We start from the raw sequence: 57671 nt of genomic DNA on the forward strand, positions 1-57671 counted from the left end.
CCCAACTTCCCACCTCTTACCTCTCACCTTCCTCCCTCTACCTTCACCCTTTCCCCACAATATCCTTCACAATCTGCTCGGCATGCACGATGGAGTTTTCGATAAAAAATTCACGGGTATTGAGCCCACCGCAAACTACGCCTGCAAGGTAAACCCCATTCACATTTGATTCCTGATTGGCTTGGTCGTAGCAAGGTTGGCGCTTGTCGTCGAGACTGAGCTTTATACCTAATTGGTCCAACAGAGCGAAGTTGGGTCTGTAACCTGTCATCGCCAAGACAAAATCGTTTTCCACGGTTACTTCCCCCTCAGGAGTGTTGAGCACGACGTCCCTCTCCCGGATTTCTTTGACTGTCGAATGGGTAAAGGCTTTGATCGAACCTTCTTTGATCCTGTTCTCGATATCCGGCTTGACCCAATATTTTACATTGGGGTCAATACCCTCCTCTTTCAGCACCATGGTGACCTCAGCGCCTTTTCTCCAAGTTTCGAGGGCGACATCCACAGCAGAGTTTGCAGCGCCGACAACAATGATTTTCTGGCCGATGTAGGGCCAAGGTTCTTTGTAATAATGCGTCACTTTGGGAAGGTCTTCGCCGGGCACTTTCATCAGATTTGGCAAATCGTAAAATCCCGTAGAAAGGATGATGTTTTTGGTATGGTATTTTGCCTTGGAGGTATTGATTTCAAAAACACCCTCTGCTTTGGACACTGTTTTGACTTCCTCGTACAGGTTGATTTTCAGTTTCCAGGTTTTTGCTACCCTGCGGTAATACTCCAAAGCTTCTGTTCTCGTGGGTTTATGGGCGATGGACATAAAAGGGATGCCACCCATTTCTAGTTTTTCGGAAGTCGAAAAAAATGTCATGTTTAGCGGGTAATTGAAGAGGGAATTGGTCAGTACGCCCTTATCGACGATGAGGTATTTCAGCCCCGCTTTTTCACATTCTATCCCGCATGCCAACCCTATCGGGCCGCCGCCGACTACAAAAACATCCAATAATTCCATTTCAAAAAGATTTAAATTTTCTTAAGTGTTAATTGAAGGCTAATGATAATCCTTCTATCCGATTTCATGCTCCTCGATGAGTGCAACAAATTAGCCAATATTCTGTTCGCGGACTTCGTCCATGTGGAACTGAACCTGATTTTCCTCTGACCGGTTTTCTGCCTGAAAATACCGGACTTCCTTGATCTCTACTTCGCCTGAATGCTTCCAAAGCAACACCGTGGTATTGATCGTGCCGTAGTAATTGCCCACGTTAATAAATTGGGAAGAAAGCAATCGCTCCTGCTCTAAGGTCGCCCCGGTAACTGGCAAAAACCTGTCCGGTTCGATTTCCCTTGACAGCAAAACCTCCCTCAACCCATCCGGATCTATTTCATTCCTGTCGATTTTGGTGTGGAGCTTTTCTTTTGCCTTGACAAGTTTTGCCCAAGGAGTTTCCAATAGTGCATTGCTAAGGCCATACAATCCATTTTCCAGTTTGAAGATGCCTTCTTTTTTGTTGGATAGGTAGAACAATTCATCACCCGATCCCACCAAAAGATTAAAGCCATCATATTGGTCTTTCTCTTTTTCGATTTCTTGCAAGTATTCTAAGGGAACCATATTTCCTTCCAAAAAATCTTTAACCAAATTCCCCCTTGATTTTGCATCTGGTTTGAGGTTTTTGAGATCCCGGTGATTGGTCAGCGTAGCAAACCGGCCATTTGGGTGCAATCCCAACCAAGTTCCCCCTGCTTTAAGGTCTTTTCCTGCATAGAATCCTTGTTCCCAAAGATGGATCGAAGCCGTCGGTCGCTCAAAAAACTCATCCCTGTTGGCTACCAGGATAAATTTATACTCGGGGTGGTTGTTCCAGTTGAAAGCTAATAAACACATGGCCGCAAAGTAATAAAAAGGCCGAAATAACTCGGCCTTTTTAGGAATTAAACCAGCTCCTTAGGCTGTAAGGAAGGATAATCTGTATATCCTTTTTTGCCCGGAGTGTAGAACGTGTCGGTGTCCCAATCTGCCAATGGAGCATTTTGCTCAAACCTTTCGGCAAGGTCTGGATTGGAAATGAAGAGTTTGGCATAAGCTACAGCATCGGCATGGCCTTCTTCGATGACTTTATTTCCTTTTTCTTGGTCAAAAGAAGAATTGATAATAATCGTGCCTTTGTAAATCGGTCTGTATCGTTTTGCAATTTCTTTTTCGGCAAAAGGAATCTTAGAGACATCCGTGAAAGGCTCTGACAAATGCAGGTAAGCCAAATCGTAATCGTTGAGTCTTTTGATGATATAATCGAAAGTAGGGATAGTATCCTCATCCATCGTCATTCCAAAAACGCCATTCAGGGAAGGATTCAACCTGAGTCCAATTCTGTTTTCAGGCATTACTTCTTTGATCGCATCGATCACTTCAAACAGTATCCTCGCTTTGTTTTCGATGGTTCCACCGTATTGGTCGGTTCTCACATTGGAGGTACCATTGAAGAATTGGTGAAAAAGATAGCCATTGGAAGAGTGAATTTCGACGCCATCAAAACCTGCGTCCATGGCATTTATTGCTGCATTTTTGAAATCAAGAACGGTTTGCTTGATTTCTTCCAATGTCATTTCTTTTGGAGTGACAGTTTCTTTGAATCCTTCGAAAGTGTATGATTTTTCATTTGGATTGAGGGCTGAAGCCGAAAGCGGAAGTTCACCGTGATGAAAATCAGGATGTGACATCCTGCCTACATGCCACAATTGGATAAAAATAACGCCATCATTTTCGTGAACAGCGGAAGTGGTTTTTTCCCATCCTTCTACTTGTTCCGGGGAATAAATCCCCGGGGTATTGATATAGCCGACGGCGATTTTGGATACCTGCGAACCTTCAGTAATCAACAATCCCGCAGAGGCTCTTTGCGAATAGTATGTGGCATGGAGTTCTGTTGGGATGTTTCCCGGATTGTCGGCCCTGCTTCTGGTCATCGGCGCCATGACGATCCTGTTTTTCAACGTCAGGTCACCCAATTGTAATTTTTCTAAAAGTGGTTGTGTACTCATCGTGTTTTAATTTTGTTGGTTTAAATCAGTGTATAGACAACTAATTGTATTCAGGGATGGTTCAGCCATTCGGGGAATATAAAAAAGACCTGCCTTCAGTCAGTTTGGAGCCTTGTTTGGAAGAAAATTCGACTAGATGCAAAACCGGAGCTGAATTTTTAACTTCCTTTAAGACTGATCTACGGAAAAAGTCGTACAAAAAATTTGCATTACGATTCTCTTCGTATAACTTTGTACGAAAGCAATCGTATTAACCGCTATGCAAGCTAAACCAACTGAATCCGAACTTGAAATTTTGTCCCTGCTCTGGCCCATGGAGCAGGCAACCGTGAGGGAAATCCACGAGAAACTAGCCGAAACCAAAGACACCGGCTACACCACCACCCTCAAGACCATGCAGATCATGCATGCCAAAGGCCTCCTCCGCAGGGATGAGCAAAACCGTACCCACATTTACTTTCCGGCGGTAGACGAGACCGTCACTCAAAAAAACCTGGTGACCAATTTTATGGCCACAGCATTTGGCGGCTCTGCCAAAAACCTGGTGATGCAGGCTCTCGGACAGGGCAATCCCTCCAAGGAGGAATTAGATGAAATTCGCGCTTTCTTGGACCAATTGGAAAATGAACAATAATGGAAACTTTGTCCACTTTTATCGCTGAACCCTATTTACTTGGCCTCGGCTGGATGATCGTCCATGCCCTTTGGCAGATTGCAGGCGTTGGTCTGATGCTGTGGCTGGCGCTTCAGGTTTTTGGCAAAAAATCCGCCGCTTTCAAATACAGGCTTAGCATTTCAGCACTTGCTCTGATTACAGTTTTGGCTTTGGGAACTTTCATTTATTCCATTCCACCGTCACTTCCAGTCCCATCCGGAGCCATTCCCCATACTTCCCAAATCGAGCATTTGACCCAACCCATCTCCAACCACCTGATAGATGCGCCCTCCGATTGGATGATCGTATCGAGACGGATAGAAAATTGGATTCCGACATTGGTTCAGGTTTGGTTTTTGGGAGCCATGCTTTTTTTGGTAAGGTTGGCTACCTCGCTTGCCGACATCCGCAACCTCCGGCAAAAGCAACATGACACGGTAGCATCTGTTTGGCAGCAGGTATTGGATAAGCAGCTCACATCGCTCCAAATGTCCAAACCTGTACAGCTGCTGAAAAGCATCCACGTAGACGTCCCGATGACTTATGGAGTTTGGAAGCCGGTGATTCTCATTCCTGCAGGTCTTTTCTTTCAGCTTTCACCTTTGCAGCTCGAGGCAATCATCGCCCACGAACTCGCTCACATCAAGCGGCACGATTACTTGGTCAATTTGGTACAATCTATTTTGGAAGTGGTGTTCTTTTTCCATCCCATATTTTGGTGGATCAATAAAACAGCCAAAGAACAGCGTGAAAATGCCTGCGATGACCTTGCGATCAGCATGGGGATTTCTCCCAAAGACCTGGCATTTGGCCTTGCCAATGTACTGAACCATGCGAAAAACCCGACACCGGATATCGCCATGGCTGCCGCCAAACCCAACAACCCAACCCTAGACCGCATCAAAAGAATAATGGGAGTCAAAACTTCCTCAACACAACCAACTACTATAACCAGCATGACCATGATGATCACACTTTTGCTTGGCGCCACCCTGATGGTCGGTGCGAGCGACAAGCCGTCCAAGGAGTCCTTTGAAGAACTGACGGCTACCGAAATCAACACAAATACCATTGAAGGTAATTGGATTGGCGCATACGCCTATCCTTCCAAAGACACCATTCCGCCAAAAGGCCCGGTCATTATTGAAATGGATTGGGACAAAATGACTCCGGAGCAAAAGGAGAAATTTAAAAAAGAAATGGAAGGGCTCAAAGATTTGGGTTTGTTCTTCAAAGACATAAAGCCTGTATTTCTGGAAATGCCTGAATTCAACATGATGTTCAAGGACTTTCCTGTGGTACCTTTTGCCTTTGAAGCCATGCCGATGTTTCAGATGGAATTAAATATGGCTCCGATGCCTCCTATGAATTTTGGTATGCCGGGAATTCCTGAACTGAATATGGACGATATGCCTGTAATGGATTTTGACATTGCCCCATTCATGGCTTTTCCGGACTCGGCATTATATATAGAAATCCCTTCGGATATATATTTCCCTTCTGACTCTGCACGCGTGTATAATTTCACCTACCGTTACAAGTACGATTTTGATACCACCAAGATGTCCAAGGCAGAAATCCAAAAGAAGAGGGCGGAGATGAGTGCCAAAATGGCTGAGGCTGATAAAAAGCGTGCAGCTGCAATGGAAAAATGGAACGAGGCAAACAAAGAAAAGCTAGCCGAATGGCAGAAAAAGCAAGAGGAATGGGAAAAGGAATTTGCCCCAAAAGTGAAGGAATTTGAATCCAAAATGATGGAATGGGAGAAAGCCAATCGACCTAAGATAGAGGAATTTGAGAAAAAAATGGAGGAATGGGAAAGAGCAAACGCTCCAAAGATGGAAGAGTACGAGCTAAAAATGAAGGCTTGGGAGAAAGAAAACCAACCCAAAATGGATGAATTCCAAAAGAAGATGGAAATCTGGGAAAAAGAGAATAAGGTGAAGATGGAAGAGTTTCAAAGAAAAATGGAACTCTGGCAAAATGAACATCAGGAGGTGTTGAAAGAGATCCAAAAAACCATTCAGGAATCAACAAAAAAAGGGGACAATTAGTCTCCTTTTTTTTTCTGACTTTCCGGGATATTTTTCAAATGTTTTATTATAAACTTTAGACTTTTTCCAATGAATTAGGGCTGGGGGTTTAAAGTCTCTTTTAAATTTATTATTTTTTTTAAGGTGCGGTCTTGCCTATATCTGTTTGCAGCTTCTGGAAGTCGGCAATTTCCTAGACGAAAACTGCCTGCCGGCACTGAATCCCGCAGGTGCGGTACAGTAAGCTTTAATTAACCAGCGAACCGCCAATTTCTTGTTTTTACCGGCTGTTATTAGTAATACAACATGATTTATTATTGAATAGCTAACAATCAAGTTACTTCATTCGACCGCTTTTCACCTTTTTCATAAATCACATTCGAACGTCCTACAATTAATGAATCCAATTTTCCAATGTTGTTCACGTCTCTATCACTGTATGTAAATCTATTTAAAACAAACCTCATCGTGTTGAGTCTGGCTCGTTTTTTACAGTTTGATTTAATCACAATCCATGGAGCATCTGAGGTGTCTGAATAGAAAAACATTTTTTCTTTAGCATCAGTATAATCATCCCATTTGTTCAATGAAGCTTTATCAATTGGTGATAATTTCCATTGTTTCAGTGGATGATTTTCCCTGTCTTTAAATCTTCTCTTTTGTTCATCTCTACTCACAGAAAACCAAAATTTAAATAGATATATTCCACTCCGTATTAAGTTGCGTTCCAATTCCGGAACTTCACGCATAAACTCCAAATATTCTTCATCATCACAAAATCCCATTACTTTTTCTACTCCTGCTCTGTTGTACCAGGAGCGGTCGAATAACACAATTTCTCCTTTAGAGGGAAAATGTTTAATATACCTCTGAAAATACCATTGCCCTTTTTCCTCATCCGTTGGCTTCTCTAAAGCAACAACTCTTGCCCCCCTCGGATTAAGATGTTCCATCAAGCGCTTTATTGTTCCTCCCTTTCCGGCGGCATCTCTTCCTTCAAATAATATCACAACTCTGGAACCGGTTTCTTTGACCCATGATTGAAGTTTTAATAATTCTACCTGTAGTTTATATTTTTGTTTCTCGTAATTTTTTCTGGACATCAGATATTCATAGGGATATCCGCCTTGATGCCAAAGTTTTGACAAAACCTCATCAGGATGTTTCTGAACCTGATTATTTTCCAATTCGTCTCTTAGTAGTCTTAAGACCTCTTTTTTATCTTCCTCAGAGAATTTTTCCAGATAGTCTTTTAAAGACCTTTTCTTATTGTTAGACTTCCCGAAAATATCTTCAATGGCAGCCACTTCCTTTTCAAGCTTGGCTTCATGTATCACTTCAATAGTGTTGTCTTGAATCTGTTTAGGGGTTTTCCCTTTGATAACGTCTCCAGTTGAAACTTTTTTTGGCCTTGCTAAAGTGGACTTGGTTTTTGGAGGACTGGTCTCTTTTATGGTTATTTTCTTTTCCATATTTCTTCTTAAAATATTGTTTCTGTGATCCCTAGTAAACTTTCAAAATATACAACCCGAACCAATTAATAAAAATGATATTAGTCATCTTTAAAAGGGTATTGCGAAGTAAGAATAAGGATTTTGTTGTATTATATTTTTCTGTAAAGTTTGTCTAAAGCTGATTGCCACCAACGTTCAGAAAACGTCATGCCGAAGCTAGAATCTAACTCAGAAGATGAGTATGTGACTGTACAAGACTTTATCCTGCTTAGTAGAAAGCTAATTTGTGTGCCTTGAATGGGGAATAAAGGCCAAAAAGATGACCGTTCCAACGGGCGAAATGCGATAAGCGAAAAGGAAAAACTGTATTTCAATTTCAGGTGATTCAACACAATCCTGACCACTACTACCACACTGGTACGCCTGAGAAGAAATGAATATGAACTGGTGCATTCTTACCACCTCAAAACCATCTTAACCCCTCATTCATGCTGGCGCAACTTACAATCCACTGAACAGCCATTTTGACGCCCCTTTTCGCTATTTGATTTGTTGTTACTGCTCCATTAAATGATGGTCTAGATTTTATTGGTGCCAAGTTTTTTTTATGCTGTAGTTCGTGTCTCACAAAATACCTGAGGTTCGAGGGACACAGGCCCACAGGGGGAAGCATGGTATCTTGCTGAAAGTGAGATTTATATAAAAACCTGCAATGAAAGTATAAGATAATTAAAAGTAATAGGTCTTACTTTTATCCAAATACTAAAAAATTAATATTTGATCACACTATATCATTGTAATTGTATTGATTTACACTGCTGTGATGGTTATACAAAGTTCTATAATTATGAATGAATTAGGCAACGCAAATTTTGAAAACTACATCGGAATCAATCAAGGGTTTTCTGAAATGGGCTATCAGATAGTCGCACAGGTACTTACTTTAGGGTATGCAGTAATGTTGGCAGCATTATTTTACTTTATACTTACCATAAAATCTGTATCTCCTAAGTACAGGATTTCGGCTGTTTTATCTGTCGTGGTTATGGTATCGGCTTTTTTGCTTTTATATGTGCAAGCTAATAATTGGACAAGCAGTTTTGTGTTTGATAAAGAACAAGGAAAATACTTTTTGGGCAATGGTAAAGACTTGTTTAACAATGGCTACAGGTATCTTAACTGGTTAATAGATGTGCCAATGTTGCTTTTTCAGATACTTTTTGTAGTCAGTCTTACGAAATCAAATTTTAATAGCATAAGAAATCAATTTTGGTTTTCGGGGTCAGCCATGATCATTACCGGCTATATAGGTCAATTTTATGAGGTGACTGATTTTACTGCTTTTGCTATTTGGGGTGCTGTATCCACCGTTTTTTTCTTCCATATTTTATTTTTAATGAGAAAGGTAATCAGTGAAGGTAAAGAAGGAATTCCTCTCAAAGCTCAAAAAATGTTGGGTGGGATATGGACATTATTTGTCATCTCTTGGCTTTTGTATCCCGGTGCATACCTGATGCCTCATTTATTTGGCATTGAAGGAGGACTTTTCAACGAATCCGGAGTCGTAGCCCGCCAAATAACTTATACAGTGGCGGATGTATGTTCTAAGGTAATTTATGGTGTAATGCTTGCAAATGTCGCTCAGATATTAAGTAAGGAAGAAGCTTACGTAGAAGCAGCGTAAATTCTAAATAATGGGGACAACTCCCAATCTAGTGAACCGTCGCATAAGAGCTCTTTAGGAAGCTTTCGGGATCGCCGCGTGATAGGCGAATGGTGGTCATTTTAGACAGGAATCATAGTGGTTCGGGAAAATAGGTAACTGAGGGGGTTGATGAAATAAACAAAAATCGCTTAGGAATACCATTGATGCGATGTAAATCATTTTGGATTAAGTTGTTCCTCTTTCCAATTGTTGTAAAAAATCGCAACCTCTTCCGGTGTTGTAATTTTTTTTCCATCGATGAGCTCCATTAACGGAGGAGAATCACTAAAGTAATCTGAAAATAAATTTCGTTTCAATCCAAATAAACCTTGAGTTGCCCGCACCATTACGAGTTCATCCTTCTTCAAGAAAAAAGGTACTGAACGAATCCATAAATCATCGTCAACAAAGTACTCCAGATAAATGCTCAAATGCCCTTCTTCCTGCAATTCAAAAATTTTGTACTCATTCCCAGCATGAATCGTATACATTTCTTTAAATAAAGCATTATTCCGTTGCACCCGCCAACTTACGAATTGACGGGTCCCCATTGAATACCCTAAAATTTTACTTGGGGGATATTTTTTAGTGAGAGCTTTACCGGTTGGTTTTATCCTCACACGGTCCAATAATTTATCCCTAAATCCATGTTTAATGTTTGCCACCTCACCGTGAAGGATTGTTCCATTTTTCAACGTAACAGAGCCTTGCTTAAAATCGAATTGGTGCTTAATTGTCTGTCCGCTTACTTGATTGAAAAGTAATATCAAACCGAAAAGCAAAAAAGTTATTTTTCTGTTCATTGTCGTAACTTTAGCATTAGTGGAAACGGTCCTGGTATAGCCACAGTAGCGGAAATGCGGGCTTCGTCACTTTCCGCCGAGACAAAAACCCAAGCGGAGCAGCGAACCTAAAACTACCACCAAGCCCCGCTATTGTGGCTATACCATGTTGTGCGGTCGGCTTTTTATCTATCTTGATTTTCGTTGTTCGTATTCACTTAAAAGTCTATTTAATTTTTCAATTTTTTCGCTGTCATTTGGCTCACTTTGGCAAAGTTGGCCAACCATTTTATTAATGTCATAAAATTGATTGTCCGTTGTGATTTTGCCTTTTTCAATTACTTTGTCAACTCGATGGAAAAAGGATTTAAAAATATCAATGTCGTAGTTGGTTTTCTCTTGCAGATACTTGTTGAATTTTAAATCTCCTGTTTCCACTTGCATTTCTGTCAAGTCACGAAACCACTGTTTTAGTCTGGTTAATCTACCTTTTTGAAAATGTTCTTCGGTCTGTGATTTAATTCCTTTGAAATGTTCTGCGGAATCAAAGTCTTCCGTTTTGATTTGCATTATCTGGTTGTCAAGATAGTAGTCAATTGTCGTCAATACCAAGTCCCTATACTTTTCAAGTTCGGCTTGTTTTTCGTCTTTATTGAGTTTGTTATCTGTCATGTGTCGTCTTTTAAGCTGCCGCACAACGTGATTCAGCTTGGAGACGGCGGGCATTCGGAGCCGAATCCTCCAAGCTTAATCCAAACTTCTTAAAGGTACTGATTTTCATAGTTACTCGGTGCCGCCCGCTGTATCCAAGGTGATGTTACAGCCAGTAGTTCCTTATTTCCAATAATGGCTCCATCTAATTCGAAAGGTTTGGTCTCCAAAGAAAAGTTTTAGTTTTGATTTGGTTTTTTCATCCTCCCAAATTGCTTCTCTTGAATAAACTTCTACTCCATTTTCATTTATAATTTTTTGTAATTCCTTATCCTCGATCATAGGTAAGGACAGCAATTCAATTAAATCTTCTTTTATTTTTTGATAAGCTGAATCATACTGTGTTAATTTATCACTTTCCAATTTCCATAAGTTTTGTTTTTCTTGGTAACTGCTAAACCTTTCATGCTCCCAACTATAGCTTACATATTGTAGGATTGAATCTTCACTTGTGAAAAAATATTCCGCATATAATGGGATAAATTTTCCCTCCCTTTTTACAATCAATGGGAGATCTAAATCAAGTTCATCAGCTTTGGGAAATACGCTTGAAGACAGAAAAACCTTTTGTTCTATAATTTCAATGTTATTGTTTAATGTTTTTTCAAACTTTACAACTTCATCTATTTTAGATTGATTGATCCAAAAATTATTTCGATTTGGTTTAAAATCACAACCTAGGATCGTAATAAAGATTATGATTATAAGTAATTTTTCTGGTGTCTGCATTTTTTTCCTATTGGCTGTAACGTTTTGCTTTATTCAATTATAGGGGAAAGCATTCCAATTCAGCATGCTTTCCACAATATTGTGGAAAGAAATCCTATAAAACTAAAGGATTTTGATTATAAATCTAAACCATCCAACGGACTTTTTATCTGGTCAAAACCCTTTGTGGTGATATGGGTATATATTTGAGTTGTTTTTGGGCTTTCGTGTCCCAATAGACTTTGTATATATCTTAAGTCAGTTCCTCTTTCCAACAAATGGGTTGCAAAGGAATGTCTTAAAGTATGTACGGTTACATTTTTTGCTATTCCCGCATCTTTTACCGCCTTACTTAAAATCGCCGAAATACTGGTTGTTGAATATCTCACAGGTATTTCTTTGGTACTTCCCTGTCCCTCAAATAAATATTCAAATGGCCTATTCTCTTTTATGTACCTCCTTAATATTTCCAAGGTCCTTTGTGACAGAATTGTATACCTGTCTTTCTTCCCCTTTGCCTGTTCTACCCGTATCTGCATACGATTGGAATCTATATCTTTGATTTTTAGATTTACAAGTTCACCTATTCTTAGGCCTGCAGAATAAATAGTCATCAGAATGGCTACGTGTTTAAGATTTTTTGTTACTCTCAAAATTTTTATTACTTCTTCTTCACTCAATACCGTGGGCAATGTTTTTTCTCTGATAGGCCGATCTACATGGTAGTACTTGCGCTCTCCACCTCTTACTTTTTCAAAGTAAAACTTGATGGCATTGATAGCCTGATTCTGATGAGAACTCGAGACTTTTCTATCCATCACTAAATATCTTGAAAATTCCATAACCTCTTTTTCCCCCAAGTCTTCCATTGTTGATTTTGAAAAATAATTAATAAACTCTTCAAACAAGGGTACATAAGCTTTAATCGTCCCTTCACTATACCTCCTTTCCTCCAGTTTATGCACGTACTCCTCAGGGCATTTTCTGTAATTGGGGATGTCATAGGCAGAAATTTTGGCCACCACCTCAGTCTTTTTTTCTTCCTCTTCAAAAACCATAACCAAACCAAGTTCCCCGATCTTTCTTTTCACCTCTTCCAAAAACTGCTCTGAATAGGGAATTGTCCACCACTTGTTTTTTAGATCCCATTGGTAGTAGGGGATAGATTTTATCGTTTTGGTCAGCGTAGCATTGTATCCAAAAATCAGTTTAAGCCGTCCAGATCGGGTTTTGATAACCAATACCTGGTTTTTGTCAATCTTCCTTGATTGCTCGGAGGAATCAGAAGTGATAGACTCATGTCGGATGACAGGTCCAAGCCTTTCCCCAAAATGCTGTTGAATCCGCTCGAGGTTGCCGGGATAATGCGGGATCTCCCAAAAATATCCCTCCCGATTCCACTTGGAGTACCTGAGGGTCAGGATAAACTTTACATCAGCATCATTTTTGGGCATCTTCAGGATGATCTTTTTTCCGATTATTTCTGCTTGGATAGGTTTTGGTTCCATGAGACTAAAAGTTACAGGTTAGTTTCGGTCCGGCTTCCGGAGAAGCAGGATAGCTACTGATCCGGCTTCCGGAGAAGCAGGACAGCTACTGATCCAGCTTTAGAAGAAGCAGGATTACAGCCATAATTTAGCCTGTTGGGCCATTGATAAAAAGTTTAAGCCCAAACTTAAACGTTTAACTTTTTATCCTGAAATCACATGATGTCACTGCTACGTTCCCTTACACTTCCTCTATACCCTAGTATACCTTCAGCCTACCTTCCCCTACCGATACTCCGTGTCCCAGCTAGGGATACTCCGTGTCCCAGTTAGGGATACTCCGTGTCTGGGTTACCGTTTAGCTACCCCGGAGCGGATCCTGATAGGTATTTTCGCTATTGAAGATGCATAGTGGTCCCTGATTAAGAATGACGACAACCTACATTCAGAATCATGAATTCAGTATTCTGAATTAAAACCCATTTTAAGAGAATTAATCGGATTGGTCGTAGCCTTCTTAACCGAATGAAAAGCTAAAGTAAAGATGCTTCATACCCATCGTTTTGAAATAGTCGTCTCCCAAAGTGATTAAACTACATCAACCCCTTTTTGTATTTGACAATTTCCCAAAAACCCAACAACTGTTCCTTTTGGTCAAACTCAAAAATCAGGGAAATCAATTTCCCAACCGGTTTGGCATGTCTAAAATTCTCCTTGTATGCATTGCTTACAGGAAGATCAAAAATTCCGATGCGGGATTTTTCGGTGAAATAAAAACTGGTTTTAGGAGTTTTCCCCCGGCAGAAAGCCAAAAAATCAATTCAAAGAAATGGCAAATTTAAGCTATTCACTTTTCGGGAATTTTTTCTCTTTTTCATCAAAATAGATCCCATCTGTTTCCATATCGGAGATGGTGCGCTTTATGGTGCTTTTGAATTTTTCTTTGGTTTTTTCAGGAATTTCATCATCCTCAAAAAAGGAACTAAGCACGTTGAATAAAGCTGCTCTGGTAAAACCGGATGCCTTTTCAAATTCATAGGGTTTCTGCTCCATTTGGGTAATTTCCTTTATAGAAGTGACTATAAAAATTACAAAAGAAACAACGACCAATACTGTCAATATAATTATGTCTAAATTTTCCATTTTACCTTTTCATATTAAATATTATCAAAAAGCCCAAAATGGTCGGACACCACAAACCAATAAAAATAGCCTTCATTGGTTCATTTTGAATGAGATAATAATATTCTGATACTCCGATTAGAACTACCACCAATACCATTAATACAATTTCGGATTTTTTAAATTTCTTCATCTATTTTAAAATTATTTTTTAGTGTGCAGTTTGTCGAAATATAAATCGGAGATTTTACTTTTAAAAGTAACAATCTGTGATTCACAGAACAAATCAATTTTAGAATTTGCTAATTAATGTGATTCTAACTCAGCTTTAAGCAGAATGTTTTTAAGTATATGATTTTATGTTAGTTGCATTCATGGAAGCTAGGCAGCTGAGGTGAAAATCACCAAGAATAAGGAACAAGAAAAAAACAGATACGCCACACTTCCATTTCGACAAGCAACTATTGCATTACCAACTTCAGGTCATGCAAAGGCCAATTCATAACGCTGAATTCATCATTTTTTACCTCACCTTCTTTGGCTTCAATTCCTCAAAGAAAATGTCATCATTGGGAACTTGGAATTCCAGTCCGGTGACTTTCATGTCGTTGTCGGTCTGGAATTTGACCGTTCCCAAGCTGAACCAGGCATGCTTTTCGTTCCATACGATTTCCCATACATCATAATGCCAATGCCGTAACGTCGCAGAAAGGCGAGGTGAGTTTTCAAATTCAAGCAAGAGCACTCCGTCTTCAAGAGAGACAATGATATTGCCATACACTTCAGTATGGTAGATGCCGGCATAGGCAGAAAGTGCAAGGGAGGGTTTGGTGCCCATCACCCGTTTGGCTTTCATGTCAGCGATGCGGGTATCCTTCTTATGGTTTTCATTGGTCCTGACAAGTAAGTCTGCCGACCAATCCTTCGTGCCTGTTCCCAAAAATTGGTCAAATGCATAATAGGTAGCGGCCATGATGGGGCTTTTGTGGCCGTTGGTCAGGACGGCAATGCCGAGGTTTTCTTCAGGAATCATCGTCACTGCAGTGATCATCCCGTCAAATCCACCTGTATGGCCCACCATCAGTTTTCCATGGAAATCTCCTAGGTTCCAACCTAAGCCATAGGCTGCAAAATGTCTCCCCAAGTCGTTCTTTGTAGTATGGTCCACCGGAAAATTGTTGTGCGGTGTCCAAACCATGTTGCGGGTGGATCTGATTAGCAGGGTGTCCTTGCCATGGATGCCATGATTCAGGTTGAAGATCATCCATTTGGCCACGTCATTGACCGAAGAGATGATGCCACCTGTGGCTCCGATTTCATTCCAATCTTCAAATTGAATCGGGAAGTTTATGTCATTTTCCCTTCCATGTGGCGTGGTAATGTTATTTGTACTTTCTAATTCCCGTGCGGAAGTCAGTGTCCTGTTCATTTCCAAGGGAATCAGGATTCTTTCTTTGACATTTTCGCCCCAAGTTTTGCCTGTGATTTTTTTGATAAGCTCGCCGGCGGTGATATACATCAGGTTGGAGTAGCCATATCCGGCACGGAAATCATAGGCCTGTGGAAGTTTTCCTGCGAGTTTGATCATGTTTTCTGCACTCATCTCAGATTTATACCAGATCACATCTCCGCTGAAGGTACCCAAACCTACCCTATGGCTGAGGATATCGCGCACGGTAACCTGACTGCTGATCCAGGGGTCATTGTAGAGTGAAAAATAGGGGAGGTGGTCTTTGACCCTGTCGTTCCAATTCAGTTTTCCTTCCTGCACGAGCATCCCGATGATCGCAGAGGTGAAAGCTTTGGAATTGGAAGCAATTGCATAAAGGGTGTTTTCATCCGGTTTGCCAGGTTTGCCGGTTTCGATAAGGCCATAGTTTCCGGTAAAGACCAACTTGCCGTCCTTGACGATGCCGATGCTAGCTCCCGGTACATCCCAATCCTGTACCATTTTGGCAAAGTAGGCATCGAGTTTTTTGAGGTCTTGGGAATATAATTGGTGTACAGAAAAGGAAAAAATGATCAAAAGTAGGGAGAACTTGTTTTTCATATCCGGCTTGATTTAGAAGTATTGAAGATACACCTGAAATGGATCACTTCAAAAAACCGGATTTCTTTAATATGCATAAGAGATCATTTTCAGTACGGTGGTCTTCGACACTTAAATTTTCTCTTCGATTTTCACATTGGATAGCATCACAACTTTTTGAAATCCTCTGCAAAAGCATCTACCCTTTTCCAATCAGTATACTCAATGGCAGTTTTGGGAAATATTGGACCTTTGGTAATGACCATGATAAGTCGGATCAAAAGCTTGTCCGAAAATTTGTATTTGGAATAATCCAGCATCCCTGCAAATACTCCGACAAGGGAGGGTTTCCAAGTGATGCTTTCCAAAAACTTTTTGACATAAGGGTTTGTGTCTGCACCATTTTTTTCTGGCTTTCTTGCCACAAGATTGACCGATAAAAATGCTGCTTTCTTGCTGTTGAGCATTTCGGCGTTGTCATTGATTAGCTTTACAATGGCCTCATTGTGCTTCCCGTATCGGATACTGGAGGCGATGATTATTTTTTCATATTGCTCAAGGTTTCCTTTGAAAGCGTTTACAGGAAATAAATGAACTTCCTCATTGCCGGTATTGAGAATCTTGGAAAGATGGTTGCATATTTTCATTGTCTGTCCATCTACTGAGGAATAAACGATAAGGGTGGTTTTTTTCATTTGATGGGAGTTTTTTCTTTCAAGTTTGGGTTTATCAACCCTTCAAAGGAGGTTATTTTTTTCATATTTTAATTTGAAAATCATTAATTGGTTATATCTAAATAATAAATAGTACAATCATAGATAAAAACTATGGATTTTCAACTATGATAAAAGTCATGTTTCAAAATGTTTTTGGTCAAGCTCCTCTATTTTTTAATGGCCTACCTTCATTTCTAATAATTATGCATGAACTATTCAACCAATCTTTAAAAATTTGACTTATGGGGCTTTTAAAAACAGGCAGTAAACCACTATGGCTGGTACTGCTAATCACATTTCTCAGTCTGGGTTTCATCGCTAGTTGTACCCATGAAGACACGTTGAACCCTAGTGATCCGGATGTTCCGACATTGGGACAATTGGACAAGCAAGTTCGCGTTCAGGTAGCTTATAATGCATCAGAAGTTGCATTTAAGTTTGTCTGGAAAACCCAAAAGAAGCTTTACCCTACAGGTCAGGCCAATGTCGGGAAAAACTACCCTATGCAGTTCCATGATATGCTTCAGCACAATGGGACAAGGTTTGACAGACTTGCGTCAGACCGAAGATTAGAAGAGGATCGGATAACCTTTATGATTGACAAGCAGGAAGGCGGAATACAGGGATATGCAAGGATGGGTTGCGGTATTACATGCCATACTGGAATGACGGATCACCGTCTTTTGACCAATGCAGTTTTGGATCATTGGCATTGGAGGGGAGCACGAAGCGGCCCAATGGGGTATGCTGAAGATGTTGCGGTGGATAATGTTTCGCGGATTAGAGATGATTTAGGAACCATGCCGAGCAAATTTCTACGTTCGGGTGGAGATAGATTTAGAGAAGATCACGGAGCGATCACAGGTACAGGTCACCCGGTTTTGGTAGATGGTCTGCCTCGATTTGTCTTTAATAAAGGGAAAACCCTTCCGGGTGGTTTTGTTATACCGGGATTTTTTCTCCCAAATAGATCAAATGCTACCATGATCGATGCACATATTGATATACCTCAGATCAAAGACGTATCCAAGAACATCAGTTTATTGGTAGTGTACCAGGATCGTAATTTTGATCCCGTCGAAAAAGTCAACGCCATAGACTTGGGATATTTGGCATGGCTTGCCACAGGATCGCTTACCCATCTTCCGGCTCATTTGCGTGATGAGACTACCGCAGATTTTAATGTTTGGAAGAATTTTTGGGCAACCGAAACCAATATCTCAACCGCACCGGCAGCCATTACAAAACTTGATCAGGTTCACCAAGAATGGGTAGCCTCAGGCAAAAAGGCAATGGTCACCCGTAGTGTTGGTTTTATTTACAATTCTGACCAGCATGACATTTCCTCTGAAAGGGAATTCAATGCAGAAAGAGATGAGTGGACGGTAATTCTAAAGAGAAAACTTGCTACGACCTCCACCAAGGATGCCAATCTAGCCACACTCCCTAATGGAGGAAAATTCACAGTCAGTTTTGCCATGCACGACTCCGGAGCAGGATCCGAAACACATGATATTTCATTGCCCTATGAGTTATCCAACCTAGAGGGTGCGGATCTCAAGGCCAAGCAGGTTTCGAATATCTCCGATGTCGATTGGAACACTGTTCCTGCATTGGATACTTATTGGGTGAAGCAGGCAGTCATGCCAAAATTCACAAACGATTGGCTGAGGAGTGGAGCGCACCCTGGATCAGGGAGCATTGAATCTACCAAGTGTATCACCTGCCATACTGAGAGCAATAATGTGATCTTCACACAAGGTGTGTTGAACTAACAAATTGTATCCGGAAAGCAGACAGAATATGGGGGAGAATAATCAGGGAATTTTTGTTCGATGTAACCCTAATCAATTCTCCCCCAGATTTTGAAAGAATCTAAAACACAATTAAATCTGAAGAACCATGAAATTCAAAAATATACTCGTGGCGTTCTCGACCTTGCTCATTTTTACCTTGGTCCTGAATTCTTGCTATTACGATCAAATTGTTCCAAAGCCACCGGATCTAGACAGTGTAGGTCCACAGACTTTTAGCGGGGATATTATCCCGATTTTTAACCAAAGTTGCAATAATGCAGGGTGTCATAATGGCGCAGTCAGACCTGACTTAAGACCGGCAAATGCCTACAATGCATTGATTAACGGAGGTTATATAAACACCGATTCACCGGAATCAAGTGAATTGTACCAATGGATGAAGGGAAACCGCTCAATTCCAATGCCTACCTCAGGACCAAATTCTGATTATAACAACAGGATATTGAGATGGATTACTGATGGCGCTTTAAATAATTAATTAGACAGAATATGAAAAAGATAAAAACAATAAAAATAAATTTTTCAGTCATTTTCTCTTTTGTGATTATGATGGCCCTGAGTGTTGGCTTGATGGCCCAGGAAGTGGAGAAGGAAGAGAAAAAGGTTAATCCAGAAGAAGAGGTTCAGACACTTTACATTCATAGTCGCCCGCTCCAAAGAGTAGGGAATACCTTTGAAAGTACCTGGCTGATAGACAACCAAACTGTGCTGGTCCCTCTGAGGAAAACATTCCAGTTTGATATTCTCCACAGATTTGGAACGGTAAATAATGGTTATAGTGACTTTTGGGGACTTTATGCCCCTTCCAATATTAGATTGGGTTTTGCATATACACCAATAAACAACCTCATGGTAGGTTTTGGCTTTACCAAATTCAACCTGCTTTGGGATTTCAATGCGAAATATGCTATTATGAAAGAACAGGGACCCAATCCCAAACCTGTAAGCGTAACGTACTTTGTCAACATGGCAGTGGATACCAGACCATCTGAAAATTTTACCTATAGTTCAGACCGCTGGAGTTATTTCCATCAGATCATGGTGGCCAAAAAGTTGAATAGGGATTTGTCAGTACAAGGTTCTTTGAATTTCAGTCATTTTAATGCTGTAGAGGCTTTTATTAACCCAGAAGGGGACAAGCAAGCTTTAATGAACAACGACCACTTTTCATTTACCATTTTGGGAAGATATAAAGTATCTGATGCGCTTTCATTTATCGGAAATTACGATCAACCGATTACCCAGCACCCTACCAATAACCCCCATCCCAATGTTTCATTGGGTTTGGAATTGGCCACCCCATTGCATGCCTTTCAAGTATTCTTAGGAAATTACCAATGGATAGTTCCCCAGCATAATAATTTCCTGAACAACAATAATTTTGCACAAGGCCAATATTTGTTGGGTTTTAATATCACCAGATTGCTCGATGTGAAAGAAGAAAATCTGAAAGACATGGTTTTCAAAGAAAAAAAGGGAAGTAAGAAAAATAAAAAATGAAAGTTAGGTTGAAATGGATTGTTAAAAAGCATCGGCTAAGTCGGTGCTTTTTTGGTTTCTAGTAATTTAGAAAAGTAATTTACGATAGATAGATGAGACATTTCAAGGTGTTTTTGCTATAAATTGACAATCTTCATTTTGCCATAGAATTTGCTTTTCTTTAATCCATTCAAAGAAAAAATATGATCTAATTAAACCTTAAATTTGGTGAGGTCAGTCCCTGAAAAACACGAAATATCACTGTCAAAATAAGTTTCTGACAACCACTTAATGTTCACTTAAAAAAAGGGAAAGTTGAAACCAGAATAAAATTGTTATGGAAAAGCTCATCAAAGTATTCGTGTTTTTTGGATTGGTTTTATTTTCATTTTCATCCTTTTCCCAAAGGGAGGATTCTGTATCTAGAAAAAACGTCATCAAGTATAACCTGAGTGCCCCCGCTTTGTATAACAGTGCATTTTTGTTTCAATACGAAAGGGTACTCAATCCAAATCGGTCAGTTTCTGTTCAAGTAGGTCGCATAACTTTGCCAGAGCTCCTCAAAAGATTTGAAAATGTTCAGAAGATATCTAATGCGGAGCAATTCGGATACAATGTCACCTTTGACTACAGATTTTACCTAGCCAAAGAAAATAAATACAATGCCCCACGAGGTGTTTATATTGCCCCGTATGCCTCAATTCACCATTTTAAAAACATCAAGGATTTTGAAATTCAGAGTGCGGAAACAGATGAATTTGAATCTGTTACCCTCAATTCCAAAATGAATATCCTCAGTGCAGGAGTGGCTTTGGGATATCAATTTGTGGTATGGGACAGGATGACATTGGATTTTTTGGTCTTGGGCCCTTCTATCTCCAATTACAATGTGGAAATGGCTCTGGATGGGGATCTACCTCCTGTGGAACTAGATGAAAACCTCCAACTGATCATTGAGCACATTGTAGATAGAGTTCCTTTTTTAAACAACTTGTTGGAGGACAGAGTCGCGGAATTTGATGGCAGGACAAACATATCTACTATGGGATTCAGGTATTCGGTTGGCATTGGTTTCCGGTTTTAAAATCAAACCGAAAGCCAAAATCACACAATTGGTTACAAAAACGTGAAAAAAATCACACAATCGGGACCAATTGTGTGATTTTACTCAATATTGCCCTGACTTCTCTTTGTTGACCAAACCTTCCGTCAGCTTGTTCAGGGCCTCGACCTTATACTCAAAATCTCCTTTTAAAGTCTCCCGGTATTTGTTGATGTTTTCCACCAATTCATTGATGTCCTCAGGGATGACTTCCTCGAGTAGCTGACGCAAACGCTTGGCAGTAGTTGGGGATTTGCCGTTGGTACTGATGGCGATTTTGACATTTCCTTTGGTAACAATTCCTCCTAAATAAAAATCACAGAGGTCCGGCGTATCTGCCACATTGACCAATAAAAATCTTTCTTTGGCTTGGTCATGAATCAGCCTGTTGACAGCCTTGTCGTCTGTGGCCGCGATGACAATATGCTTTCCCCCAAGGTATTTTTCATGGTAGAGATCCTGGATCATCGTGACATAAGGATTGTCTTTTGCCAAGGCCAAAAAGTCTTCATTGAATTCTCTGGAAACAGCCGTCACCTGCGCCTTTGGACTACTTTTGAGCAGGAAAGCCAACTTCTCCGTGCCCACAAACCCCCCACCTACCAAGAGCGTATTCAATTGGTGGACTTTGAGGAAGATGGGGTAGAGGTGGTTCATATTTTACTAGAAAATTTAGAAATAAAGTGGAAATAAAGTAGAAATACTATAGAAATATGGTGGAAATAAGGTTGATATAAATTGAAATATTAAAGAGAGATACGTAGAAGTATGCTTGATATAAATTGAAATATTAAAGGGAGATATATAGAAATACAGTTGATATAGGTTGAAATAAAAGGAGAGACGTTCTACTTGGTCTCTAAGCCTATTTCCACATATCTCACGCAGTATATTTCAACTTTATTTTGCGAAGCCTATTTCCACTTTATTTCCCATAGTATATTTCGCGCAGCCTATTTCCAGTTATTTCACGTAGTATATTTCAACTTTATTTCGCGAAGCTTATTTCAATTTTATTTCGCGAAGCTTATTTCCACTTTATTTCACGTAGTATATTTCGCGCGGCCTATTTCAACTTTATTTCACGAAGTATATTTCTACTTATTTCAATATCTGCAAATTCCTGGTAAATTTCTTTGAGTAGGTAACTTTCCTTCACCACTTCCCCAATCACAATCACAGCAGGGCCACCGATACGGCTGTCGGATACTTTGCTTTCGATGTCGTTGATCGTTCCTGCTACTATTTCTTGATCGATTGTGGTTCCGCTTTGGATCATGGCAATAGGGAGGGTTCCCTTTCCTGCTATTTGATAGACTTTGACGATTTCGGGGAGTTTTTTGGATCCCATCAATACCACTACTGTAGCTGTAGATTGGGTGGCCAATTGCAGGTCGCGTGACAATTCACCCGAACTTGTGGTTCCTGTGATTACCCAAAAACTCTCAGCCACTCCGCGCTTGGTGACAGGAATTCCCGCCGCCGCCGGAACAGCCACTGAAGACGATATCCCCGGAACCATTGCCGTCGGAATCCCGAAAGCCGAGATGTAATCAATTTCCTCCGCCCCGCGCCCAAAGACAAAGGGATCTCCACCTTTCAACCTGACCACATGGCCATATTTTAGGGCATATTCCACGCAAAGCCTGTTGGTGTCATCCTGTGGATTTACTTGGCTGCCTTCCCGCTTTCCAACAAATACCTTGATCGCATTGTCAGGGGCATGCTTTAGGAGTGCTTTGTCGATCAAAGCATCATAAAGGACGACATCGGCATTATTCAGTGCCAAGACACCCTTTAGCGTGATCAGTTCAGGGTCGCCCGGACCCGCACCGACCAAGGTTACTTTTGGTTTAATAGCTTGAATCATGCTGTTACCTCCTGTTCTCTGTAAGCGCTGATCGCGTCAAATACTTTGATGGCCTCTTTGAAATATGCTTCTGCAAATTCTTGGGAAGGCTCATTTTTGTTGATTTCATAGACTACTGAAGCCAAGTCTTTTTCCAAGCCGATTTTTCCTGTTTGGATAAATGTCTCGTCAAACAATGCTACAATGTTTGCATAGGAATTGGTACTTTTGCTTTCGCTGAGCAAGATGGCTTTTGCAGCATTTACGATAGCAGCATAAGTGTGATAGATGCTGTCAGACCATCTTTTCTCCACCAATCCTTCTTTGGAAAGCTCGAGTTTTTCTCTTGCCTCCAAAAGTAAAGTCGCTACCAAGTCAATCACCACTCCGGCACATTCCCCAACACCAACTGCTACTTTATACGCCTCCTCATGTCCCCAATCGACCTGATCGGCTTCGGTAATAGTGGAGGTTTCTGTCAATACTTTCAAAATATCGTAGAAATAGATATGTCCAAGACGGTCATAGTAATCCAAAAAGGATTCAGTACCGTTGGCATTTTGCTCAAAATCTGCGATCAATATCCGCAATGCCTCAGGCCCGCGGCGGCTTGGAACTTTGATGACTTTGTCAGCAAATCTTCCCTGTCCATTGCCCAAGGTTCCGCCTCCAAGTAAAACCTGAAGTGCCGGTACTACCACTTTGCCTACCTTCATGGACATCCCCTGAAACCCGATATGGGCCATGTTATGCTGTCCACAGGCATTCATGCAACCAGATATTTTGATCGTCAGGTCTTTATTTTTGAGGTACTGCGGATATTCTGCAAGGATTACTTTCTCCAATTCTCTTGCAATACCGGTACTGCTCGCAATGCCGAGGTTACAGGTATCTGTTCCCGGGCAAGCCGTGATGTCTCCGAAAGTATTGTAGCCGGCATCTGCCAAACCTATTTTTTTCAATTCCTGGTAAAAGAATGGAATGGCTTTTTCCTGAACATCGCGGATAAGGATGTTTTGCCTGAGCGTAAATCTCAGCTCATTGTTTGCATAATTTTTTATCAGGTCGGCGATCTGCCTTGCTTGGGGGGTGTAGAAGTCTCCCAAGAAAACCTTTACGCCGATCGATACAAAGCCTTTTTGCTTCTGAGGTAGTAGATTGGTGAGTTTCCATTGCTCATAAGCGAGGTCCAAAGGCTCTTCCAACTCGGGAACTTCCGGTTGAAAGAGCTGTTTGGAATTCTCATAGTCGTCGTGGTTTATGGGATATGTTTTGAATGGAAGGGCTTTTTGTTCTTCTTTGACCAAATCAAGAAAAGCCTCCAATCCGATATCTGAAATCAGAAATTTCATTCTTGCTTTCAACCTTCTTGACCTTTCTCCATGTCGGTCAAAAACCCGCAATACACCTTCGATAAAAGGGATCAATTCATCTATTGGAAGAAATTCAGTGATCAAGTCAGCATGTCTCGGCTGTGAACCAAGTCCACCGCCAAGCATGACTTTGAAACCGCGGATTTCTTGGCCGTTTTCAGTTTTTACTTTTGGGATAAAACCCAAATCGTGGAGGTAAGCCAATGCAGTGTCTTCATCCGAAGCAGAAAAAGCCATCTTGAACTTCCTGCCCATTTCCTGGCAAACAGGATTTCTCAAAAAATATTTGAAAACCTCATCTGCATACAAAGTGACATCAAAAGGCTCCTTGGGATCGACTCCGGCAGTCTCAGAAGCGGTTACATTCCGCACAGTATTGCCACAGGCTTCGCGTAAAGTCACATCGTCTTTTTCTAATTCTGCCCACAATGCAGGGGTTTCGTCCAAACTCACGTAGTGAATCTGAATATCCTGACGGGTAGTAATATGGAGTCTACCTGTAGAATATTTATCCGAAACATCTGCAATCCGCCTCAATTGTTCGCCGGTCGCTTTGCCATAAGGCAGTTTGATTCGGATCATCTGTACACCCGGCTGCCGTTGTCCATAGACGCCACGGGCAAGGCGGAGGCTTCTGAATTTTTCTTCATCAATCTTGCCTTCTCTAAAAAGTCGTATCTTTTTTTCCAGTTCGAGAATGTCTTTCTCAACAATTGGATTTTCTATTTCTGTCCTGAAACTTTGCATCTTTTGAATCTTTGTCCCCGAGGAGGGAATGTGGTATTATGGAATTTAATCTGTCGACATCGACTTGTCAGTATTGAAATAATGTTGAAATATGCTTTGCGAAATATGCCTTCGGCGAAATAATTTTGCATATTTTGAGCTTGTTTGGCAGTCGGGTGCTTTTTTATATTTCAATTTATTTCCATCTATTTCTATTTATTTCAGTTTTAATCAATAAACCCAATTCCCACCGTATCATAACTTCCTTCGTCGATCAGGATAAACCTGCCGTTGGATTTGTTGTCGTGGTAGGTGTCGAAGTGGATAGACTTGCTCAACCTGAAATTTACCTTTCCGATGTCATTCAGTTTGAGTTGGGAGGCAGGAACTTCCCCTGTGAAATCCGTGTGGATCACAGAATCAATACTTTCAACCTTTGCCAAAACCCTGTTGGTGCCATGCTGAAGCGTGTATTTATCTCCGACTTTCAAAGGCTTTGAATTGACTTGGCAGATCGTTGCGGAGATTTGCTTTTCAGATTTTGGCAGTTCGCTGGACTTTACCAACATGTCGCCTCGGCTGATGTTGACTTCATCTTCCAATGTGATCGTGATGGAAGCTCCGGGCAATGCCTCGGAATACTCCTGATCGAAGAAATGGATGGTTTTGATTTTGGATTCGGTGAAGGAAGGCAATACCGTCACTTCGTCGCCCACCTTTAGGCTGCCGCCATAAAGTTTCCCAGAGAATCCCCTGAAATCATGGAAGGCTTCCGTCCTAGGTCTCGTGACATACTGGATCGGAAATCTAGCCACTGTGCTTTCGTGCAAATCCGATGGTTCCAAGACCTCTAGATGGTCCAAAAGTGTGTTGCCCACATACCAAGGCATGAGTTCAGAATGCTTTGCTATGTTTTCTCCTTTCAACGCAGAGATCGGAATGAAGGTGATCTGATCAGTTTTGAAGTCGCTCTTTTCTACCAAAACTTCAAAGTCTGCCTTTATTTTCAAGAAAACATCTTCGTCGTAATTGACTAGATCCATTTTATTGATAGCAACGACGACATGCCCAAGACGGAGGAGGTTGCTGATAAAGAAATGCCTATTGGTCTGCTCGATCACGCCTTTTCTGGCGTCAATGAGGATGATCGCCACCTGTGAAGTGGAGGCGCCTGTCACCATATTTCTGGTATACTCCACGTGTCCTGGAGTATCGGCAATGACAAAATTGGTTTTGGCAGTATTGAAATAGATATGCGCCACGTCAATAGTAATGCCCTGCTCGCGCTCTGCAATCAAGCCATCTGTTGCCAAAGAAAAATCTAGGTAATCAAACCCACGCTGACGGCTGGTTTTCTCGATAGCTTCCAGCTTATCGGTAGTCAGGGATTTGGTATCATATAGCAACCTTCCGATCAAGGTACTTTTGCCATCATCCACCGATCCTGCTGTTGCGATTTTTATAAGTTTTCTATTGTGTGTCATGGGGAAATGGTAATTGAGTTAATGGTTATTAGGTTATTGATCCTCGGACCACTGACGACGGACTATGGCTGAATCTAATTTTTTGACCAATCTGTCTCACGTCTCATGTCTAGTGTCTCACGTCTCACATCACGTCTCACATCTCCTTTAAAAATACCCGACTTTCTTCCTGCTTTCCATGGCTGCTTCGGAGCGTTTGTCGTCGATTCTCGCTCCCCTTTCGGAAATCGTTGAATCCCTGATTTCTGCTACCACAGCCTCTAAAGTATCAGCATCTGAAAGCACGGCCGCAGTACAGGTCATGTCGCCGACGGTGCGGAACCTGACCATTTTCTCAAATACTTCCTCGTGGGATTCTCTATACACATGCTCATTTGCGGTCCAAACCATCCCGTCACGGAAGAAAACTTCTCTTTTGTGGGCGAAATAGATGGAAGGAATGGCGATGTTTTCAGTTTTGATATATTCCCATACATCTAATTCAGTCCAGTTGGAAATCGGGAAAACCCGCACGTTTTGTCCCTGATGGATTCGACCATTAAGCATGTCGAACAACTCAGGGCGTTGGTTTTTTTCATCCCACTGTCCAAAATCATCCCTTACAGAAAAGACCCTTTCCTTAGCCCTTGCTTTTTCTTCATCCCTTCTCGCCCCGCCGATGCAGGCATCAAATTTGAATTCCTCGATGGCATCCAAAAGGGTAGTGGTCTGCAAGGTATTTCTGCTTGCATATCTTCCTCTTTCCTCGGTGACTTTGCCTTGGTTGATGCTGTCCTGTACGTTGCGGACGATCAGTTCAAGACCCAATTCTGCAACCAATTGATCACGAAACTCGATGGTCTCCGGGAAATTATGTCCTGTGTCAATGTGCAGTAAAGGGAAAGGAATCCTCGCCGGATAAAATGCCTTTTGGGCCAATCTGACCAAAGTGATAGAATCTTTTCCTCCCGAAAAAAGCAGGACCGGTCTTTCAAACTGTGCCGCCACTTCCCTCAGGATATGGATCGATTCTGCTTCTTTGGGATTAGGTATGAATAGGTTTGACATGTCTTTTTTAATTTTTTTTCTCAAATCTCAAATCTCAAATCTCGTGTCTTTTCTCTCGCTTCTCGTCTCTCGCTTCTCACCTAGCGTGTAAGCCACATTCCTTTTTGGAATCCTCCCACCACCACCGTCCTGCACGGGCATCTTCTCCCGGTAGGATGGCTCGCGTACAAGGTGCACAGCCAATGCTGATGAAACCTTTGTCATGAAGAGGATTGTAGGGTACGTGGTTGTTGTTGATGTAGGAAATCATCTCCTCGTAGGTCCAATCCAACAGGGGGTTGAACTTGATGATCTGATTGGCTTCATCCCATTCTAGTTTTTTCATGTCGCATCTGTTGGCACTTTGCTCAGCACGAAGCCCGGTCACCCAGATGCTATTTCCTTGCAGCGCCCTTTTCAATGGCTCGACTTTTCTGACATAGCAGCAGGCTTTGCGGTTTTCGACAGAATCGTAAAATCCATTGATACCTATATCGTCAACCAGGTTTTCGACAGATTCTCTTTCAGGATAGAGGACTTTGATTTTTGTATTGTATTTACTTTCTGTGCGCGCTATCAGGTCTAAAGTTTCGGGAAAAAGCCTTCCGGTATCCAATGAAAATATATGTATGGGGATCATGTTGGTTGTGATCAATTGTGTAATCACCTGATCTTCCTGTCCCAAAGAAGAGGAAAAAACAATTTTGCCGCTGAATTGATCAGCAAGAGATGCCAATCCTTCGATTGGGCTAAGGTTCTCCACCTTTTCAATGAGGTAATCTAAATGGACTTTTAAACTCACAGGATAATACGGCTATAATAGATTAGCAAAAGTATATAAAGTCTATAAATATTATAGGGTAATTAGATAAAAAATTTTATTCTTTATCCAAAATGTCAGCCAAAGACTTGTTTTCCAATACATTGAGCATCTCGTCACGTACTTGAATCATCACTTTATTGAGGCCGCACAGCGCTTCACTCTTGCATTCCACGCAAGGTTCGTAGTAATTGAGGCTGACGCATGGGAGTAGGGCAATTGGCCCGTCAAGCAAACGGATAACTTTAGATAGCGCCACATCTTTAGGGTCTTTGATCAGGTAATATCCGCCCCCTTTTCCTTTTTTGCTGCCGAGGATTCCAGCCTTTTTGAGTTCCAGGAGGATGTTTTCCAAAAATTTATGTGAAATACCGTATTCCTCAGAAATATCATGGATGAGTACGGTCTTTTTGTCACGGTGTTTGCCGAGGTACGTCAGGGCATGAAAAGCATACTTGGTTTTTTTGGACAGCATGGATACAAAAATAGGGTTTTTCTTTTTCCATCAAAGAACTGGTACATTCTGAAAAAATGGGCCACTAATTCCATCTCAAAAAAACAAAACGCTAGCAGGCGCCAAATTTCTGAATTGAATTTCTTTGCTCACTGCAAGATTTTGACCATCTGATCAAATGCCTTTTTCATTTCACTGATCTGAATGTCCCGTTTTTCTTCATAGACTGATTTTGAGATGACAGTGGCTGCAAGAAATTGGGTGTAGATTTCTGAGAAATCAACAGCAAAATTATTTCCTTTTGCGCCCCAGGTATTGAGGTAGGCATCCAGCTTTTCCACTTTAAGTCCCACGTGCGGGACAGCATAACTCAATGCTGTAATGGCACCATGCAAACTTGTCCCGATATAGCATTTGGAATTAGCGATCAGGTACATGATATCCCAAATGTTGTCCGCATCAAAATAGGTAGCAGGGGATATCATTTTCCCTTTGACTGCTTCCAAAGCCAAATGATCGTCATGGTTCAGTGCTTTGCCGATGGGACAAAGACAGATTTTTACATTTTCCCTTTCCTGAATTTTATCTAATTCTGCAGCAATCAAATCCTCTTTGCCAACGGTGGTCTTTTTATTGATCTGGAAAAAAACGTAACTGCCTTTGTTTTCCTTTACATATGACCGAACCTCATTTGTTATTTGTGTCTCCAAAATGGTGACAGGATAAAATTCCGACATCAGGATCGCAGAATCAGGAAATAGTTGGGCGTTTACGCCATTTTCCTTCAGGTTGGATACAGTGGTTTTATCCCTGACAGCGAGATAATCAGCCCGGATTAATTTCTTTTTCAAAAAGTCATACTGCTCAAATTGTGCTTTTTTCAATCCTGAACCTCCAAGTGAATTCAAAATCACTGATTTGACTCCCGGGAAATCTGACTTGGTAAATACAAAGGGTAGGATTGTTTTTCCTCCCAATACCTTTCTGGCGATACCATTCAGGTCGACGATTTTTGAGATACGGATATGGTACCGGTGGATTTTTTGGTAGGTTTTGTTGAGTGCAGCCAACAAAGAATGCCAAGTCACGCCTAAAGCTTCTCCACCAGCTACGATCACATGGACTTTATCGGTTGGATTTTGGCAAGCTTTATAAAATGCCTGCAAGTCTTCGGTAGGAAAACCTCCTTCTTTGGACAGGTCACTTTCAACCAAGCCAAAAAAGTGGAACTCAAAATCGATATTGTAAGTATTGAGTTGTTTTTCAATAATAAGTGGAAACAACAGGTCGCCATAGTTGTACCTGTCAAATGCGCCAATAACCAGTATTTTTTCCATATCCATTATATGTTGCAAAAATTCTACCTTTTTTTGAAATTCTGTGATCTGAACGACTTGATCTTTCACATGATGCGTCGCAAAAGCTCATTGTAGCATCGTCAAAGTGTTTTTTTTGGTATAAAAATTTATTATCATGTGTGATTATAATTATGCCTAGATTTAATGAACAACAATTTCCATAGGCTCTTCTATATTTAATCTGGTGAAAATAAAAGGTATTTGGATGATTTAGCATCCGATTTGCTTCAAGAAGATTAATATCCAATCCAAGTTTTTCATCTTACAGTAAAAAATGGCCGGACCGACATCAGTTAAGAAAATTTTTTCAGGTTCCATGTGGGGCATTGTCGCCAAAATCTTTGATGCCTTGGCCAAGTTCGTGACGATTCCTTTGTTGGTTGGATATTATGGCAAGGGAGACTACGGTTTGATTGCTTTGGCATTTTCGCTCAATGCTTACCTGAGGTTGATGGATTTGGGGATGAACGTAGGCTCCGTGCGGTATTTTGCCATGTGGGAGTCAAAATCCAAGTACAAAAAAATCATGAGGGCTTCAAGGTCCAGCATGGTTTTTTACGGAGGGATTGGATTGATCAATTCACTGATTTTTGTTTTGATGGCCGACTATGGGCCTTCCCTTTTTAATATTTCACAGGAACAGGCACCCATATACCGAATCATGATGTACATCCTAGCGGGAAGTACGGTTTTCAATTGGCTTTCCAATGTGATCATCCAACTCCTGAGTGCCAAGGACGAGCTCGGATTTGTCAACCGAATCACTTTCATCAGCAGCATACTCAATTTTTTGGTGGCTTTGGCAGCCATACAGTTCCAGTGGTCACTCCCGGTATATTTCCTATTTTATACTTTGTCAAATTTGATTGTTTTACCTTTTTATATCCATCGCCTTCGGGTATATCCTATTCCGATCCGGGAATTGCTTTCTCCAAAATGGGACTGGTCTGCATTCAGCCAAATCATCGGCTACAGCATGTCGATATTTGTGATGGGAATTTTTCAGTTTTCTGCCAATGAGCTCCGTCCAATACTTTTGGCAAGGTATGCATCCGGGCTTGAGGTCTTGACCGAATACCGTGTCATCCAGACCATAGCGATGCTTGTTTTGTCTTTTGGAACAATTTTCATGCAGGTATTACTCCCTTCAGCTTCCAAAGTATATGCAGAAAACAACCATCCCAAAATGGAAAAAATGGTCTTCGAGGCCACGAGGTATATCTCTGTATTTTTGACTTTTGTGGTATTTATCCTGATTCTGAATGCTGATAAAATTCTCCTTGTCTATATGGGTGAGGATTATCTCCACCTGACGATTTGGCTCGTCATATGGCTGCTGACGGTTTTGCTTTCGATGCACAATACGCCTGTGGCGAGTCTTGTGCTGTCTTCTGGAAAAACCAGAGCATTGGTTTATTCCTCGGCAATAGGCTGTTTGGTCTCCTTGCCGCTTACCGTTGTATTGGCTCCCGAATTCAATGTCGGTGCCGCGGTGATAGGCTACCTCGCTTATATGGTGATCCAGATCGGATTTTTTTACCTCTATTATATCCCAAAGGTATTGTCGCTCAATAGCCACAACATTTTCTTTGGTGGGTTTTTCCCTTCTCTTTTAGGCGCAGTTATTGCAATGCTGCTTGCACACTACTTCGGAGGGTGGATCCAAATTGAAAATCCTTTTGTAAGTATCCTTGTCAATTCAGCGGTTTTTGTGGTTTTATTCTTAGCCTACCACATCACCTTTGTGGTCAAAGCTGCTGATGTCAGTTATTTAAAGGAAAAATTATTTAACAAAACAGCGACCGATGACATCAACTGATCAGGTAAAGTTTTCCATATGTATCCCTGCTTACAAAAGCAGCTACCTGAAAGAATGCATTCAAAGCATTCTCAATCAGACTTGTCAGGATTTTGAGCTGATCGTTTTAAATGACAATTCTCCGCAACCTGTGGAAGAAATTGTCCTTGAGTTTGATAAAAATAGGATCCGTTATTACAAAAACGAAACCAATGTCGGTGCGGTCAAATTGGTGGACAATTGGAATAAATGCCTCTCCCTTGCCAAAGGGGAATACATCATGATCATGGGCGATGACGATGTTCTGGAGCCTGATTACCTTGCGGAATTTCTTGATTTGATGTCAAAATATCCCGGTCTGCATGTGTACCACTGCAGGAGTCAGATCATCGATGATACGGGAAAAACCCAAATGCTGACTCCAGCTTGTCCATCCTTTGAGTCTGTCTATGATTCCATTTGGCATCGACTGAATCAATACCGCTCGAATTACATTTCGGATTATGTCTATTTGACTTCAGCCCTGCGGGAAAGTGGCGGCTTCTACTATTTACCGCTTGCTTGGGGCACGGACGACATCACCGCATTTATTGCTTCTGCCACTCATGGGATTGCACATAGCAATAAGCCGGTATTCAAATACAGAAGCCATGGAATGTCGATCAGTTCGACGACAAGCAATGATTTGGATAAAATGATTGCAGATGAAGGGTATGCCAAATGGCTAGAAGGATTTCTCCAAAAATCTCCTACCGATGCAGATGCTATAATTCTCCACCGTCATCTGGTTTTGAATCAAAAAAATTACATGCACAAAAGGAAGATTTTCACCTTGAGCAAGGTGATGGTCTCCGATTCATTCAAGAAACTTATTTCGTGGCTGAAAAACCGGTCACGATTCGGACTTTCTGTCAAAGACGTCTTATTGGCATTTGCCAAAAGCCAAAATATGAAAAGGAAGGCCACAAGCCTCTAAACATCATGGAAATCATTTTTAATCCACCGGTCAACAAAGCCAACAAATACATCTCCATCATGGTGGATGCATTGGAGGTGTCCGGGTATAGGGTGCATCCCTTGGATAATTTTTTTTCCGGTTTGAAGCATTTCAATTCAATCAAATTGGTTCATCTCAACTGGTTTGAAAACTTGGATGACACATCTTACACTAAGATGATTTCAAGTTTTATTAAGAAGTCATTGGTTTTGGAAGTGATCAGAATGAGCGGTAAAAAGCTCGTTTGGACGATGCATAATAGGGTTTCCCATGAAAAACAATCAGGGCATCTGAGCAATATCCTTACCAGGAAGCTAATCAGATATTCCCATGCTATCATTATTCATTGTAGCCAATCGAGGGATTTACTTCTTGAAATCCATCCTTCATTAGCATCTAAAATCCATTACTTGCCACATCCTGATTTTATAGAAAGTTATGGTCCTGTGGTGAAAGAAAATGATCAAAATGGGGCGCTGAAACTGCTTTTTCTTGGAGCAATCAAGCCTTATAAAAATATCGAACTACTGATCAAAACAGCCGGACATCTGGAAGATAAAGTTGAATTGACCATTGCCGGCAATTCAAAATCCGAAGATTATAAAAAACATCTGTCCCGGTTTGCAGGGATTTTCAACAATATCAAATTGAAATTGGAATTCATTCCTGACAAAGACATTCCCAAATTAATCAGGGGATGTGACTTATTGGTTTTACCTTATGCCCTCAATAGTAGCCTGAATTCCGGAACGGTACTCCTGGCTTTTTCTTACGGAAAAACAGTGATCTGTCCCGAGATTGGAACATTGGCTGATATGAAGGAAGTTGGGTCTCAATTTTTATCCTATGACTATGAGTCAGAAGAAGAACATGCCACTAAGCTCAATAAAATGATGGAAACTGCTTTTTTTCTGAAAAAGTCAGATCCCGAAATTTTCAGAAATATGGGTGCCAAGATGTTCCAATACGTCAAGGACAATCATAGCAAAAAAATGGTTACTGAAGGTTTGAAGCAAGTCTACCAGGCTGTATTAAAGAGAAAATGAAAGTCCTTTATATCAATACGCTGTATAGTCCTTATATCCGAGGTGGAGCAGAGCTTTCACTGAAGCTTTTGGTAGAGGGCATGCAGGCAAAAGGGCATGAGGTGGTGGTATTGAGTATGGTGCCGGAGCAAGGACTGAAAGTTGATTTTGAGAATGGAGTGAAAGTATATCGGGCAGGGTTGAAAAATTTTTATTGGCCCTATTCTGAAAAAAAGCATCCAACGGCAAACCGGATGGCTTGGCACTTTCGGGACAGTTACAATGCAGGAATGAAAAGTTATGTAGCTGAGGTATTGGAAAAAGAAAAACCGGATCTGGTTTCTTGTCACAACCTCGCCGGTTGGTCGGTAGCAGTATATGATGAAATTCAAAAATTTGGGGTACCCATCATCCAAGTACTGCATGATTTATATTTGCTGTGTGCCAATAGCAACATGTACAAAGGAGATTCTCCCTGCGACAAGATCTGCCTCAGTTGTAAAATTTTGAGGATCAATCATCAAAAGCAATCGTTAAAAGTGACGGCTGTTGTGGGAATCAGCAAGAGCATCCTTGGCCGCTTTGAACAGCAAGGTTATTTTGCAAATGCACAAAAGTATGTGATCCACAACACGAGATCCATTCCCGATCCTGGACCAAAAGAAAAAAGGATTGGTAATATAAAACTCAGGATCGGATACCTTGGCACTTTATCCCAAATCAAAGGAATAGAATGGTTGATGGCCGAATTTCAACACTCCAAGATTAACGCTTCGTTGCTTATCGCGGGAAAGGGAAAATCAGAATATGAAGATTTTCTCCAAACCAAAGTGAATGATTTAAGGATCCAATTTTTAGGACAAGTAGTTCCTGCCGAATTTTTTAAGGAGATCGATGTATTGGTAGTGCCCTCACTTTGGGAGGAACCTCTAGGGATGGTGGCGATTGAGGCACTTGCACACCATATTCCTGTCATTGCCAATAGGGCAGGGGGGCTAAAGGAAACGGTTATCGATGGCGTTAACGGTTTGTTTTGCGAAGCAAAAAACCCAAATTCATTGGGCAATGCGATGGAAAAACTGAGTTCGGATGCGGACCTCTATAACTGGCTAAGTGGGAATGCAAGAGATTCTGTGTCTGAAATCTTGGATGGGAATAGGTTGATCCAAGCCTATGAAAAGGTCATGGAAAATGCCATCAAAACCAAGAGAACCTAATTTGTTGAACTGATGGAAGAAAACTTGGATAAGAGGCAATACGATAATCTCAGAACTTTTGGTTTTGACATTGGAGCTGTAAGGCCTTCTGAGATCCTGTTTTGCTTTGCTATCCTATCAGTTTTTATCCCCATCAAAATTTATCCGGTCGTTTTTTTGGTCAGTGCATTGGCTTTCTATTTTGATACAGCAAAATTGGATTTTCCAAAATGGTCCATTTTCCTTACTGTTTTTGGATTGTTTGCATTGATCAGCTTTATCGCCGTCTATGATACTGAAACTTCCAGATTGACCAATATCATCAAGCTTCTGGTGAATTTTGTTTTTCTGTATTTTGCTGTCACTTGGATTTCCCGGCGGGATAACCAAAGGTTGATCAAATCCCTTGACCTCATCCTCCATTTGATCTTTATCCTTGTCTTTTTGCAATTGCTCTATTACCATCAGGCATTGGATTTCCGATTAATTGGCGGAAGTACTTCATCGGGACAGGCAAGCATGCTGTACAACAAAGACCTGTACATCTGGGGAGTGGATGACAAAAACATGTTTGGGGCTCGTATCGCCATGATCGGATTTCCATACATTTTGATTCCATTAGTTCAAAAAAACAGGGTCGCCATCCTGCGGATCATCTTCATTTTTGGATTGGGTTACCTGTCTATGTCCCGCACTCCGATTGTTGCATTGATCATTGGTTGCGGGTATTTGTTATGGATTTCATCTCACAACTGGATGAGAATTGCAATGATCGTTTTTGTGGTTGCAGCCTTTCCTTTCGTCCTGCAAAAAATAATCCGTATAGACCAACTCACTTCCTCCAATGACGGAATGGGGACGAGGTTGGTATATTGGAAAGCATTCTTCCAAAACTTGAGGGAGATCCCTATTTGGGGAATAGGCTTTGAAAAAGCGCCGGAATTCATGCAACAGTATTCTGAGTTTTATAGGGGCGAACCACATATCCACAACACTTTCTTGAATTCCTATCTGGAGTTGGGAATAGTAGGGCTTTTGTCCTTTGCCTCTTTCCTTTTTTACTTTGTTCAGGCTTGTTTTAAAAAAATGGCAAACACACATTTTTGGATCATGGTCTTTTTGCCATTGATTGCGATCATGATGATTCTGTATTCAGGCTATGACAATGACATCATTCTTTACTTAGCACTCGTTTATCTGTTGGGAACTAGCGGTTCTGTCAATTTTAAGGAAACAAAACTTTCCCTGATATGAAAACCAAAAGCGTATTGATAGACGGAAGGTGGGCAGGAGATACCGGCATTGGTAGGCTATACAAGGAAGTGATGGCTTTGACTCCGGCTGAGGCGGATTGTAGTTTTGTGCAAAGCAACATGGGATTGGGAAGTCTTTTCTCACCTTTGATGCTGGCCAATGAGATCAGAAATTCAACTGTGGATATTTTCTACAGTCCATCATTTATGCCACCACTTTTTTCCAAAGTCCCATTCATTTTTACCATCCATGATTTGATGCATCTTTTTTACTATTCTAAGTTGCATGGGATTTATTACCGCCAAGTCATTGCGAGGCTAGCTTCAAAAGCAAAGCATATCATCACGGTATCCCACTATAGTAAACAGCAATTGATTGACCTTCTTGGAATCAGAGAGGAAATCATATCCGTGATCTATAATGGCGTGGATGCTTCATTTCTAAGTAATTCAGAGGAAATCTCTCTTGGCAGACCTTATTTTCTATATGTAGGAAACCGCAGAAAAAACAAAAATATCCCGGCCATGATGGCTGCTTTTGCAGCCGCAGATATCCCCGAAGAGTTTGTTTTCGCGTTGTCCGGCAAGCCTGATGAAGGTTTGGATTTGTTGATAAAAAAGCTGGGGATTGAAAAAAGGGTACGGTTTTTAGGGTTTATACCTGAAAATGAACTTCCCAAGTATTACAAAGGAGCCTATGCCACATTGTTTGTTTCCTTGATGGAAGGCTTCGGGCTTCCCTTGATTGAGTCGATGGCATCCCGGACTCCGGTGCTGACTTCTTCGGGAAGTGCTTTGTCTGAGGTAGCGGGTGGTGCTGCACTTTGTGTCGATCCCTTATCTGTGGAGGCCATGAAATCAGGGATAGAGCAAATGGTAAATGACCGGATTTTCTATCAAAAATGTGTGGAAAAAGGCTTTGAGAGGGCAGGGCAGTTCTCATGGGAGACTACTGCCCAAAAGACCTGGGATCTCATACTTTCTTAAGTGAAATTCAAAAAATATTGAAATGGGTACTAAAATACGACATGTAATTTTTTTCATGCTGCTTTCCGTTCTGGTTTTTCCTGCGAAAAGTTGGGGGTTGCAAAGCGGAAAAATTATCAACGTAAAAGATTTTCAAGCATTGGGAGACGGTATGACCAATGATACACAAGCGATTCAGGAGGCAATTAGAAGTGGCTCTCCGGGTGATACAGTGCTGATTCCTGAGGGTATATTTTTGGTGAAAACGATCGGTTTAAAATCGGGAGTACATTTAAAGAGTCTGGGAATTCTCAGACAACAGGTTGATATTTTAGAGGAATTTTCTCAATCCAAACAGAACTCTTCGGCCCCAATCATTAGAGGAAAAGATGTATCTGATATTCACCTCATCCTGCGTTTGGAATCTCAAAATGAAGGGATTTACCTGACGGGCAGCAGCAATATCAGCATTGACAAATCGGAATTTAAAGGAGATGGAACTAGCCTCAGGTCATTTGCAGGCATCTTGCTTTACAAGTGTCAAATGGTTTCTATCCAGGAAACAAAAGTGAGCCATTATGGAATCCCGAGACTGCAGACCCATACCTACCAACCGGGAACCGGTATCAGGATTCTTGAAAGTGAAAACATAATCATCGATAATTCAAATATTCAATACAATGGGGAGAACGGGGTTTTTATCCATTATAGTAAGGATATTTCAGTTTTGAATTCAGTTTTTCGGTTTAATGGAATGAGTGCGATCCAAGTGGCATTTGGGAATAGTGGCATAGAAAAAAATTATTCTTTCATCAACAACCTCATGGAAGACAATGCTGCAGATGCCATTGATATCAACAACCGTTCAGAAAAGCCATATTGGGATATCAATTGCTTGATCGAGGAAAATACTTCCAAGAGAAATGGTTTTGTCAGTGGGAAATCAACTCCGGACGGTTCGGGAATTGCGACATTGATCAATGTGTCCGGCGTTAGGATGATTAACAATACAGCAGAAAAAAATAACAGACCTGCCCTTTACATCGAAAATTGTGGTGAGATCTATGCAGAGAGTAATAAAGCTGACAATCAGGTGGAGCTTGTATTGGGGCTAGGTCATTTGAATTTGGTAAGCAACGAATTTGGGAACCTTAATCTCTTGGCAAATGTGAGGGCCAAAAAAATTTCCCTACAAAAGAACAGATTGAATAATATTTCCATGCCAAATGGTGTGGAGGTTGATTCTCTATTGGTGATGGACAATGAGATCACCAATGGCATGATGAATTTTAATTTGGTAGGCAATGTGAGTTTTATCGGAAATAAAATCAGCAGTGAATCTGAAAATCCTGTTTTTCTTGTAGTCAAAGCAAGCAGTATTTCTATAGGAAGAAATGAAATCAGCAGCCTAAGATCAAATGCTATATTGGTTCAAAAAACAGCTCAGCATGTTTCCATTACCAACAATGCTATCCAATCTATCAACAGCTGTATTGTCGATAATGGGGCTGAAAATCTTCAGATTTCAGGCAATAAACTCATGTCCCTAGCAGGAGGCAAAACGAGGTTCACCTTGGAAAGTAATAATCCCAATAATCTTTTTCTTTCTGGAAACGAACATGTGGGTGTAGGGAAAATCCAGGCGGTAATATTCAGAGGAAAAGGAACTGCTTCTGTAGAAGGGGAAAAATTCACCCAAGGAGTCCCTCAGTATGGGGAAATCAGAATAATTAACAAGGGAATGTGATGGAGCTTAAGACGAAAATCAACCTTTACATCCCTACTTTGAACGCCGGGTCTTTGTGGCCTGCTGTGTTGGAAGGGATCATTTCTCAGACGGTGGAAATTGAAAAGAAAATCATTATAGACTCAGGTTCGACTGATGATACCTTGTCAAGTCCATATATCAGGGAATTTGAGATCCTTAAGGTTGATAAAAATGATTTTGACCATGGAGGAACTCGGCAACTTGCAGTGGAAACTTTTCCTAATGCTGACTTTTACGTCTTTCTGACCCAAGATGCGATTCTTGCCCATCCGGATGCCATCGCCAATCTTGTAAAGCACTTTGAATCTAATCCGGCATTAGGTATGGTCTATGGCCGGCAACTACCGCACAAGGGAGCAAAAGAATTGGAAGCACATGCCCGGATCTTTAATTATCCTTCCACTTCGCAAACGAGAGGAATGGAAGATGCTACCAAGTATGGTATCAAGACCATTTCCTGTTCCAATTCATTTGCGGCATACAGAAGAACAGCTTTCGAAGTGGCAGGCGGGTTTCCTTCCGGATCTATCTTGGGGGAAGATGTAATCATCGCAGGACAGATGTTGCTCAAAGGTTGGAGAAAAGGTTATATAGCGGATGCGCAAGTTTACCATTCCCATGATTATAGCCTCAAAGAAGAATTCAAGCGCTATTTTGACATCGGTGTATTCCATGCGGACAACAAATGGATTTTTGACCACTTTGGCCGGGCCGAAAGTGAGGGAATGAAATACCTGAAATCCGAGATATCCTATCTGCTCAAGCACAACTGGCTATTGTTACCAAAGTCTGGATGCTCTTTATTGGCAAAATGGCTTGGGTACAAAGCCGGCTTGCTTCATGACCAAATTCCCCTTCATTTCAATCAATCTTTTTCCATGCACAGGAGGTTTTGGAACCCTTCAAAGTAGGGTAATCTTCCCAAATTTTTAATCCCCAATCCTTCCCCATTTTGGGGAATAATTCCCCAATTTTTTTGGATGAAATCAATAAAATAGCCCTTTTATAAGAGAATAAGCAGGTTTATCCCTTGGCATGGAACTTGGATATTGTGATATACTAAAATTAGCCAACTATATGAATCGCAATAATCAACAAACTGAAATCACATATAACAAGGGATACGAGGAGAGTTCTTTTATCCCAAGTTTATTATCCTTTACGGATATGATCTTTTTGAGAGATCAGTCCCAAACCAAGACTTTCAAAGAAGAAATTGATGCTACTGCCAAAGTAATCAAAAGGGCATTTGATATCGCATTTTCTTTTTCAGTTCTGGTACTCGGTTTACCGGTTTACTTCACTTTGATGATGATCACCAAAATCACTTCTAAAGGTCCAGTTTTCTACAAGCAAGAAAGAATCGGTGAAAATGGCGTTCCGTTTGACATTGTGAAGTTTAGAAGCATGTATGTAGATGCTGAGAAATTGGGTGTTCAGACTACCACTGAAAACGATCCAAGAATCACCAAGTGGGGTAATTTCATGAGAAAAACTCACTTGGATGAGATTCCACAATTTTGGAATGTATTGAAAGGAGACATGTCTATAGTAGGTCCAAGACCAGAGAGACAATTTTTCATCAATCAGATTGTAAGAAAAGCACCGGCTTTTAGAAAGCTACAAGCCATCAAACCGGGTATCACTTCAATCGGTCAGATTAATTACGGGTATGCTGAGACCGTTGACGAAATGTGTGAAAGGATGACTTATGATTTGCAATACCTTGAAGAGGTAAATATCCTCACTGACCTTAATATCATCATGGATACTGTGAAAACAATGGTATTGGGAAAAGGAAAGTAATCAATCTCTGAAAATCAACTAAACATAAAACCCCTTAATTGGGGTTTTTTTGTTCCATAAGGTTTGATACATCTTAAATTAAGCTAAACTTTAATAAGGCATATTCAAATTCCTCAATATTTCTTGTAAGCCCAAAAATTAATTGGTCATTTAAAACAGTTAGATCAAAAATTCCTGTTTCTAGTATTATTTTTTTTTCAAATGTACCGTTATGGCTAAAAACATAGATTGTTTTTGATGGATTTTCAAACGTATCATCCCTTCCATAATAAAGAGCATATATAAAACGCTCGGTTATGCATATTGAACCATAATAAATATTCTTCCCAAGTAAAGGCAAAACAGGTAATGGGTCAGGTCCTGAAATTGATATCCAATCGTTGGATTTGTAATTAAAAATTTCTATTAAGGGGACATTATAGTAGGAAAGTGCAAATATGTCATCATAGTTTATAAGTTTAGTAAAGCCTATGATTTCCCCTAATTCAGCTTTTGGAATTTGCGGATAATAGTTTTGAAAATCTGGAAACTTCCCGTATGATTTTTTATTTTCGGTATCCAAATCTTTTGAGAATAAACTATAATTATTGTTATTTGAGTTTGTAAAAAATAATTTTTTATTTTTTATTGCAACACTGTTGCTATTTACGTCAGATCCTAGCTTTATTTCATTTAAGTAGGAATTATTTATTAAAATGGAATCGATGGAAAATTCAACTGTTTTTTTCTGTTCAGCATCATATATTCCAAAAATTCCTATTCCAGATTGAAAAAGCTTCCAGGGTACCTCAATTTCTCCAGGACCGAAACCTTTCTTACCAAAATTTCCTAAATACTTATAATTTGGTAATCCAACTAAATGAAAAACATTTTTGGATTGAATATCGGTAATGGCTAAAATATCCTGATCAATTAGTAGAAGAGTTGTCGGTCTAATTAGAGAATCAGAAATATTTTTAATAATTTCTCCTTTAAGAGTTAATTCTGATTTTAAATTCTTATCTGAGAATTGAATAATCGCATCTTTATATATTGATTTTTCACTTGGGGTTGTGCAAGAAAATGCTAAAATAGAAAACACAAGAATTTTTATATTTATTTTCATATGAATTGTTTAATTGGATTAAATTTTAAGGCGACAGATAATTATCTGTCGCCTTATGGGAATTATTTACTTTTTTGTCATGTAATGACACAACACCGTAATTTCATGACCGTTTATGTCTTTTGCGGCAATGCTACAAACTCTAAAATCATCAGTTTCGCAAGAATCAGCACAAGAAGTTCCTCCTGCCACACTTTGATCTTGTGCGACAAGTCCAAAATTAATTGCCACTGCAACTAATAATGAAAGAGCTGCAAGCTTCATTTTAAAATTAAATTTCTGATTTTTCATTTTTTTTGAATTTTTGGGTTGATAATAAATTTAAACTACTGTTAGGAATTAAAAATTGTCGACAAAACTAATTCTTGGTCTAAGGTAAAAAAAAAAAAATGATAAAATCAATGAGTTAGGTGAATAAATAACTAGAAAAATCATTACTTATATTGATAAGTATCATTTACATTATTAATGTCTAAATTATAAATCAAAATAAGCCCTTGAAAACCGGAATTTCCAAGGGCTTAATTGTTTTTTGAGGTTTTTGAAAACCTTGAAGAATTGAATTTGTCAAAAGTTGAAATATCAAAATTTAAAACGCTTTCACTTTTCCAATCAGCAAAATGATTTTTAAACAAATGGAAATTGTCAAGAAGGCTTATTATTTCAATTTATACTTATACAGGTTGGCTTGACCATCGTCAACAGATCCGATCAAATAGTCATCATTTTGAGAAACTGAAATTAAATTCAGCTGTTGATCCAATTACAAAACTTTGATTGGATTACCATCCCAATCATGAATAGGCGACTGGAATTATGCTTTTCTAAATTTTACTTTAAATTAATAGTTTTCTATTTTAAATCGATTTTGAAAATATTGGTTTTACCATCATCCAAATAACCGATTAAATACTCATCATTTTCTGAGGCAGCTATAAGAGTTAAAGGAGAATTTATTTCAATAGTTTTTTGGAGATTTCCCTCCCAGTCAAATACCAGGATTTCATTACTTTCTGTTCCTCTTTTTGCTTGAGTTTTACCAGAAAATAGGACGTAAATGAAATTTCCAGAAACTGTTGTACTCAAGCATCCATATTTATTGTCTTCCTTCATTCTGGCCTGTACAAAACCTCCCGCTTCTCCTTCAAATGAGGGTGGCCAAAAGTGTTTTTCTGTTATTTGATTTATAACACCATCTTCCCCAAATTTAACTATATCGAAATTGAAAGAATTTCGTGAAGTTGATACAACCCAAGGTTTTGAAAGGTGAACCAATAAATCACCTTGGAAAGCCATAGCCAAAGCCTCATGAGGATATTCCTTCAGCTTCTCCTCAAACGGATACCTACCCATTAAATTTATGATTCTATTATCCTCTATTTCGGATATAGCAAACCTGCTTTGGAAAAGGCCGGTGCCTACAATTTTATTTTGATTTATTCTTACAAATTTTTGATAGTTGAAATCAAATTTACCATTCACCGGAAAACAGGAATCTTTGAGAATTCCGTTTGTTTTATCTAAATGAAATTCTAAGTAAGAAAAGCTTTTTCGGTTATTAATTCCGATCTTTTGTTTTTCACCCACGATCCTTTGTACAGAAGATGGAAATTGAATCTCACATGGACCTTCACCGATTTTTCCAAACTTGCCAATGAGCTTTTGGCTTTCTATATCAAACACCTTAAAATGGAATTCTTGGTCGGGATCAGTAACTATCAAGTGATTTTCTAGAATTAACAAATCAAATGCTCGGGTTACCTCATCGCTAAAAGGTAAAAGTTCGATCTCCCTTTTTTCAAATTTTTGTGAATCATTAAATTGGCTTCTTTTTTCTCCTGAGCACCCTCCAATAATTATTGGCATTAGAAGCAAAAGTAATTTGGGTTTCATGATTTTGGTTAATTTATGTGCATAAAATGTAAAAAAGGCTATCAATTGGATAGCCTTTAAAATTGTTCTCTATTCTATACCTTCGGGACATGGTTTTTCTACTCCATAAAATATATGAACAGTATTACCTATCATTACTCTGTGGCATTCATCCGAACCTGTTTCACATACTGTGCAACCTGCCGCAAAAATGTCAGAAGGTATTGAAACCGAAAACAAAATTGCTGAAATAATCATCATTAACTTTTTCATTTTTTTAAATTTTTAAGATTGAAAATTGATTTTATTACTGATTTGAATTAAAAATTGTCGACAAAACTAATTCTTGATCTAATGTAAAAAAAAAAAAAAAATGGTAAAAGCAATAGATTATTTACTTTGATGTTAGTAAAAATTTTTAAATCGCTGATTTTCAGTAGTAAAAAATATTAAACTCTTAATAATAAATTTAAAAAGCCTTTGGAAAACCGGATTTTCCAAGGGCTTGATTGTTCTTTGATGTTTCTGAAAACCTCGAAGAATTGAAAGTATCAGAAACCTTTGAGGTTTTGAAAATCAGCTTGTTAATGGATCAGAAAACAAAAAACCCTCGAGGTTTTGAAAAAAACCTCAAGGGTTTGGGGGTTGAACCTTCGAGGTCTTTGAGACCTCGAAGGTTTAATGATAAAATATGCTAATATTGGATTGTAAAATGTCAGAAAACCCTTGAGGTTTAGAAAAAAACCTCAAGGGTTCTAAGATTATATCAATTCCACACTTCGCTTCACAAAGGCAGTCAGGTCTTTGCCGGTAAGCATGCCTTGTGAAAGCAAAGCTAAATCAAAGGCTTGCTTGGCAAGCTTTGTCTGCGCTTCTTCATCCTCGGTTTTGAGGAGTTTGTCGATCACAGGGTGGTTGCCGTTGATGGCTACTTTGTAGTTGTCGGGAAGTGAACCGTAGAAGCTCATTCCGCCGCCCATCTGCGCCATGTCTTTCATCCTGCGCATAAACTCATCCATCGTCACCGTCACAGGCATTTCCTCAGGACTGAGTCCAGCCACATCCACGCTGTAGGTGGCGTTGGAGATTGCTTTTTCGAAGATTTCCTTCACCTTCTTGGATTGGTCTTCGGTAAGGAGGTTGGCATAGGAATCGTCCTTCTCGATCAGCTTCTCAGCAACATCCGCATCTACACGCTTCAGTTGGGTTTTTTCTTCCTTCATCTCCAGGTGTTGGATGAAGTGGCTGTCGATCGGAGAGTCCATCACCAGGACATCGTAATCCTTTTTATTGGCAGATTGGATAAATCCGTCCTGCTTGTTGACATCAGTGGCGTAGAGATAGACAGTTTGGTCATTTTTGTCTGTCTGAATCGCCTTGACTTTTTCTTTGTATTCAGGCAAAGTGAAAAATTCGCCTTTGGTATTTTTGAGCAAAGCGAAATCTTTTCCTTTTTCGGCAAATTTGTCTTCGCTGATCATGCCATACTTGACAAAAAGGCCGATGTCATTCCACTTTTCTTCGTAGACTTTTCGGTCTTTTTTGAAAAGTTCTCCAAGCTTGTCTGCTACTTTTTTGGTGATATAGCTGTTGATTTTCTTCACATTGCTATCCGCCTGCAGGAAGCTTCGGGACACGTTAAGCGGAATATCCGGTGAGTCAATCACCCCATGTAGCAACATCAAAAACTCAGGAACAATGTCTTTCACTTCATCTGTGATAAACACCTGTCGGCTGAAAAGCTTGATTTTGTTTTTCTGCATTTCGAAGTCGTTTTTGACTTTGGGGAAATACAGCACGCCTGTCAGGTTGAAAGGATAATCCACATTCAGGTGAATCCAAAAAAGCGGATCCTCGCCCATTGGATAAAGTTCCTTATAGAATGAAAGGTAATCCTCTTCTTTCAGGTCATTTGGTGACTTGGTCCAGATCGGGGCAGTGGTATTGATGATGTTATCTGTTTCGACAGACTTCCATTTCTTTTTGCCTTCGGCATCTTCACCGTCTTCTACAGAATCTGTTTTTGTACCAAACTTGATCGGAACAGGAAGGAATTTGCAGTATTTGTCGAGGATGCCCTGAAGCTTCCATTTGTCCAAAAATTCTTCAGAATCTGCATTGATAAACAAAGTGACTTCGGTTCCCCTTTCGGTTCTGTCCCCTGCGCTGATTTCAAATTCAGTGCTGCCGTCACAGGTCCAGCGTGCCGCTGCAGAGCCTTCCTGATAGGAAAGGGTATTGATTTCCACTTTGTCGGCCACCATAAATGCGGAGTAGAAACCCAAACCAAACTTACCGATAATCTCATTGGCATCTTTGGCATCTTTGAATTTTTCCACAAACTCAGCCGCACCGGAGAAAGCAATCTGATTGATATACTTTTTGATTTCCTCGGCTGTCATACCAAGGCCACGGTCAGTGATGGTGATGGTTTTTTTTTCTTTGTCAAAAGCCACTTCGACAGTGATGTCGCCGAGTTCGCCGTTGTATTGGCCCAAAGTCGCCAATCTTTTGATTTTCTGTGTGGCATCTACCGCATTGGAAACCAATTCACGGAGGAAGATTTCATTGTCAGAGTATAAAAACTTCTTGATGATCGGGAAGATATTCTCGGTATGTATCGAGATGGTACCTTTTTCCTGCATAGCTATTTTTTTTTAGTGAATACAATATTGATACAATTGCCTTATCAAGGCCTGTTCCAATTAGGTAGAAATGTCATTTTGGCAGAAGCAGTAATCTCAATAAAAATAGATTGCTCATAAAAAATATGACGGAAGTCATAAAATAATGGAACCGATGACAACCTTTTCCACAATAGAGCAGTATGGTAAAGTTTAGATATGGTCCAATGAAAATAGTAATTATCAGTCAGTGCACCCCAAGGGAGAAGATTGTAGTTCATGAAATTGTCAAAAACTTTGACTACGTCACATTGGTTAATTCCGAGCAGAGTAAGGGTGTTTTAACGAATAAGGAAAGCAAGTCAGTAATCGCAAAAAAAACCAAATCCCGATCATTTTATGATAAAAATGGATTAAGGTTCTTCCATAAGTTCCATAAGATAGCTATACAGAAGAGGACCCACCATTTTAATCTTGAGAATCATGATTTTACTAAGGTCAGCATCCCCTTTACAGAAATAAATACAAAAAGAGGTCTTGCTTTTATTAAGTCGCTTAACCCTGATATTTTATTTACCTGCAATGCGCCGATCCTGAAAGGGGAGATTCTCAATATACCAAAAATCGCAGCCATCAATGTCCATTATGGCATGCCACCACACTATCGTGGTAATGACACGTTGTTTTGGGCTTACATCAAAAAGGATTTTGAGAACCTTGGCGGATGTCTCCATTACACCACTAAAGGAGTTGATAGGGGAAATATTTTGGCAGAAGTGTTTCCGTCATTAGACCCAAAGGATAGTTTGGTGGAGGTTGACATCAAAACCTCAAAGTTGCTGGCAAAAGCTGCTGTCAAAATTTTGAAAGACATAGAAAATTGTGGTCAAATTCCTACCGGAAAAGAGCAGGTCGAAAAGGGAAGAAATTACAAGTTGCACGAAAAGACCCTGAAGCATCATTTAACATACCTTGCCCAAATGAACTTGGGATTACTCAAACCAAAGCCAAGAAAGGAAATGATGGTTTTCTATACAAAATGATTTTTGGAAAGTTGAATAAACTTTGGTGATCAGATATTCGGAATTTAATTTCCAATTTCTACGATGATCGCGGCAATTCATTTTATATATGGTATTTTGGACCACTATTTTTGATTTTTTCGAACAATCCTACATATCACCAAACTTTTTATCTTTGCCCCATGCTCAAAGAAATTGCTGTTCTGATCCAAAAAGAAATCACCCTCGAATGGAGGCAGAAGTATGCGCTCAATGGCATTCTTCTGTATGTCGTTTCGGCAGTTTTTATTACATACCTCAGTGTAGGAGCGAAGCAGGGTAATATAGGCGTTCCGACATGGAATGCGCTGTATTGGATCATTATCCTGTTTTCGGCAGTCAATGCTGTGGCCAAAAGCTTTGTGCAGGAGCATCAGGGCCGACAGTTATATTACTACATGATAGCTTCTCCCGAAGCCATCATCATTTCCAAGATCATATACAATACACTCCTGACACTTGTTTTGGCATTGTTGGGATATTTGGTTTTCAGCGTGATTTTGGGTAATCCAGTTCAGGATCAGGGGATGTTTTTGTTGAATCTCATATTGGGAGCGGTTGGTTTTTCGGCCTGTCTAACGATGGTATCGGGGATAGCGTCCAAGGCGAGCAACAATGCGACTTTGATGGCGATATTGAGTTTCCCGGTGATTATTCCGATTTTGCTCATGGCTATCCGTGTGTCGAAGAATGCCATTGACGGATTGGATTGGTCAGTGAGCTTGGATAAGATTGTCACGCTTATGGCTATCAATGTTATCGTGGCTGTGACGGCGTATATTCTATTTCCATATCTGTGGAGGAGTTAGGAACTGACCAGCAAAGTCGCAAAGAAAAAAAGCAAGTCGGATGGCTATAGGCCGGTAGACTTTGGTTAAGAAACTTTTTCCCACGAAGACGCAAAGACGCAAAGAAAAAAACTGTAGTACGGGAGAAAATGCCCATTATTAGTGTCCTCACTGGCCATAAAATTCAAAAGAAACTGTCCCGCAAAGCCGCAAAGACGCAAAGAAAAAAAAGCAAGTCGGATGGCTTTAGGCCGGTAGACTTTGGCAAAGAAACTTTTTCCCGCAAAGACCCAAAGAAAAAAAAGCAAGTCGGATGGCTATAGGCCGGTAGACTTTCCCAAAGAAACTTTTTCCCGCAAAGTCGCAAGGACGCAAAGAAAAAAAAATCGGGAGGACTAAACACAATCAGACTTTGACAAAAGATCCGTAGCTTTTTTTCGCAAACGGAAAACGGCTAAGAAACCCGAAACTCCAAAGTTTGGTCATTGTCAGAATTTCTAATGATGATAACTTCTTTGCGGCTTAGCGCCTTAGCGGGAATTTTTTTTTAATCTCATCCCTTATCGCCTTTCGTGAGTTCCCCTCTTTTTCTTTGTGCCTTAGTGTCTTTGTGGGAAAAATCACATAACCCCAACATATCTCATAAAAAGCAGAAGAATAAGGAACTTATGACCTATTTTTGCACTTGAAAAACCAAACCCATTATAATGAAATCATATTGGTGGAAAATTCTGACTGTAGCCTTGTTGGCATTTACCCTTACAGCTGGACTTCTTCTTGACGTACCGAGATTACCCATCCTTAATGAGACGATTAGGGCACTTCATTTCCATGTCACCATGTGGTTTGGGATGATCCTGATGCTTATGGTAGCGGTGGTTTACAGTGTTAAATTTCTCCGCAGCAATGACCTCAAGCATGATGATATGGCGGTTGAGTTTACCAATGCGGCGATTTTGTTTGGCGTATTGGGTATCGTCACAGGCATGCTTTGGGCCAAATTCACCTGGGGAGATTATTGGAGCGGTGATCCAAAACAGAATGCTTCCGCCATCGGGTTGTTGATGTATTTTGCCTATCTCATATTGAGGAATTCCCTTACCGATGTTCATCAAAGGGCTCGAATCGGTGCCGTCTATAACATATTTGCATTTGCCGCTTTTATACCCCTGATATTTGTTTTGCCTAGACTCACAGACAGCCTCCATCCCGGCAACGGTGGCAATCCCGGTTTCAATGCTTATGACCTTGACAGTAAACTCAGGATGGTATTCTATCCGGCAATCATTGCTTGGACACTGTTGGGAACTTGGATCAGTACCATAAGGGTGAGGCTGAGAAGAATTGAAAGAAAATTTGAAGATAAATTGATCAATCAGGTATCATGAAAAAATGGATAGTATTAATGTTCATGGCTTTCTGTCTGAATGCATTTGGACAGGAAAAAATTGAAATCAATGAAAACGATTATCAAAACTCCGGCGTTGAAATGGCAGATGTCATGCGGTCGGAGGGTAAAATATACGTTTTGGTTGGTATCATTGGGATCGTTTTGTCTGGAATATTGGTTTATGTAATCAGTACAGATAGGAAAGTAGCCCGATTGGAAAAGGCAATGAAAGAAGACTAAGGATTGTAAAAACTCCTGTAGTTGCAAAGAGTTATTAAGCAGAAATCAAGAATTTAAATCGATACATAATGAAAAAAGGACATTTAATTGGTTTGGGAATCATAGCCGTAGCCATCATCATCATCATGTCAATGATCGGTGATGCAAGTACCTATGAGAGTTTTTCCAATGCCAAAGCCATGAAAACCAGTGGTGAGGACAAGGCCATCCACGTTGTGGGTCAGTTGAAAAAAGGTCAATCCGGGGATGTGGTTGGAATAGAAGTCCATGAAAACAAGACTTCATTCTATTTCCTGATGGTGGACAATGAAGGGACAGAACAAAAGGTCTTTTACAATGAACCGGTGCCACCGGACTTTTCTAGGGCTGAACAAGTCGTGGTCATCGGTGCTTATAAGGACCAAGACCTCTTTGTAGCCGACAAAATCCTGATGAAGTGTCCTTCCAAATACCAAGAAACCGAGCTCAAAACAGCCGGAATGTAAATTAACTTCCCCTTTGATAACATCAACCATGATCAATACCTTTATAGGTAATTTAGGCCACTTTGCATTGATTCTTGCTTTTGTCAGTGCCTTGGTCACAGCTTATTCATATTATCAGTACACGATTGCCTCAGAATTAGACAAAGCAAATTGGAGGCGGTTCAGTAGGGTCACTTTTTACATTCATTCCGTGGCAAGTGTCACGGTAGCATTTGCACTTTTTGAAATTATCTACAACCACCGATTTGAATATTTCTACTCATACTCCCATTCTTCCAAAGCACTTCCTGTGCATTATATGATCTCCAGTTTTTGGGAGGGTCAAGAAGGCGCATTTATTCTTTGGATAGTTTGGAATGTGGTTTTGGGATTGGTTCTGATCCATACCAACAAATTCTGGGAAGGTCCTGTGATGATCGTTTTTGCCTTGGTGCAGGCTTTCTTGGTATCCATGATTTTGGGTGTAGTGATCGGAGACCTGAAGATTGGAAGTTCGCCTTTCATCCTTTTGAGAGATGCTGTATCAGCCCCGATTTTCCAAATCAATCCCGACTTTGTACCCGAAGATGGAACAGGGCTCAATCCTTTGCTTCAGAATATTTGGATGGTTATCCACCCGCCTACACTGTTTCTTGGATATGCTTCCACTTTGGTTCCGTTTGCCTTTTTGATGGGTGGATTGGCTACCAAAAGATACTCTGAGTGGGTTCGTCCTGCTTTGCCTTGGGCACAGTTTTCGGCCATGATTCTAGGAATGGGGATCATCATGGGTGCCTATTGGGCATATGTAACTTTGAATTTTGGAGGCTATTGGAATTGGGATCCTGTCGAAAATGCCGTCTATGTCCCATGGCTGATCATGGTGGCTGCGATCCATACAATGATCACTTTCAAGAAAAGCAGTACGGCCTTAAAGTCTTCCATAGTCTTGGTTATTGCATCCTTCATTTTGGTACTTTATGCTACCTTCTTGGTGAGATCCGGGGTATTGGGAGATTCTTCGGTCCACTCCTTTACCGACTTGGGTTTATCAGGTCAGTTGTTGATTTATATGTTGTTTTTCCTTGTTGTCGCTATTTTCTTGGCCGCAAAAAATTGGAAATATATCCCTACTTCAGAAAAAGAAGCTTCTGTCTATTCACGTGAGTTCTGGATTTTCATTGGAGCGACTACATTGTCCTTAATGGCTTTTCAGGTAATCCTTCCTACTTCCATTCCGGTGTGGAATGCATTGGTGGAGAGTTTTGGAGGTATCTCCAACATGGCACCTCCGGCTGATCAGATTGGTTTTTATACCAAATTCCAATTGTGGTTTGCAGTGGTGGTAGCTTTGCTGACGGCAGTGGGACAGTTTTTTTGGTGGAACAAAATGGATCCCAAAGCCCTAAGGGAAGCACTTGTGATGCCATATATCATTTCGGTGATCATTTCTGCGCTGATCATTGTCCTTGGAAAAGTCTATGACATTCCATACATCATTGTGGTTTTGGCCTCGGTATTCACCATTGTCGCCAATTCAACCATTTTGATCAAACTGATAAAAAAATCTAGCTTTAAATTGGCCGGGGGTTCTTTGGCCCATATAGGATTGGGAATGATCCTGATTGGGATCATGTTTTCATCTGGGTATTCTGAAATCATATCCTACAATTTATCAGGATTGACTTACAGCAATTCATGGGAAGAGGAAATGAACAAAGAGCACGTGTTGCTTTGGATCAACAAACCAACCCAAATCAAAGATTATACAGCTGTCTATCGTGGCAGACAGAAAAAAGTTGTAGGCTTCCCGGGCTTTGTAAATGTCAAACAACTCAAATCCACTGAGGGAATCAATGAAGCAATAGCTTTGGAAGATCTTGAGGCTAGAGGAAGGACTTATTTCAGCAAGGGTGATAAAGTCAACATTGTGTTGGAGGAAAATGACTATTTCCAGATTGATTACTACAGAGATTCTGTTTTCCAGTTTTCACTTAACCCGATGTCGCAATTCAATTCCTCCATGGGATTGATTTCCTCACCGGATTCCAAAAGGTTTGTAAACAAAGATTTATACACCTATGTCTCTGCGATCAATGACTATGAAGATCCTGAGTGGAGAGAAGATGAATTTTATGAAGTAGCACCGGGAGAGACATTTTTCATTTCTGATTTTGTGACCACTTTTGAAGGCGGAGAAGTGCTTAGCCAAGTTGAAGGCTTCGAGTTGAAAGAAGGAGATGTGGCAGTCAAGGCGAAGTTGGTCGTAATGGATTATGATGTGGAGAAAAGGCTGGAACCGATCTTCATCATCCGAGACAATCAGGTCGGGAAAATTGCTGCCATAGATAATGAACTCGGTGTCAAAGTAGAATTGGAGAATATCAAACCTGAAACCAACACATTTTCTTTCAAAGTCAACAGGTATCAAAAAGACTATGTGGTCTTGAAGGCGATACTGATGCCGCAGATCAATATCCTATGGGCAGGAACGATCCTTATGCTGATTGGTTTTTGCGTAGCCATTTATAGAAGGTATGATGAATTCAAAAAAATGAGAGATAAAGGCTTGGAAGCCTAATAGTTTTTCTTTCTTCGATTATATTGAAAGCCCTAAGGAGAGATTCCTTAGGGCTTTTTCATGTTTTCAGTTTCAAGACAAAAAGGTATATATTTCAATATGATTATTCGCCACGTTTCCGAAGGCTCAAAAAAAGGTAAGATTTAAGCAGCGGATAATCAGTCCATAGACCACGGTCGATGGTCCATAGCCGCTACAATTGAACTCCAATCCGAGTTTTATATGGTTAGTGGAAAGAAAGCTTACATATAAATATTTCAAGTATGAAATTTAAGATTGCGATATTGGGAACAGGCAATGTAGCTTGGCATCTCGCACCTGCTATAGAAGAGGCGGGGCATACTGTGACAGAAATCTACGGTCGGGATATTGCAGATGCTGAAAAACTCACCGGCAGGTTATACACCGCTGAAACAAAGGATGACTTGGATTTTTCAGAATCCGAGGCAGAGATATTTATTTTGGCAGTCAGCGACCATGCCATTTCTGAACTTGCAGATCAAATTATTTTGCCGGAAGAAAGTATCCTCGTCCATACTTCAGGTGCTGTGCCATTGGATGTTTTGGGATATAGTTCGGCAACCTATACTGGTATTTTTTATCCCTTGCAGACATTCAGCAAAGAGAGAAAAATCGACTTTGGTGATGTCCCCTTTTTATTGGAATCTGAGGACCAATCAGCTTTGCAAAAATTGAAAAAACTTGCCAAATCACTTTCTCCACTTCAATACCTTGTGAGGTCAAAGGACAGGATGGCCTTGCATGTAGCGGCAGTTTTTGCCAGCAACTTTTCCAATCACATGCTTAGGCTTTCTGAAGAAATCATGGGAAGGCAAGGTTTGGATTTCGAAATGCTCAAGCCGCTCATTATTGAGACCATAAGCAAAAGTCTAGAACTCGGGGCAAAGCGTTCCCAAACAGGTCCTGCAAGAAGAGCAGATTTGAATACTTTGGATGCCCACCACCAGTTTTTGAACTATAATGAACAAATCGCAGAAATATATAAGCTCATATCCCAGGATATTATTGATTCCTATTAAAAAATACCCCCTTTAGGGTATTTTTTAAAGGTTGCAGATCCCGTATCTTTGATTCGGGTGATTAAGCAACTTTTTGAGCTATACTGTTTCTATAAATGATTTTAGTTTAGTATTTTTTAGTATATCGGGTGGCTGCCTGTCAAAGGGCAGCCACACATTTTTTAATGATTCCAAGTTCCAAATTTGCCTTCTTGATAATCATTATAAGCTTCCGCAATTTCCTTTTGTGTGTTCATCACAAACGGACCCTGTGCTACCATGGGCTCGTTGAATGGCTTTGCATGACCTAAAATCAGGATGGCGTCTTCTGTAGCTTCGACGGTCATATTTCCTCCGTCCCCGGTAAATTCTACAAGGTTTCTGAATGGAATTGTTTCTCCGAGGACTTTTACTTCTCCACGGACGATATAGAAGAATATGTTTTCATCAACAGGAATATCTTTCGTGAATTTTGCCTCTTTTGACATGGTGATTGTACTCAGGAAAATAGGGCTCAATGTTTCAAACGAACCTACATTTCCGTCCCATTCCCCCGCGATCATTTGGATTTGAACTTTCCCACCTTCAAGGTCAAAATGGTTGATTTCATTTTTTTGAAGCCCAATGTATCTCGGTTTTGTCATTTTCAATTTGGCGGGAAGGTTGATCCAAAGTTGCAGGATTTCCAAATCACCGCCTTCTTTTTTGAATTTGGAAGAAGAAACTTCCGAGTGGATGAGGCCACTTCCGGCAGTCATCCATTGGATACCGCCTGCTTCTATGACTGATTCATGTCCACCCGAATCCAAGTGCATGATGTCACCTTCGAGGATAAAAGTGACCGTTTCCATTCCTCTATGGGGATGCGGCCCAAAAGGAAGTCCCCTGTTGTTTTTTGGATAGGTTTGAAACCCGTGATGGTTCAAAAAAATGAAGGGGTCGATCTGCCGGAGCTTTGGAGAGGGAAGGGGATTGTATGTGATGAGGTCAGCTATCGGATGGTAAGCTGCGGGATGTATTTCTTTGATGGTCATGGTTCCTATTATATGTATATACATTTAAATAGAATTAATTGAAAAAATGTTCCCCGAAGGCCATAAAAAAACCTGAATTTCTTCAGGCCCTTCATTTTATTTTAACCACGCAAGGGATATTTCATCCGGCGTTTTCATCCTGTCAGCTAATCTCATGTATCGGTCAGAGAGATGGGCGAGGTATTCTTGCGCTTTGGATGCGGCGTCATTGAGTCCGGTAATGTTTTGCACCTCCCAGAGTTTGACCAAATGTTCGATGATCCTGGCATAATCCCAACCTGTGTAAACACCGATTTTTTGGGTAATGGCTGAGAACTGATCAAACAAGGTAGGATTGCTACTTCCTTTTCCCATCAAAACTGCCGGCATCACAATATTCTTGCGCATCATTTTCTCAAAAGCAATCATCGCTCCGTTTGGATCGATTTCAAATATCTGGCTCATAAAGCTTTTATAGGCTTTTTCGTGCCTTGCTTCATCACCTGCGATTGTCTTACAGATTCTGGAAAGCACATCATCCCCAGCTTTGTCTGCCAACTTCCCGGTGTTTACATGGGAAATTTTTGTTGCTCTTTCTTGGAATGAGGTATAAATCATCGCCTGATAAGGATCCTTTTCTGATTTAGGATCAAAACCATTGTAGATCAATCTGTGGATGGTCTGCTCTACCTTTTTCATATCCGCACGACCGGACAGGTAAAGGTATTTGTTGAGCAGGTCACCATGTCGGTTTTCCTCCGCAGTCCATGCCTTAGACCACCTTACCCAACCTGAATTGCTAAGAAGACTTCCTTCAACATTTATTCCTTCCAAAAGGTTGAAATACGTTTGATAGCTCGGTAAGGCTTCCTCGGTAATCATATTACCGATCAGGGAGGTAATGATAGTATCCGGAATTCCGGCGGCTCTTTCCTGGAGTTTTTTGACTTCGTCAAAGGCATCAGGCTGACCCATGTCAGGTAAAAAATCGGATGGCTGCCAACATTCATCCGGATCAACCAAAACTGTTTCAACAGCATTGTTGACAAAGCCATCTAGCTGGGAGATGACCTCCATGTTTTTTTCTAATTCGTAATTGATATTTTCTGTGTTATTCATGTCTGGATTATTCAAAGATTCCCTAAAATATATTGCCCAAATCAGATTGGAGGAAGGACTATAAGACCGGTAAATAGGGGCTTGTATAAAGTAAAGGTAAGTACAATTCCCTAAAATGATATATGGAAAACCCGTTTTCTATTCTTGGTTTCCAAGCTTCAATAGTCCAATTTATAAGCCACGACTTTATTTTTGAAGAAAGTGGGTACAAGGACCAAATTTTCACTTGGAATATAACCTATATCAGCCGTATTGGATTCCTCTGCTTTGGTGTCCAAAAGCAAAGTTTCTATGCCGTCTTTGATCAGGTAAATTTCTCCTTGCCATCTACTTGCCAAGAATACATTGTCCTCTAAGATTATCAATCCATCACCACCTGTGACATTTGAGTTTAATATTTCGAAAGACCCATCGCTGTTGTATTTCTTCAAACCTGCAGCATCTAGACCAAATACTGTTCCATCTTCAGCGATTCTAATGCCATTGATTTTGGTTTGGTTTTCAGCAAATAGTGAGAAAGAACCATTCTGAAATACATGTATTTTCCCTGTATTCATGTCCGTGAAAAAGACTTTGTCGCCGCTTGTGTCGAGGTCGTTAAGGAATTGGGCACCTTCAATTTTATGTCTTTTGGAGATTTTGCCTGTAGTAAGGTTTATTTCAACCAATTCATCAATATTAGTCACATAGAGGGTTCCGTTGACAATCCCCATTCCTTTTGGGGCATCAAGACCTTTTACCCATTCCTTCTCGATGATTTCACCTGTTTTGGATATTTTGGAAATAAAACCTTTTCCGTCTTTCTCGGCAGAGTCGCCGTCAATATTTGCTATATAGATTATCCCTGAGGAGGCATCATATAAGGCAGATTCATTGGTGGTCAGTTCTTCTGTGGTTTCCCAAACTTTGGTGAGTGATGGTGCTGATGGTACTGCCTCTACGGTGGCAGATTCTTCAGATTCTACTTTTTGTTGCGTACCTCCACAACTCCATGCCAATGCAGGGATCAATAAGGCAAAACTGATTTTTCTAGGGATCTTCATAGTTGGTTATTTTTTTAAAGTCCAGGTTTTTTGATTAAAATTTGAAGGAGCGGAGGCCTTCAGTCTTTTAGCGATTTTGTCTAGGTACATGGTATTGTATCTTAGCCTGGTGATGTAATTGGGCTGGGTAGGGTCGCCGTTCCAGCAATGCTCGGCCCGATCCCCATATTTAACCTCACCGCCATAATAAGGTTCAGAAGTTTTTTCGAGAAACTCCTCAGTAAGATAAACGGCATTATTCAGGTAATAATTATCCATATCCCCGCAATAGATATGGATTTTACCTTCAAGGTCTTTACCCAATTTTGACCAATCCCTTTCCATGATATGCCGCAGGTCAAAGTTTTCTTTCCAATGGTTAGCCACTTCTTGGTTTATTTCTCCAGAGTACCTGTCCCAAATCGGTTTGGGATAGCCATCTTCCCCTACCGGAGAATAAACAGCCTGCCAAATGTCCCATTGGTCACCGGATCTGGTTTTGGTTCCTCCAAGTGCCAATTCTTTATGGTTCATGTCTTTGACCATGGCCGAAACGTGTCCCAGGTAATTTCTTTTTCCGACACGGTCAGTAGTCCTAAAAGGTCCGTTGAGGTAATAGGCATTTGGGTCCTCAT

At 40.4% G+C, this 57671-nt stretch carries 52 protein-coding genes (1 of these 52 running past the window's edge); 23 read left to right on the plus strand and 29 right to left on the minus strand.

What is annotated here, in order from left to right:
• Positions 1-43: 43 nt before the first annotated feature.
• From M3O96_RS16230 to M3O96_RS16240, 3 genes are all read right to left on the minus strand, one after another.
• Entirely contained in the window at positions 44-1009 is a 966-nt protein-coding gene (locus M3O96_RS16230; RefSeq protein ID WP_249722300.1) for a YpdA family putative bacillithiol disulfide reductase, read from the minus strand.
• 90 nt (positions 1010-1099) lie between these two features.
• Positions 1100-1885: an NRDE family protein gene (locus tag M3O96_RS16235; RefSeq protein WP_249722301.1), complete on the minus strand. Its 786-nt coding sequence runs from the start codon at positions 1883-1885 to the stop codon at positions 1100-1102.
• A 47-nt stretch (positions 1886-1932) separates the two neighbouring features.
• A complete protein-coding gene (locus M3O96_RS16240; RefSeq protein WP_249722303.1) occupies positions 1933-3039 on the minus strand; it encodes an alkene reductase in 1107 nt (368 codons plus the stop codon).
• 259 nt (positions 3040-3298) lie between these two features.
• Here M3O96_RS16240 and M3O96_RS16245 point away from each other — a divergent pair, with 259 nt between their 5' ends.
• Positions 3299-3673, plus strand: a complete 375-nt coding sequence (locus M3O96_RS16245) for a BlaI/MecI/CopY family transcriptional regulator (protein ID WP_113924007.1) — start codon at positions 3299-3301, stop codon at positions 3671-3673.
• On the plus strand, positions 3673-5748 hold the full coding sequence (locus M3O96_RS16250; protein ID WP_249722304.1) for a M56 family metallopeptidase: 2076 nt from the start codon (positions 3673-3675) through the stop codon (positions 5746-5748). Before M3O96_RS16245 ends, M3O96_RS16250 begins: the two co-directional genes overlap by 1 nt.
• A gap of 311 nt (positions 5749-6059) precedes the next feature.
• On the opposite strand, the gene ppk2 is transcribed toward M3O96_RS16250, so the two are convergent.
• Positions 6060-7199, minus strand: coding sequence for a polyphosphate kinase 2 (ppk2, locus tag M3O96_RS16255; protein WP_249722305.1), 1140 nt, complete (start codon positions 7197-7199; stop codon positions 6060-6062).
• 829 nt (positions 7200-8028) lie between these two features.
• Between ppk2 and M3O96_RS16260 the strand changes: the two genes are divergently transcribed.
• The gene (locus M3O96_RS16260; RefSeq protein ID WP_249722306.1) at positions 8029-8865 is read left to right on the plus strand and encodes a bacteriorhodopsin; all 837 of its coding nucleotides are present in this window, start codon (positions 8029-8031) and stop codon (positions 8863-8865) included.
• 197 nt (positions 8866-9062) lie between these two features.
• Here M3O96_RS16260 and M3O96_RS16265 read toward each other — a convergent pair whose 3' ends face one another.
• From M3O96_RS16265 to hemG, 8 genes are all read right to left on the minus strand, one after another.
• The gene (locus M3O96_RS16265) at positions 9063-9689 is read right to left on the minus strand and encodes a hypothetical protein (protein ID WP_249722307.1); all 627 of its coding nucleotides are present in this window, start codon (positions 9687-9689) and stop codon (positions 9063-9065) included.
• Positions 9690-9857: 168 nt separating this feature from the next.
• The gene (locus M3O96_RS16270) at positions 9858-10340 is read right to left on the minus strand and encodes a hypothetical protein (RefSeq protein WP_249722308.1); all 483 of its coding nucleotides are present in this window, start codon (positions 10338-10340) and stop codon (positions 9858-9860) included.
• A gap of 162 nt (positions 10341-10502) precedes the next feature.
• Positions 10503-11108, minus strand: coding sequence for a hypothetical protein (locus tag M3O96_RS16275; RefSeq protein WP_249722309.1), 606 nt, complete (start codon positions 11106-11108; stop codon positions 10503-10505).
• A 116-nt stretch (positions 11109-11224) separates the two neighbouring features.
• Positions 11225-12595, minus strand: a complete 1371-nt coding sequence (locus M3O96_RS16280; protein WP_249722310.1) for a tyrosine-type recombinase/integrase — start codon at positions 12593-12595, stop codon at positions 11225-11227.
• A 572-nt stretch (positions 12596-13167) separates the two neighbouring features.
• Positions 13168-13386: a hypothetical protein gene (locus M3O96_RS16285; RefSeq protein ID WP_249722312.1), complete on the minus strand. Its 219-nt coding sequence runs from the start codon at positions 13384-13386 to the stop codon at positions 13168-13170.
• Positions 13387-13417: 31 nt separating this feature from the next.
• On the minus strand, positions 13418-13717 hold the full coding sequence (locus M3O96_RS16290) for a hypothetical protein (RefSeq protein WP_249722314.1): 300 nt from the start codon (positions 13715-13717) through the stop codon (positions 13418-13420).
• Positions 13718-14219: 502 nt separating this feature from the next.
• Positions 14220-15746, minus strand: a complete 1527-nt coding sequence (locus M3O96_RS16295; RefSeq protein ID WP_249722316.1) for a serine hydrolase — start codon at positions 15744-15746, stop codon at positions 14220-14222.
• A gap of 146 nt (positions 15747-15892) precedes the next feature.
• Entirely contained in the window at positions 15893-16420 is a 528-nt protein-coding gene (gene hemG, locus M3O96_RS16300; RefSeq protein ID WP_249722317.1) for a menaquinone-dependent protoporphyrinogen IX dehydrogenase, read from the minus strand.
• Between the two features lie 263 nt (positions 16421-16683).
• Between hemG and M3O96_RS16305 the strand changes: the two genes are divergently transcribed.
• The 4 genes from M3O96_RS16305 (at position 16684) to M3O96_RS16320 (ending at position 20821) form a co-directional block, all read left to right on the plus strand.
• Positions 16684-18216, plus strand: coding sequence for an ethylbenzene dehydrogenase-related protein (locus tag M3O96_RS16305; protein ID WP_249722319.1), 1533 nt, complete (start codon positions 16684-16686; stop codon positions 18214-18216).
• Positions 18217-18343: 127 nt separating this feature from the next.
• Positions 18344-18736, plus strand: coding sequence for a hypothetical protein (locus tag M3O96_RS16310; RefSeq protein WP_249722321.1), 393 nt, complete (start codon positions 18344-18346; stop codon positions 18734-18736).
• Positions 18737-18747: 11 nt separating this feature from the next.
• Positions 18748-19758, plus strand: coding sequence for a DUF5777 family beta-barrel protein (locus M3O96_RS16315; RefSeq protein ID WP_249722323.1), 1011 nt, complete (start codon positions 18748-18750; stop codon positions 19756-19758).
• 316 nt (positions 19759-20074) lie between these two features.
• Positions 20075-20821, plus strand: coding sequence for a DUF3575 domain-containing protein (locus M3O96_RS16320; RefSeq protein ID WP_249722324.1), 747 nt, complete (start codon positions 20075-20077; stop codon positions 20819-20821).
• 84 nt (positions 20822-20905) lie between these two features.
• Here the strand turns inward: M3O96_RS16320 and M3O96_RS16325 are convergent, their stop codons facing one another.
• From M3O96_RS16325 to M3O96_RS16360, 8 genes are all read right to left on the minus strand, one after another.
• The gene (locus M3O96_RS16325; protein ID WP_249722326.1) at positions 20906-21496 is read right to left on the minus strand and encodes a precorrin-2 dehydrogenase/sirohydrochlorin ferrochelatase family protein; all 591 of its coding nucleotides are present in this window, start codon (positions 21494-21496) and stop codon (positions 20906-20908) included.
• A 409-nt stretch (positions 21497-21905) separates the two neighbouring features.
• Positions 21906-22709 carry a uroporphyrinogen-III C-methyltransferase gene (cobA, locus tag M3O96_RS16330; protein ID WP_249722328.1) on the minus strand — a complete coding sequence of 268 codons (804 nt, stop codon included), beginning with the start codon at positions 22707-22709 and terminating at the stop codon, positions 21906-21908.
• Positions 22706-24808, minus strand: a complete 2103-nt coding sequence (locus M3O96_RS16335; protein WP_249722330.1) for a ferredoxin-like domain-containing protein — start codon at positions 24806-24808, stop codon at positions 22706-22708. Before M3O96_RS16335 ends, cobA begins: the two co-directional genes overlap by 4 nt.
• A gap of 206 nt (positions 24809-25014) precedes the next feature.
• Entirely contained in the window at positions 25015-26271 is a 1257-nt protein-coding gene (locus M3O96_RS16340) for a sulfate adenylyltransferase subunit 1 (protein WP_249722332.1), read from the minus strand.
• A gap of 147 nt (positions 26272-26418) precedes the next feature.
• On the minus strand, positions 26419-27318 hold the full coding sequence (gene cysD / locus M3O96_RS16345) for a sulfate adenylyltransferase subunit CysD (RefSeq protein ID WP_241139895.1): 900 nt from the start codon (positions 27316-27318) through the stop codon (positions 26419-26421).
• A gap of 76 nt (positions 27319-27394) precedes the next feature.
• Entirely contained in the window at positions 27395-28099 is a 705-nt protein-coding gene (locus M3O96_RS16350; RefSeq protein WP_249722334.1) for a phosphoadenylyl-sulfate reductase, read from the minus strand.
• Positions 28100-28175: 76 nt separating this feature from the next.
• Positions 28176-28592 carry an RrF2 family transcriptional regulator gene (locus tag M3O96_RS16355; RefSeq protein ID WP_249722336.1) on the minus strand — a complete coding sequence of 139 codons (417 nt, stop codon included), beginning with the start codon at positions 28590-28592 and terminating at the stop codon, positions 28176-28178.
• 128 nt (positions 28593-28720) lie between these two features.
• Complete coding sequence (locus M3O96_RS16360; protein WP_249722337.1) at positions 28721-29908, minus strand: polysaccharide pyruvyl transferase family protein; 1188 nt, start codon at positions 29906-29908, stop codon at positions 28721-28723.
• Positions 29909-30203: 295 nt separating this feature from the next.
• Here M3O96_RS16360 and M3O96_RS16365 point away from each other — a divergent pair, with 295 nt between their 5' ends.
• The 9 genes from M3O96_RS16365 (at position 30204) to M3O96_RS16405 (ending at position 40738) form a co-directional block, all read left to right on the plus strand.
• Entirely contained in the window at positions 30204-31748 is a 1545-nt protein-coding gene (locus M3O96_RS16365) for a lipopolysaccharide biosynthesis protein (RefSeq protein ID WP_249722338.1), read from the plus strand.
• Positions 31735-32703: a glycosyltransferase family 2 protein gene (locus M3O96_RS16370; RefSeq protein ID WP_249722339.1), complete on the plus strand. Its 969-nt coding sequence runs from the start codon at positions 31735-31737 to the stop codon at positions 32701-32703. Before M3O96_RS16365 ends, M3O96_RS16370 begins: the two co-directional genes overlap by 14 nt.
• A gap of 5 nt (positions 32704-32708) precedes the next feature.
• On the plus strand, positions 32709-33770 hold the full coding sequence (locus M3O96_RS16375) for a glycosyltransferase (protein WP_249722340.1): 1062 nt from the start codon (positions 32709-32711) through the stop codon (positions 33768-33770).
• Positions 33767-34966: a glycosyltransferase family 4 protein gene (locus M3O96_RS16380; RefSeq protein ID WP_249722341.1), complete on the plus strand. Its 1200-nt coding sequence runs from the start codon at positions 33767-33769 to the stop codon at positions 34964-34966. The genes M3O96_RS16375 and M3O96_RS16380 overlap by 4 nt, the downstream gene beginning before the upstream one ends.
• Positions 34967-34978: 12 nt before the next feature.
• A complete protein-coding gene (locus tag M3O96_RS16385) occupies positions 34979-36199 on the plus strand; it encodes an O-antigen ligase family protein (protein ID WP_249722342.1) in 1221 nt (406 codons plus the stop codon).
• A complete protein-coding gene (locus M3O96_RS16390; protein ID WP_249722343.1) occupies positions 36196-37185 on the plus strand; it encodes a glycosyltransferase family 4 protein in 990 nt (329 codons plus the stop codon). The genes M3O96_RS16385 and M3O96_RS16390 overlap by 4 nt, the downstream gene beginning before the upstream one ends.
• A gap of 22 nt (positions 37186-37207) precedes the next feature.
• Positions 37208-38911: a right-handed parallel beta-helix repeat-containing protein gene (locus M3O96_RS16395; protein WP_249722344.1), complete on the plus strand. Its 1704-nt coding sequence runs from the start codon at positions 37208-37210 to the stop codon at positions 38909-38911.
• A complete protein-coding gene (locus tag M3O96_RS16400) occupies positions 38911-39843 on the plus strand; it encodes a glycosyltransferase family 2 protein (RefSeq protein ID WP_249722346.1) in 933 nt (310 codons plus the stop codon). Before M3O96_RS16395 ends, M3O96_RS16400 begins: the two co-directional genes overlap by 1 nt.
• Before the next feature lie 166 nt (positions 39844-40009).
• Positions 40010-40738: a sugar transferase gene (locus M3O96_RS16405; RefSeq protein WP_249722348.1), complete on the plus strand. Its 729-nt coding sequence runs from the start codon at positions 40010-40012 to the stop codon at positions 40736-40738.
• 73 nt (positions 40739-40811) lie between these two features.
• Here the strand turns inward: M3O96_RS16405 and M3O96_RS16410 are convergent, their stop codons facing one another.
• The 5 genes from M3O96_RS16410 to htpG form a co-directional block, all read right to left on the minus strand.
• Positions 40812-41843 (minus strand): BF3164 family lipoprotein, encoded by a 1032-nt coding sequence (locus M3O96_RS16410; protein ID WP_249722349.1) that lies wholly within the window; start codon positions 41841-41843, stop codon positions 40812-40814.
• A 66-nt stretch (positions 41844-41909) separates the two neighbouring features.
• On the minus strand, positions 41910-42134 hold the full coding sequence (locus M3O96_RS16415; protein ID WP_249722350.1) for a hypothetical protein: 225 nt from the start codon (positions 42132-42134) through the stop codon (positions 41910-41912).
• Between the two features lie 561 nt (positions 42135-42695).
• The gene (locus M3O96_RS16420) at positions 42696-43736 is read right to left on the minus strand and encodes a BF3164 family lipoprotein (protein WP_249722352.1); all 1041 of its coding nucleotides are present in this window, start codon (positions 43734-43736) and stop codon (positions 42696-42698) included.
• A 69-nt stretch (positions 43737-43805) separates the two neighbouring features.
• On the minus strand, positions 43806-43988 hold the full coding sequence (locus tag M3O96_RS16425; RefSeq protein ID WP_249722354.1) for a hypothetical protein: 183 nt from the start codon (positions 43986-43988) through the stop codon (positions 43806-43808).
• A 488-nt stretch (positions 43989-44476) separates the two neighbouring features.
• A complete protein-coding gene (gene htpG, locus M3O96_RS16430) occupies positions 44477-46360 on the minus strand; it encodes a molecular chaperone HtpG (protein ID WP_249722356.1) in 1884 nt (627 codons plus the stop codon).
• Positions 46361-46566: 206 nt separating this feature from the next.
• On the opposite strand from htpG, the gene M3O96_RS16435 reads away from it, so the two are divergent.
• The 7 genes from M3O96_RS16435 (at position 46567) to M3O96_RS16465 (ending at position 53903) form a co-directional block, all read left to right on the plus strand.
• Positions 46567-47382, plus strand: a complete 816-nt coding sequence (locus M3O96_RS16435; RefSeq protein WP_249722358.1) for a formyltransferase family protein — start codon at positions 46567-46569, stop codon at positions 47380-47382.
• A 161-nt stretch (positions 47383-47543) separates the two neighbouring features.
• Complete coding sequence (locus M3O96_RS16440; RefSeq protein ID WP_113924047.1) at positions 47544-48209, plus strand: heme exporter protein CcmB; 666 nt, start codon at positions 47544-47546, stop codon at positions 48207-48209.
• 686 nt (positions 48210-48895) lie between these two features.
• On the plus strand, positions 48896-49576 hold the full coding sequence (gene ccsA / locus M3O96_RS16445; protein WP_249722359.1) for a cytochrome c biogenesis protein CcsA: 681 nt from the start codon (positions 48896-48898) through the stop codon (positions 49574-49576).
• Positions 49573-49818, plus strand: coding sequence for a CcmD family protein (locus M3O96_RS16450; RefSeq protein ID WP_249722361.1), 246 nt, complete (start codon positions 49573-49575; stop codon positions 49816-49818). Before ccsA (M3O96_RS16445) ends, M3O96_RS16450 begins: the two co-directional genes overlap by 4 nt.
• A gap of 68 nt (positions 49819-49886) precedes the next feature.
• On the plus strand, positions 49887-50303 hold the full coding sequence (locus M3O96_RS16455) for a cytochrome c maturation protein CcmE domain-containing protein (protein ID WP_249722363.1): 417 nt from the start codon (positions 49887-49889) through the stop codon (positions 50301-50303).
• 28 nt (positions 50304-50331) lie between these two features.
• Positions 50332-52863, plus strand: a complete 2532-nt coding sequence (ccsA, locus tag M3O96_RS16460) for a cytochrome c biogenesis protein CcsA (protein ID WP_249722365.1) — start codon at positions 50332-50334, stop codon at positions 52861-52863.
• A 263-nt stretch (positions 52864-53126) separates the two neighbouring features.
• Positions 53127-53903, plus strand: a complete 777-nt coding sequence (locus tag M3O96_RS16465; RefSeq protein WP_249722366.1) for a Rossmann-like and DUF2520 domain-containing protein — start codon at positions 53127-53129, stop codon at positions 53901-53903.
• A 161-nt stretch (positions 53904-54064) separates the two neighbouring features.
• Here the strand turns inward: M3O96_RS16465 and M3O96_RS16470 are convergent, their stop codons facing one another.
• The 4 genes from M3O96_RS16470 to M3O96_RS16485 form a co-directional block, all read right to left on the minus strand.
• On the minus strand, positions 54065-54940 hold the full coding sequence (locus M3O96_RS16470) for a pirin family protein (RefSeq protein WP_249722368.1): 876 nt from the start codon (positions 54938-54940) through the stop codon (positions 54065-54067).
• A 72-nt stretch (positions 54941-55012) separates the two neighbouring features.
• On the minus strand, positions 55013-56014 hold the full coding sequence (locus M3O96_RS16475) for an acyl-ACP desaturase (protein ID WP_249722370.1): 1002 nt from the start codon (positions 56012-56014) through the stop codon (positions 55013-55015).
• A gap of 158 nt (positions 56015-56172) precedes the next feature.
• The gene (locus M3O96_RS16480) at positions 56173-57057 is read right to left on the minus strand and encodes an ATP-binding protein (protein ID WP_249722372.1); all 885 of its coding nucleotides are present in this window, start codon (positions 57055-57057) and stop codon (positions 56173-56175) included.
• A gap of 6 nt (positions 57058-57063) precedes the next feature.
• A protein-coding gene (locus tag M3O96_RS16485) for a hypothetical protein (RefSeq protein ID WP_249722374.1) crosses the window boundary here: on the minus strand, positions 57064-57671 show its end. 1108 nt of this gene lie beyond the right edge of the window; only the last 608 of its 1716 coding nucleotides appear in the window; the start codon falls outside the window, past its right edge — the gene reads right to left on this strand; its stop codon occupies positions 57064-57066.

The organism is Aquiflexum sp. TKW24L (assembly GCF_023502205.1).
Lineage (GTDB): Bacteria > Bacteroidota > Bacteroidia > Cytophagales > Cyclobacteriaceae > Cognataquiflexum.

Bases quoted from the DNA above. Each gene is read 5' to 3' on its own strand.
- M3O96_RS16480 (WP_249722372.1), bottom strand. From the start codon at position 57,057: ATGAAGATCCCTAGAAAAATCAGTTTTGCCTTATTGATCCCTGCATTG.
- M3O96_RS16280 (WP_249722310.1), bottom strand. From the start codon at position 12,595: ATGGAACCAAAACCTATCCAAGCAGAAATAATCGGAAAAAAGATCATC.
- M3O96_RS16425 (WP_249722354.1), bottom strand. From the start codon at position 43,988: ATGAAAAAGTTAATGATGATTATTTCAGCAATTTTGTTTTCGGTTTCA.
- M3O96_RS16410 (WP_249722349.1), bottom strand. From the start codon at position 41,843: ATGAAAATAAATATAAAAATTCTTGTGTTTTCTATTTTAGCATTTTCT.
- M3O96_RS16465 (WP_249722366.1), top strand. From the start codon at position 53,127: ATGAAATTTAAGATTGCGATATTGGGAACAGGCAATGTAGCTTGGCAT.
- ccsA (WP_249722359.1), top strand. From the start codon at position 48,896: ATGAAATCATATTGGTGGAAAATTCTGACTGTAGCCTTGTTGGCATTT.
- M3O96_RS16365 (WP_249722338.1), top strand. From the start codon at position 30,204: ATGGCCGGACCGACATCAGTTAAGAAAATTTTTTCAGGTTCCATGTGG.
- M3O96_RS16455 (WP_249722363.1), top strand. From the start codon at position 49,887: ATGAAAAAAGGACATTTAATTGGTTTGGGAATCATAGCCGTAGCCATC.
- htpG (WP_249722356.1), bottom strand. From the start codon at position 46,360: ATGCAGGAAAAAGGTACCATCTCGATACATACCGAGAATATCTTCCCG.
- cysD (WP_241139895.1), bottom strand. From the start codon at position 27,318: ATGTCAAACCTATTCATACCTAATCCCAAAGAAGCAGAATCGATCCAT.
- M3O96_RS16290 (WP_249722314.1), bottom strand. From the start codon at position 13,717: ATGGAAAATTTAGACATAATTATATTGACAGTATTGGTCGTTGTTTCT.
- M3O96_RS16325 (WP_249722326.1), bottom strand. From the start codon at position 21,496: ATGAACCACCTCTACCCCATCTTCCTCAAAGTCCACCAATTGAATACG.
- M3O96_RS16310 (WP_249722321.1), top strand. From the start codon at position 18,344: ATGAAATTCAAAAATATACTCGTGGCGTTCTCGACCTTGCTCATTTTT.
- M3O96_RS16335 (WP_249722330.1), bottom strand. From the start codon at position 24,808: ATGCAAAGTTTCAGGACAGAAATAGAAAATCCAATTGTTGAGAAAGAC.
- M3O96_RS16390 (WP_249722343.1), top strand. From the start codon at position 36,196: ATGAAAACCAAAAGCGTATTGATAGACGGAAGGTGGGCAGGAGATACC.
- M3O96_RS16320 (WP_249722324.1), top strand. From the start codon at position 20,075: ATGGAAAAGCTCATCAAAGTATTCGTGTTTTTTGGATTGGTTTTATTT.
- M3O96_RS16440 (WP_113924047.1), top strand. From the start codon at position 47,544: ATGCTCAAAGAAATTGCTGTTCTGATCCAAAAAGAAATCACCCTCGAA.
- M3O96_RS16450 (WP_249722361.1), top strand. From the start codon at position 49,573: ATGAAAAAATGGATAGTATTAATGTTCATGGCTTTCTGTCTGAATGCA.
- M3O96_RS16375 (WP_249722340.1), top strand. From the start codon at position 32,709: ATGGAAATCATTTTTAATCCACCGGTCAACAAAGCCAACAAATACATC.
- M3O96_RS16305 (WP_249722319.1), top strand. From the start codon at position 16,684: ATGGGGCTTTTAAAAACAGGCAGTAAACCACTATGGCTGGTACTGCTA.
- M3O96_RS16435 (WP_249722358.1), top strand. From the start codon at position 46,567: ATGAAAATAGTAATTATCAGTCAGTGCACCCCAAGGGAGAAGATTGTA.
- M3O96_RS16245 (WP_113924007.1), top strand. From the start codon at position 3,299: ATGCAAGCTAAACCAACTGAATCCGAACTTGAAATTTTGTCCCTGCTC.
- M3O96_RS16270 (WP_249722308.1), bottom strand. From the start codon at position 10,340: ATGACAGATAACAAACTCAATAAAGACGAAAAACAAGCCGAACTTGAA.
- M3O96_RS16295 (WP_249722316.1), bottom strand. From the start codon at position 15,746: ATGAAAAACAAGTTCTCCCTACTTTTGATCATTTTTTCCTTTTCTGTA.
- M3O96_RS16395 (WP_249722344.1), top strand. From the start codon at position 37,208: ATGGGTACTAAAATACGACATGTAATTTTTTTCATGCTGCTTTCCGTT.
- M3O96_RS16260 (WP_249722306.1), top strand. From the start codon at position 8,029: ATGAATGAATTAGGCAACGCAAATTTTGAAAACTACATCGGAATCAAT.
- M3O96_RS16470 (WP_249722368.1), bottom strand. From the start codon at position 54,940: ATGTATATACATATAATAGGAACCATGACCATCAAAGAAATACATCCC.
- M3O96_RS16315 (WP_249722323.1), top strand. From the start codon at position 18,748: ATGAAAAAGATAAAAACAATAAAAATAAATTTTTCAGTCATTTTCTCT.
- M3O96_RS16385 (WP_249722342.1), top strand. From the start codon at position 34,979: ATGGAAGAAAACTTGGATAAGAGGCAATACGATAATCTCAGAACTTTT.
- M3O96_RS16370 (WP_249722339.1), top strand. From the start codon at position 31,735: ATGACATCAACTGATCAGGTAAAGTTTTCCATATGTATCCCTGCTTAC.
- M3O96_RS16230 (WP_249722300.1), bottom strand. From the start codon at position 1,009: ATGGAATTATTGGATGTTTTTGTAGTCGGCGGCGGCCCGATAGGGTTG.
- M3O96_RS16405 (WP_249722348.1), top strand. From the start codon at position 40,010: ATGAATCGCAATAATCAACAAACTGAAATCACATATAACAAGGGATAC.
- M3O96_RS16275 (WP_249722309.1), bottom strand. From the start codon at position 11,108: ATGCAGACACCAGAAAAATTACTTATAATCATAATCTTTATTACGATC.
- M3O96_RS16355 (WP_249722336.1), bottom strand. From the start codon at position 28,592: ATGCTGTCCAAAAAAACCAAGTATGCTTTTCATGCCCTGACGTACCTC.
- M3O96_RS16420 (WP_249722352.1), bottom strand. From the start codon at position 43,736: ATGAAACCCAAATTACTTTTGCTTCTAATGCCAATAATTATTGGAGGG.
- M3O96_RS16400 (WP_249722346.1), top strand. From the start codon at position 38,911: ATGGAGCTTAAGACGAAAATCAACCTTTACATCCCTACTTTGAACGCC.
- M3O96_RS16415 (WP_249722350.1), bottom strand. From the start codon at position 42,134: ATGAAAAATCAGAAATTTAATTTTAAAATGAAGCTTGCAGCTCTTTCA.
- M3O96_RS16360 (WP_249722337.1), bottom strand. From the start codon at position 29,908: ATGGAAAAAATACTGGTTATTGGCGCATTTGACAGGTACAACTATGGC.
- cobA (WP_249722328.1), bottom strand. From the start codon at position 22,709: ATGATTCAAGCTATTAAACCAAAAGTAACCTTGGTCGGTGCGGGTCCG.
- M3O96_RS16475 (WP_249722370.1), bottom strand. From the start codon at position 56,014: ATGAATAACACAGAAAATATCAATTACGAATTAGAAAAAAACATGGAG.
- ccsA (WP_249722365.1), top strand. From the start codon at position 50,332: ATGATCAATACCTTTATAGGTAATTTAGGCCACTTTGCATTGATTCTT.
- ppk2 (WP_249722305.1), bottom strand. From the start codon at position 7,199: ATGGAAAAGAAAATAACCATAAAAGAGACCAGTCCTCCAAAAACCAAG.
- M3O96_RS16235 (WP_249722301.1), bottom strand. From the start codon at position 1,885: ATGTGTTTATTAGCTTTCAACTGGAACAACCACCCCGAGTATAAATTT.
- M3O96_RS16240 (WP_249722303.1), bottom strand. From the start codon at position 3,039: ATGAGTACACAACCACTTTTAGAAAAATTACAATTGGGTGACCTGACG.
- M3O96_RS16340 (WP_249722332.1), bottom strand. From the start codon at position 26,271: ATGACACACAATAGAAAACTTATAAAAATCGCAACAGCAGGATCGGTG.
- M3O96_RS16265 (WP_249722307.1), bottom strand. From the start codon at position 9,689: ATGAACAGAAAAATAACTTTTTTGCTTTTCGGTTTGATATTACTTTTC.
- hemG (WP_249722317.1), bottom strand. From the start codon at position 16,420: ATGAAAAAAACCACCCTTATCGTTTATTCCTCAGTAGATGGACAGACA.
- M3O96_RS16250 (WP_249722304.1), top strand. From the start codon at position 3,673: ATGGAAACTTTGTCCACTTTTATCGCTGAACCCTATTTACTTGGCCTC.
- M3O96_RS16380 (WP_249722341.1), top strand. From the start codon at position 33,767: ATGAAAGTCCTTTATATCAATACGCTGTATAGTCCTTATATCCGAGGT.